Source organism: Asaia sp. SF2.1 (genome assembly GCF_000505765.1).
Classification (GTDB): domain Bacteria; phylum Pseudomonadota; class Alphaproteobacteria; order Acetobacterales; family Acetobacteraceae; genus Asaia; species Asaia bogorensis.
In genome coordinates, this window is sequence record NZ_AYXS01000001.1 from 164,207 (window position 1) to 208,245 (window position 44,039).

Sequence of the window (44,039 nt, forward strand, 5' to 3'; positions counted from 1 at the left end):
AGCCGGCAGATTGATCTCGCGCGTGACCGGATCGATGATGCGCTGCAATGTCTGGCCGATCACGACCGGATGCTCATGCAGCTCCTTTTCCATATAATGGCGGTAGCCATCCTTGCCGACGGTTCCTGCAATGAGGGCAATCGTCTGTACGGGACGCTGTACGCGCTGGTTTGCGGCATCAAAGAACTCGACCTGATCAGGTCTGAGCACGCACCAGTCGCCATCATCGAGATAGGCGATTTTGCGGGCGAGTGGCGCCAGAGCGAGGCTGTCCGAACCGAGAAACATCTCGCCCTCACCAAAGCCGACGGCGAGGGGCGCCCCATGACGGGCGCCGATCATGAGCCCCTCATGCCCGGCAAAGATCATGGCAAGCGCATAGGCGCCCTGAAGGCGGCCCAATGTCTTGCTGGCGGCCTCGCGAGGGGAAAGCCCCTGATCGAGATAGAAATCGACCAGTTGGGCAACACACTCCGTGTCCGTCTCGGAGGTGAACTGCCGCCCTACCGCCAGCATCTCGGCCTTGAGCTCTTCGTAATTCTCGATGATGCCGTTATGCACGATCGCTACACGATCAGTGGCATGTGGATGGGCGTTGGCCTCGTTCGGCAGCCCGTGGGTGGCCCAACGCGTATGACCGATTGCCGTCGAGCCCTCAAGCGGCTGCACGTCGAGCACGGCCTGCAGATTATCCAGCTTGCCGGCCGCGCGGCGGCGCGAAATATGCCCGTCTACGAGACTCGCGATACCCGCTGAATCATAGCCGCGATATTCGAGGCGACGCAGCGCCTCGACAACAAGGGGTGTCGCGTTCTGATGGCCGACCACGCCACAAATGCCGCACATCAGCCATTCTCCTTTTTGGCACGAAGGGTAGAGGCTATCTCCTGCCCACGCATTGCCTTGTTGATCTGCCTTGACCGCCCCAAGGCGAGCGCACCTGGCTCCACGTCCTCGGTCAGCACGCTGCCAGCAGCCAGCAAGGCGCCGTCACCCACGGATATGGGCGCCACGAGAATGGAATCAGACCCCACGAAGACGTCGTTCCCGATCGTCGTACGGTGTTTGAACACCCCGTCGTAATTGCACGTGATCGTACCGGCACCGACATTGGTGCGCTGACCGATACGCGCATCCCCAAGATAGGTCAGATGATTGGCTTTTGCGCCGTCTCCAAGCTCTGTTGCCTTGAGCTCGACGAAATTACCGACATGGGAAGCCCTGCCACAAATCGTGCCGGGCCTGAGCCTGGCGTAGGGACCGATCAAGGCCTCCTCGCCCACCACGCATCCTTCCAGATGGCTGAAGGCGCGAATTCGCGCGCCACTGCGCACCGTCACCCCGGGGCCAAAAACAACATTGGGTTCAACCACGACATCAGGCTCGATGACGGTGTCCACGCTCAAAAACACGGTCTCCGGCGCAATCAGGGTGACGCCTGCCTCGAGCGCTGAGAGACGCAGGCGCTTTTGCAGCGTCGCCTCCGCAGTCGCCAGCTCGGCCCGCGAGTTGATTCCCGCCAGCTCCTCGGCAGGAGCTTCGAAATGGCGCACCAGACCTTCGCGTGCCGCCAGCGCCACCACGTCGGTCAGGTAATATTCACCTTGTGCGTTGTCGTTGCGCACGTCTCCAAGCCAGCGACGCAAATCGTCGGAGGACGCGCAGAGAACGCCCGCATTGCATAGGCCAATCGCGCGCTGTTCCTCGGTTGCATCCTTGAATTCGATGACTTCTCTGACGGAGCCGTTTTCAACGATAACACGTCCGTATTTCGCGGGATCGGCAGGGCGCATGGCGAGTAAGGCAAGCGATGTCCCCTCAGCCCGCCGGGTGGAGAGCAGCGCGCGCATCGTATCCGCTGTGATCAGCGGGTTATCGGCGTAAAGGATTGCGACATCGCCCTCTCCGAAAAGCGCTTCAGCCATGCGGGCCGCATGGCCCGTGCCAAGGCGTTCAACTTGCACCACACAGGGCCGGGGAGCGGCGGCCTTTTCGAGGGATGGCATATCCGGGCCGACCACCACGACGATTCGTTCGAACACGCCACTTGCCGTCTCGATGAGATGGCTGATCATGGGGCGGCCGCCGAGAGGGTGCATCGCCTTGGGATGTGCAGAACGCATGCGCGTTCCAAGTCCTGCGGCGAGGATGACGGCAGTCGTCGGTTTGTGATGGCGGACGGGCTGGCCGTCGGAAAAGGAAAATGATGTCATATCATTACGTGGCGTAGCCAACGCGACGGAGCTCTGTCAAACGCCCGCTCCGTCACTTCGGATTGCTGTTTATTGCAGCCTCCCTCATCACGAGGAAAATCGACCGTGAGCACCGAGATAATGACCGCCGTATTCGACCTAGACGGCACCCTGATTGACAGCCTGCCCGACCTTGCCGAGAGTGGCATTGCCCTTCTGAAATCCTATGATCTGCATCTCCCGAACGAAGAAGCCGTGCGGGGCATGATTGGGGACGGGGCACATCGTCTTGTCGACCGATTGCTGATCTACGGGGGAGACGAGAAACGCATCGATCGCGATGAGGCCACCCGTCGTTTTCTGGAAATTTACGAGCCGAGAGCGACTGAGAAAACGCACCTCTTTCCCGACACGCAGGCCATGCTCACAACATTGCGTGAGCGCGGTATCGCGTGCGTCGTCTGCACCAACAAACCAGTCAAGGCAGCACAGACAATTCTCGAAAAGCTCGGGGTCGCCTCCCTGATCGATGCCATAGGTGGCGGCGACAGCTTCGCCACACGCAAACCTGACCCCGACCACATCCGCAACACGATGCGCCTGATTCATGCCGAGCCAACACGTGGCATCATGATCGGCGATCATCAGAATGATATCATGGCGGCGATGGGCGTTCCGATGCCTTCGCTGTTTGCGAGTTGGGGTTACGGCGATCGAAGCATGAGCGCCCATGCTACCGCTATCGCAGGATGTATCGCCGAGCTCCCTCGCCTGATCTATGATCTGTCACGCCCCAATTGAGCGTCACAAAGACCGGTCGGACGGAGGGATATGACGGCACGTGATGGCAGCCTTGCCCGCCGTCAGGATCTCAGCATCCTGCCTCATGGCTGCACGGCAGGAACATGATCAAGCACTGCTGTCATCTGTCCCAGTTTGGGATGCTCGAACTCAACACGAACCGCCGTCAGACCAACGCCTGGAATGTCCTGGAACCATGCAGCACCGGGGTGAGGCGCCTTCATGACCTCAAGATGGGAGGAATCCTTGATAAATCCCGCTTCCTGCTGCCCAACAAAATCGCAGCGCAACGCGGGCCCCTTGAACTTCTGGCCAAAACTGCCCGGCACATCGGCCTTGAAAGGACCATGCGACGTCATGGCGCTTAGGCGTAGCCCGTCGAACACCTGCGCATTACCATCGCATTTTCCAGTCTGACGCACATTTTCCAGCAAAAGGGCCATGGCACTGAGTGTGTCCATCGCATGGCCCAACTGAGTTTCCGGCACGGCCTCCCTGTCGGATTCCTTCGGATCGAGCGTGACCACATGGGGCATATTATCGGCATAGTGCAGGACGATGCTGCGATGTTTGCCCCGCGAGAAGCCCGTGCTTTCATAGCTCACAGGCTGCACCCAATAATGATCGAAATGTCCCTGAGCCATGCTCTGAATGTCCATGCGCATGAACCAGCTCATCAGGCCACCAGCATGAAGCGTCGTGCGGATCCCGTATCCAAGCTCTGTCAGCGTGTAATCGGCTGTAGCGTCGACGACATGCAAGCCATGGTTATAGACACGATAGACAGCCGTGGTCTGTCCGCTATTGGCTGCAGCGCGTGCGGGCATAGCCTCGCCCACACCAGCTGCAAATGACTGCCCCGAGAAACCAAGGACAAGCGCAGTTGCGGCAAGCCCTCTGCCGGGGGAGTTAAACGTCAAGGTTGGCGACTTTCTGGGCATTGCCAACAATGAAGTCGCGTCGTGGCTCCACCACATCGCCCATGAGCGTCGAGAACACCTGACCCGCATCTTCTACATCTCCTACCTTGACCTGAAGGAGAATACGCGTGGCCGGGTCGAGCGTTGTATCCCACAGCTGCTCATTGTTCATCTCGCCCAACCCCTTGAAGCGGTTGATGGCAAGGCCCTTGCGCCCCTGCTGAAGAACGCGGTCGAACACCATTGCAGGACCTGAAAGCTCGGCACCCTGACTGTCCAGCGAAAGCTTGACCGGGCCTTCGAAATAATCGGCCACGCGGCTGCCCTCACCTGCCAGCCAGCGTGCTTCTGCCGATTTCAGCAGGGCAGCATCGAGTGCATAGACTTCACCAACGCCACGCACGCTGCGCGCCAGACGCAATCCACCTTCCTCGGTGGGGCCGACCATCCAGCCGCGCTCGTTGACGGGCGATGCCGCATCGAGACGAGCCTGCAACACAGGCGCACGCTCCTGAGCGTGATCATGCCCCAGTGACAGAGCCTTGGCCACATAGGCCTGCTCAAGCACCCAGACAGGAATCTTGCTCGCGAGGGCTGTCAGAGTCTTGGCCACCTGGCCCATGGCCTTGACGCGCTCCATCAGCACATCGCCAGCAGCCACTTCGCCGCCAGCGAAGGTTAGCGTGGCGTTGCTCAGCGCCTTGTCGAGCAGATACTGCTCCAGCGCGGCGTCATCCTTGAGGTAACGCTCTTCATTGCCGCGCTTGGCACGATAGAGCGGCGGCTGGGCGATATAGAGATAACCCTTCTCGATCAGTTCCGGCATCTGGCGGAAGAAGAAGGTCAGCAGCAAGGTGCGAATATGCGAACCGTCCACGTCAGCGTCGGTCATGATGACGATCTTGTGGTAGCGCAGCTTGTCGATGGAAAAGCCGCCCTGCTCCACGTCGCCACGGCCAATGCCCGTCCCCAGCGCCGTGATCAGCGTGCCGACTTCGGCAGAGCCAAGCATACGGTCAAAACGCGCACGCTCGACATTAAGGATCTTGCCCTTGAGCGGCAGGATCGCCTGGAAACGACGATCACGCCCCTGCTTGGCCGTTCCACCTGCCGAGTCACCCTCGACGATGAACAATTCGGCCTTGCTGGCATCGCGCTCCTGACAATCCGCCAGCTTGCCCGGCAGTGAGGAGACATCCAGCACACCCTTGCGTCGCGTCAGTTCACGGGCACGACGGGCAGCATCGCGCGCAGCGGCTGCCTCGTTCACCTTGGCAATGACCGCCTTGGCTTCACGCGGGTGAGTTTCGAACCAGTGGCCAATTGAATCAGCAGCCGTGACGTGCACAACCGGCTGCACTTCGGAAGAGACCAGCTTGTCCTTGGTCTGGGACGAGAACTTCGGATCGGGCACCTTGACCGACAGCACCGCGGTCATGCCCTCGCGCATATCCTCGCCCGTAAGCGATGCCGAATTCTTGGATGACCCCGTGTCAGCGTACTTGCCAACAACACGCGTCAGTGCCTGGCGGAACCCTGCAAGATGGGTGCCCCCATCACGCTGGGGGATGTTGTTGGTGAAGCACAGCATGGTCTCATGGAAGCTGTCATTCCATGTCAGTGCGAACTCGACCTTGATGCCACTTTCGGCATGATCGATCGACCCGACGATGGGCGGGGTGACGATCGAGGTCTTGCTGGCATCGAGGTACTCGACAAACGCGCTCAACCCGCCTTCATAGCAAAAGACAACTTCCTTGTTCTCGGCATGACGTTCATCCCGCAGGACGATTTCGAGCCCGGAATTGAGGAAGGCCAGCTCGCGCATACGACGCTCGAGAATGGCAAACTCGAATTCCACCTTCGTGAAAGTCTGCTTGCTCGGCTTGAACGTCACGAGCGTGCCGCGTGGCTCGTCACTGGCACCGATTACCGCCAGAGCGTCGTCACGCTCGCCGTGCTGGAAACGGATGAAGTGTTCTGTGCCATTGCGCCAGATACGGACTTCCATCCATTCCGACAGCGCATTGACAACGGCCGCGCCAACGCCGTGCAGACCACCGGAAACCTTGTAGGAATTCTGGTTGAACTTGCCGCCCGCATGCAGCTTTGTCAGCACCACTTCTGCCGCGCTGACGCCCTCTTCCTCATGCAGATCGGTCGGAATTCCACGCCCATTGTCACGGACACTGATCGAACCATCGCCGTTGAGTGTCAGGATACACCGCGTCGCGTGGCCAGCCTGAGCCTCGTCTACGGCGTTATCGATGATCTCGAACACCATGTGGTGCAGGCCGGACCCGTCATCCGTATCGCCGATATACATACCGGGGCGCTTACGTACCGCATCGAGCCCCTTGAGAACCGAGATCGAGGAGGCGCCATAATCGGCTTCGTCATCGAGGCTTTCGGGCAACTCGGTCGGACGGATCTGTTCGGACATGCTGGCGTGACGCTCCTACTCGCAACAAGCTGCCAATATAGCCTCTCTAGGGGGCTACGGCTAGGGCGTTGGAACCGGGCAACCGGACAAGCACCTGTCAGCCACCCAGGGACCCGAAATGCCCCAGCCACGCCCCCTGTGCGGCAAGCCTGTCAGAGCCTCGGGGCCGCTTTGCATAGCAACCCAAACCCGTCTTGCGACTTCTCATCCCGTGCCGGCTGCCTGGCACAGTTTCCCCGACGCAAGCGAGATAAGCCGCCATGACCGATCCGACCGACAAGAAAACCATCAAAACGACCACGCCTGGAGGGGCCAGCCCCGCCACCAACCGGCGCAGCATGATGCAAGGGGCAACGCTTGGGCTTGCAGGGCTGGTTGCCGGGTCGAGCCGTGCGCAGGCTGCGCCAGATGCGACTGCCGTCTCAGCACCGTTGGCCGACCCGCAGAAACTCTATCCCCACGCCCCGTTTGCGTCTCAGCCCCAGGAGTGGCCGGGCCTGCAATCGCGCATGCATCCCAAACCGGATTGCGGAGAGACAAGCTACAAAGGCAGTGGCCGCATGGCTGGCCGCCGGGCCCTGATCACCGGCGGCGATTCAGGCCTTGGGCGCGCCATCGCCATTGCCTACGCACGGGAAGGGGCTGATATCGCGATCAACTATCTCCCGCAGGAAGAAGAAGATGCGCGCGAGGTTGTGGCCCTCATCCGCAAGGCGGGACGCAAGGCCATTGCTCTGCCGGGCGACATTCGCGACGAGGCGTTCTGTCAGAAGCTTGTGTCGGACGCTGCGTCACAACTCGGCGGCCTTGATACGCTGGTGAACTGTGCCGGTCGGCAGCACTACCATGAGAGTATCCTTGAACTCTCCACCGAGGAATTCGACTGGACACTCAAGACCAATCTCTATGCGCTATTCTGGATCATCAAGGCAGCTATCCCCCATATGCCACCGGGCAGCGCCATCGTGAACACAGCCTCTTCCAACGCCTATAACCCGTCGGAAATCATCATTGATTACAGCCTTACAAAAGCTGGCATCGCCAACCTGACCAAATCTCTGGCCAAGCAGCTTCTGCCAAAGGGCATACGCATCAATGCCGTGGCGCCCGGACCTTTCTGGACACCACTACAGGTCTGTGGCGGCCAGCCCATGTCCGCCGTCGAGAAATACGGGACCACGGTGCCGATGGGGCGTCCGGGCCAGCCAGCGGAGATCGCACCGGTCTATGTCACGCTCGCCTCCACGGAGGGAAGTTACATCACCGGACAGATCTACGGCATAACTGGTGGCACAGGTATGCCCGGATAACAGCGACGCCCCTTTCGGGCAGCGTTCATTAAACGAAAAGGGGGCGCACCCGGCCATAGGTGCGCCCCCTTTTCTCGAGATGCCTTCCTTCGCCATACCGCTCGCCGGATGAACCGGCCTACGGCATGGCAATGGCCCTGCGGCCAATCAGTTCAGCTCGGCCTGCTGGCCATTGATGACCAGCCCTTTGTCGTTGGCCGAGACATGCACGGTCTGACCATCAAAGATCGTCCCATCCAGGAGCAGCCCTGCCAGCGTGTTCTGCAGGCTGCGCTGTATGACGCGCTTGAGCGGGCGCGCGCCGTAAACCGGATCATAACCGGACTCTGCCAGCCAGTTATCTGCCGCCTGATCCAGATCGAGCGTGATCTTGCGGTCGGCCAGCAGCTCACGCAGGCGCTTAAGCTGAATGGCGACGATACGGTTCATATCTGCCCGCTGCAGACGAGAGAACAGAACGATCTCGTCCAGACGGTTCAGGAATTCAGGGCGGAAATGATTGCGCACCACCGCCATGACCTGTGCCTGCACGAGGTCCGTGCTCTCCCCATCGGGCTGCTGCGCCAGTATGTCCGAGCCGAGATTGGAGGTCAGGATGATGATCGTGTTGCGGAAATCCACCGCACGCCCCTGCCCGTCCGTCAGACGGCCGTCATCGAGCACCTGCAGCAGGATGTTGAAAACATCCTCATGCGCCTTCTCGACCTCGTCAAACAGGATGACCTGATACGGCCTGCGACGGACCGCCTCGGTCAGCACGCCACCCTCTTCGTAGCCGACATAGCCGGGAGGCGCACCCACCAGGCGGGATACGGCGTGCTTCTCCATGAACTCGCTCATATCCACGCGCAGCATGGCGCGATCGTCGTCAAACAGGAACTGCGCCAGCGCCTTGGCCAGTTCGGTCTTGCCGACGCCGGTCGGACCGAGGAAGAGGAACGAACCGATGGGGCGATTGGGATCCTGCAAACCTGCACGGGCACGACGCACCGCGTTGGACACCGCCTTGAGCGCAGGCTCCTGACCAACCACGCGCTCACGAAGTTCATCCTCCATACGCACCAGCTTGGCGCGCTCACCTTCCAGCATCCGGTCCACCGGTACACCTGTCCAGCGCGACACGACAGAGGCAATTCCCTGGTCGGTCACAGCCTCGCTGAACAATCCTGCCTGAGCGGCATCCTGCTGCTCGACCTGTTGGGCTTCTTCAATCTGACGCTCAAGGCCTGGGATCGTCGCATACATAAGCTCGGACGCCTTGCCGAGATCACCCTTGCGTTGAGCAATATCGACATCCGAACGCGCCTGATCAAGCTGCTCCTTGAGCTTCTGAACTGCATTCACCCGGTCCTTTTCGGCATGCCAAGCAGCGCTCATGGTGTCCGACTGCTCCTGCAGGTCGGCCAGCTCGGCTTCTAGCTTCACCAGACGCTCGCGGCTCGCGCTGTCCTCTTCCTTGCGGATCGCCTCGCGCTCGATCTTGAGCTGGATGATACGACGGTCGAGTTCATCGAGCGCCTCGGGCTTGCTATCGATCTGCATACGCAGGCGGCTTGCCGCCTCATCCACGAGGTCAATAGCCTTGTCCGGCAGGAACCGATCCGTGATGTAGCGATTGGACAGCGTCGCGGCAGCCACGAGTGCACCATCGGTGATACGCACACCGTGATGCAGCTCGTATTTTTCCTTGATGCCACGCAGGATCGAGATGGTATCAGCAACCGAGGGCTCACCCACAAAGACCGGCTGAAAACGACGAGCGAGCGCCGCATCTTTCTCGATGTATTTGCGATACTCGTCGAGGGTGGTGGCACCGATACAATGCAGCACGCCGCGTGCAAGCTCCGGCTTGATCAGGTTCGACGCATCCATTGCGCCATCGGAGCGTCCCGCGCCCACGAGCGTGTGCATCTCGTCGATGAACAGGATCACCTGCCCCTCGGCGCTTTCGATTTCCTTGAGAACGGCTTTCAGGCGCTCCTCAAATTCACCGCGATATTTCGCGCCGGCCACCAGGGCACCCATATCGAGCGAGAGCAGCTTCTTGTTGCGCAGCGCTTCCGGCACGTCGCCATTGACAATACGCAGCGCCAGACCTTCCACGATGGCGGTCTTGCCCACACCGGGCTCACCAATCAGCACAGGATTGTTCTTGGTGCGGCGTGCCAGAACCTGAATGGCGCGACGGATTTCCTCGTCACGACCGATCACCGGATCGAGCTTGCCCGATTGGGCCACGGCCGTCACATCCCGCGCATATTTCTTGAGGGCATCGAAGCCCGCCTCGGCGTTGGCGCTATCGACCACGCGTCCCTTGCGCAATTCCGCCACTGCACGCTCAAGGGCCTTCGCATCGGCCTTACCTTCGCCCAGGGCCTGTCCAGCGCCGGTCTTGCTGGCAGCAAGCGCCACGAGCAGACGATCCTGCGCAACGAAGCTGTCACCGGCACGCTGGGCATCCTGCTCAGCACTATCGAGTACACGCACAAGGTCAGGCGTTGCCTGAGGCTGACCGGCCCCGCCGCCCTGCACCCTAGGAATACGAGCCAGTGCGGCATCATTGGCTTTGCGGACTGCTTCGGGTGTACCCCCGGCTGCGCGGATCAGGCCCGAGGCAGCGCCCTCAGGATCATCGAGCAACGCTTTCAAAAGGTGCTCGGGGGTCAACTGCTGGTGGAAGTCGCGTAGTGCAATTGTCGAAGCGGCTTGAAGAAAACCGCGGCTACGCTCGGTAAATTTCTCAATATTCATGTTTTCGCAATGCTCCTATGCCCCGTAAAGGCGGCTGGTTACGACAACGAGAACCCCTCTCAGGCAGTTCTCGCCTCGTCATAACTTGAACATGGGAACATTGCGGCTTTTTCCAAGGCCACCTTGGCACGTTTCTTGCAAAAAGGGCGCTGCCTTGACCTCCCGTGGCGATACCGCGCCGTGATGCGCCCTAGTCAGGCGCGTTGGCGGCCTTAAAGTCGTCAAGAGAAAATTCGCAGCCAAAAATCTCAATCTGATCGGTCTGCAGATAGACCTGCTTGCCCGGTATGGTGACACGAACGAAGCGCCCGAGAACGCCCGCCTCGTCGATCCAGTTGAATGGCGTCCCGTCAAGCCCGCCGAAGACCGGGCCGTCCTGCCGATCGATAATCGTTTTCCATATGATGCGATCATGCGAAACTTCGACCTTGAAGCTCGCCAGCCGCTCCATCACGCCATCCAACCGGTTGAAAATCATGATCTGATGAATGTGGCTAAGCACTTCCAGATCAACCATCCACCAGGGGTTGTCTTCAAGGGTCGTGTGATGCTGCGGGTGTCCCGTCAGGAAACCTGATACGGCCCGACTGGCATCGTCATCGCGCGAGCCTTGATGCATGGTGGAACTCTGCGTGGCGCGCTTTCCTCTCGAAAGGAGATCCCATTGCGAGCAGGGCACGATGCTCGTCTGCCATCCCTTGCCGATCATCGCCCCCCAATAGTCGGACAGATAGGTATCGAGCACGGCATTGGTTGCAGCGTGATACTCGGCCCGCTCCTGGGCATTCTTGTTCTGCCAATGGGTCTGGGCAGCGAAGTCTCCCTGGCATCCGCGGGCAACACGACGCATGAAATCCTGTTCCGAGCGGATATTGAAATGCGCGATATAGCCAGCCTGAACGAGGCGCTCACGCCTATTGTCGGCGTTCAGAAAAGACCACGCGTGGTTAGGGAAGTTATCGTAATAACCCTCCATCGATTCACCGAGCATGTTGCAGGCGCGCAGCGGCGCGCCCAGGCCGAATAGATCATGATGAATGGCCACATGCGGGTTCTCGCAGGCACGCCGATAGGACACGGCCTCCGCCTTGGCGAGGATCTTGGTAAAAGGTGAGGCACCGCTCTCGCGATAGCGGTAATGACGCAGGACACTTCCGGCTGGCCGCTCGACATGACCACCATGGCCATAGCCACACCAGTTGAGATAGACCGCGTCGTGATCTGCACCGAAACGGGTGCTTACACTGCTGATGTCGTTGCTGCCCGGCAAACACACAAACTCATCGATATCCAGAAACATCAACCAGCGCGTCTCATGCACATGGTGGCGCAGAAAGTGGCGATACATCTGAAACTGCTCGCCCACATAGCGATAGTGATGGAAGGTCACGAATGGCTTTTCGGCGATAATGAAAGGCATCACCGCTTCATAGAGTGCCGTCGGATCATCATCGTTACAGTACAGATAGACATGGTCGAACCCGATCGACCGATGATAGGTGAGCCATTCCACGACGCTTTCCGTCTCCCAGCGCGCGCAGGCTACCAGTGAATGCTGGTAATGCGGCGCAGGCCAGATTCCCTTGTTGCGAGCAACTTCCAACGGAAGCTTGCCATAACCAAGAAGATCAACCGGGGGCAGATTTACTGACTGTGACGGCGCCATGTCTTTTCTTGTCGTCCTGATGCGATAATACTTACGCGCTAACGCGTTGATGCCGCACAATAAGACGCGCCAATGCCAAGCCATAGTGAATTCTTGTGACAGACCTGCGGAACAGACAGGACGCAGGATCGTGACAGGCGTTATCGTGCTCTTGTCACGCGTTATACGTATCCGAAGCGGAGCCCTTCCGGGTTCGCCGTTTCCGCTCTCCTGAAACGACACGCAATATTCTGTCGCGCAACTCAACGCGTCTCCATGCGTGATCATTGCCGTTCATGTAATGCGAGGCCCCTTTGGCGGCCGATAACGGGACAGTTTCTATGACCGATCTTCTCTCGCCCATGCTTCTGCCTGAAACGAGCTGGGTGCGCCGTTCCGCCCATCGCCTGTGGTTAGCCGCCGAGGGCCGCCGCCTGCTCCGCTTTGCTATGGCATCGCGTATGGAGGGCGGTTTTGGCGCCCTTGGCCGCGACGGCACCCTGCCCGAAGGCGCGTTGCCAGACGGCATCCTGACCGCCCGTATGGTCCATGCCTTCTCCATGGCAGCCCTGCAGGGCATCCCGGGCTGCCTCCCGCTTGTGCGTCATGGCGTCAAGGCTCTTCTCGGCCCGCTCCATGACAAGGATCACGGCGGCTGGTACGAATCACCTGCGGCACGCGAGGGCCGCAAACAGGCCTATCTTCATGCTTTCGTGGCCCTGGCCGGCTCGTCTGCCACCTTGCTGGGAGTCGAAGGGGGCGAAAAGCTCCTCAGCCTGGCGACCGAAGTCCTCGAGAAACATTACTGGTCCGAAGATGAAGGCGTCATGCGTGAGAGCTTCGCCTTCGACTGGAGCGACGAGGAAGATTATCGCGGTGCGAACGCCAACATGCATTCGACAGAATCCTGCCTCGCCCTTGCCGATATCACAGGGGATGAGAAATGGCTCGATCGCGCCCATCGTATCGTGCATCGCTTTGTGCACGAGATCGCGGGAAACCATGATTACTGCATGCCCGAGCATTTCAACCGGGAATGGACACTCCTCAAGGACTACAATCAAGACAAGACGACAGACCCCCTGCGCCCCTATGGCATGACACCGGGCCATTTTGCAGAATGGGCCCACCTTACTCTGAAGGTAGAGGCCGCTCTGCTGCGACGCGAGGGGACCGCCCCCGGCTGAATGCTGCACGATGCCCGCGCCCTGCTGGACTCAGCGTTGCGCTTTGGGTGGGCACCCGATGGCGATCCTGGAATGATCTACACGATCGACTGGGACCATAAGCCGGTCGTGACAGTGCGTGCGCACTGGGTGCAGGCGGAAACCGTCACCGCTGCAGTGAACCTGCTCAAGCGCACGGGCAGCCCTGCCTATGAAACATGGTATCGCAAGGTCTGGGACTATATCGCCAGCACACTGATCGACCATGAGTTTGGTGGATGGCGCAATGAGGTGGACGCGCAGGGGCGTTATTCAGGCGAGGTCTACCCGGACAAGGCTGATCTGTATCACGCCTTCCAGGCGACGGTTGCCCCCATTCTCCCCCTGTCGCCTTGCCTTACGCTCGCGTTGCGTGAGTCAGACATCGTTTGAGGACATCACGCGATCGATAGCGCCCAGGCGGGTCGTCCTGAAAATGCCGGATGGTAACGCCACCCGGCATTTCGCTTATCGAGACATCAGCTGAACCGCTGAGGGGACCTTATTCAGTGCCTCCCGGCGCCTCGATCTGATCGTAACCCGCAGATCCCGGCGGAGCGCCGCGCGGGACAAGCGGTTCGTCCGAAACATGAATGGCCTGCAGCCTGTCGGGCCCAAGACGCCTTGCCACGACTAACTTGCCATAGGCCGTCTGATAGCCGTAACCCTCCGCATAGATCGGTGCCCCGAGACGCAGGAAAGAGGTACGGGCGCCGGAAGCAGGCACACGCAGCACGGTGCCATTATCGAGTAAGGCTCCATTCAGCGCCCCATCACCATCATGCAGCAACCGTGCGATCCGGCCCTGCGTGCTGGCGGGGGGCGCTGCCGTCACGAGCTCCGGCATGGGCGAGGCACAAAGCTCCTGCCCGTTGCTCAGCGCGAAAGCTCGGACGAGACGAAGCGATGGTGCGGCAAGCCCGCGAACGGTGATGGTCGCCCCAGCACGCATGTGATGATCCTGCGCGGCGAGACCGGGGGGCATTTCGATTTCGGTGCCATCCCTAAGCAAGGCACCCACGGCGTCTCCCTGTGTGCCCGGCAATAGGCGGTCTATCTTGCCAGAAAAACGGGGGAGACTTGTCAGATCGAAAACACATCCCGCCGGGAGCGAGTCGGAAACTGCTTGCGACATTTTCCCCTGAGGCTTCGTATCCCCTGAGATCGCAGGCTGAGCAGCGGCACGCCCCGCAGGCGCAAGCACCAATGCAGCAACGAACCCTGCCAGCAAACCGGTTCTGATCTTCATGTTTCCCCCCTCTGTGAGAGCTATCTCAGCCCTGTCCTTCACAACCGACTGATTGACGCGCCGTTACCCGGCGCGACTTCAGTCCGAGGCACCGGGCAGTCGGGAAAGCGACAACGCAGACCAGTTTCAATGACGGAAATGGCGCATACCGGTGAATACCATGGCAATGCCAGCTGCATCGGCAGCATCGATCACTTCCTGGTCGCGGATGGAACCGCCCGGCTGGATAACGGCGATGGCGCCGGCCGCAATCACGCTCTCAAGGCCGTCGGCGAAGGGGAAGAACGCGTCAGACGCCGCGACCGACCCCTCTGTCAGTGCCACCGTCTCACCTGCGGCCTCGGCTGCGTCGAGGCTCTTGCGTGCCGCGATACGCGCTGAGTCGACGCGTGACATCTGCCCGGCCCCGATGCCGACCGTGGTACGATCCTTGGCGTAGATCACGGCATTGGATTTCACGTGCTTGGCAACGCGGAAAGCAAAAAGCAGATCGGCCATTTCAGCGTCGGTCGGTGCCCGCTTGGTCACGACACGCAGATCGGCTTCGGTCACCTGACCGGCATCACGGCTCTGTGCCAGGAAGCCGCCTGCAACCGACTTGAAGGTCATGCCCTCAGCCGTGGCGGAAGGTACGCCCCCCGTCAGGAGCAGGCGCAGGTTCTTCTTGCGGCTCAGCGCCGTGCGTGCGCCTTCGGTGGCATCAGGAGCCACAATCACCTCAGTGAAGATCGTGGCAATCTGCTCGGCTGTCGCCTCATCGAGTGTACGGTTCAGCGCGACGATGCCGCCAAAGGCCGAAACGGGGTCACATTTGAGTGCAGCTTTCCATGCCGCCTCGAGCGTCTCGGCGCTGGCCACACCGCAGGGATTGGCGTGCTTGACGATCACCACGCTCGGCTTGTCGAACTCGGCAACAGCCTCGAAAGCCGCATCAGTATCGTTCAGGTTGTTGTAGCTGAGGGCCTTGCCCTGGATCTGCGTTGCCGTCGCGATGCCGAAACGCTTCTCACCGGTGACATAGAAAGCCGCCTGCTGATGCGGGTTCTCACCATAGCGCAGGGCCTCACGACGCGTGCCACTCAGTGTCATGGTTTCTGGCAAGGCGTCGCCGCGCTGGCCCGCAAACCAGGTGGCAATCATCGCATCATAGGCACCCGTATGGGCATAGGCGGCACCTGCCCAAGCTGTGCGCTCGGCCAGTGTGGAGCCGCCAGCATCGAGCGATGCCTTGAGCGCATCATATTGTGCGGGCTCTGTCAGGATCACGACATGGTCGTGATTCTTGGCTGCTGCGCGGATCATGGCGGGGCCACCGATATCGATATTCTCGATGCAGTCCTCCGGGCCTGCCCCCGACGCGACGGTCGCGGCAAACGGGTAGAGGTTGACGCAAACGAGGTCGATCGGCGCAATATTGTGTTCAGCCATCTGGGCCTTGTGGGAGTCCAGGTCCCGACGGCCAAGAATACCGCCATGGATCTGCGGTACCAGCGTCTTGACGCGACCATCTAGAATTTCGGGAAAGCCCGTGTGATCGGAAACGTCCGTCACGGGCAGTCCGGCATCACGCAGGGCCTTGGCCGATCCGCCCGTCGAGAGAAGCTGCGCGCCATGCGCGACCAGCGCCTTGCCCAGATCGATCAGACCGGCCTTGTCTGAAACGGAAAGAAGCGCCCGGCGGACGGGCAGGCGATCGGGAGAGGTCATGACGGGCTCCGGAATGGCTGAATTTCAAGAGGTGCTCATAGGCGTCCGAGCCATTTTACGCAATAAAAGCCATGCGCCGGGCTTTGCCGCTGTGAGACCCGATTGATGTATGATGGCCGGACTGACGCGCCTCATGGGTCAGGAGATGATACGTCACGCCTCCCAACAACCCGAGGCTGACAAGCAGGACCATATATTCGCGCAGGCTGCCAACCCTGGCATATGGCCAGAGAGAAATCCTGTTGCGGGATAATGGGTAGAGCGCCCAGCACCCACCAGTCACGAGGTCACCTGCGATATGGCTCGCATATCCGATCAGGAAACTTCCCAGAGCCGAACGCAGGACACCCATTCCACCCAAATGGATCGCAGCCAGACCCATCAGCAATGGCACAGCCAGAGAATGGGTAACTGTCCTATGGCCTACCCAACGGGAAAGCGTTCGCGAAAGCCAAGGCAAGCGACAGCCAAGTATGGAACGTTCGGTGTCGATATCAGGTGTCAGGCTCCCCAGGGCAGCCATTCCCAGGGAGGCGAAAGTGAACGGCACATAGCCTGCCGCCGCGGCCGTTATTCCACAGGCCAAACCAAGAACGATATGAGAACGTCCATTCATGCCGCCTTATGGCACCACTTGATCATTCCGGTCTAGGCCGATGATTCTAAACAAGACTCTGAGCAAGATATTTTGTTCAGATTGACACCATGATCGCGCTAGGATCGATGTTTGTTCTCTCACACCCCGAAGGAACAAATATTTGACTCAAGAATCTCGTAATATCAGGAAGTTGTACAATTTTGATAAAGCAATATCCAAAGATACAGCTTCTCATACACTGGACAAATCAACGACCCTAACCTGCTGACTTTGAGGCTTTATCCTCCGAAAATTCCGGATACTCCCAACCTCCACCCAGTGCCCGATAAAGAGAGACGAAAGCGGTCGCAATCTGAATTCTGTTGGCCGAGAAAGTCGCCTCCGCGGCCAGCGCCGCAGCCTCCGCCGTGTCGACCTGGAGGAAGTCCACAGCCCCTTCGCGATAGCGCTGTTGCGCAACTTCAACGGCCTTGCGGCTCTCCTGCCACGCGATCCGCGTCTGCACGAGGCGTTTCTGGGACTGGGCATAAGCCGTCAAGGCATTGTCGACCTCGTTCCAGGCCGTCGTCACGGTCTGGTGGTAGGTAAGCGCCGCGTCTTTTTGCTCGGCCCGTCTCAGTGCCAGCGTCCCGCGCAGGCGTCCGCCCTCGAAGAGTGGGACAGACAGGGTTGGCCCCGTCGCAAACTGACGAGATGGCAGTGAAAAGAAATTCGCTGCAGACAGGGTCTGTGTGCCCATTTGCCCCGTCAGGGTAATATCCGGGTAAAACGCAGCAATGGCGACCCCGACGCCAGCAGTCGCCATATGCAGCTTGGCTTCGGCTTCACGAATATCAGGGCGCCTGCGAGCCAGGGCTGAGGGCACCCCGATCGGCGCAGCCGGCACGATGATCGGCATCGTGCCTTCACGGCGCGCCAGTTCCTGCGCGAGGCTTCGCGGCGGTTCGTCCAGAAGCAGGCCGATGGCATTGATCAGCGCACTTTCCGAATTGCGTAGGGTGGGAAGCGCCGAGGCCGTATTGGCCTGCTCCGTACGGGCCTGCGCCAGATCGAGCGTGGTCGCTGCGCCGTTGCCAAACCGTGACTGCACGAGGGCCAGATCATGATCGGAAACCGCCATGTGCCGCTCGGTGATTGCAATCTGGTCCTGAACACCGCGAAGCTGCATGTAGCTGTCAACCAGTGTCGCGATCGTACTTAGAGCAAGGCCGTGGCGTGCCTCGGCTGCGGCCTCCTGTGCTGCGTGCTGGGCTTCGACGGCGCGGCGTATTTGCCCGAAAAGATCGAGATCCCATGATGCGCCAAGCGTGTTCTGGAAGAAGTCATATTCGTTCGGCGCGCCAGTGCGTGGCTGCACAAGCGAGATAAATCCTGTCTCGCTCTGATGGGTGCGGGTATAGGACCCGGCCCAGTTCAAACTAGGGAGCCCCTGCGCGGCCGCGATACGTGTTTGCGACCGGGCTTCGGCAATACGTTGCATCCCGCGCTGCAGGTCGATGTTCTGCACTGCAAGACGATCAATCAGATGGTTGAGCTCAGAGTCATTGAACTGCTTCCACCAGGCCACATCGACCGGACCGCCATAGGTCGCTCCTGCCACATCCTGCGGCTCCGCCCCGAACTGCACGGGCGAGATCATATCCGGACGTTTGAAATCAGGGCCCATCGTGCAGGCTGCAACCATGCTACCAACGCAGCACAGCGCTATTCCCCCGCGCAGAACAGCCGCCCGCCTGATCGTTCTCATCGTGCGGTGATCCCGTTCGCGCTATGCCGCTGCTCATCCACGACATTTTCAAGATGGGTATCGACCGTCGTCTCGACCGAAAAGCCCATACGCAGCAGCTTGGCGAGAGGCTGGTTCGGGGCCACGACGATCTTCACGGGAAGGCGCTGGACGATCTTGGTGAAATTCCCCGTGGCATTTTCCGGGGCGATCGGGGCGAAGGCAGCACCCGAAGCCGGAGGGATACTGTCAACGATGCCGTCCAGATCCATGTCATAGGCATCGACATGGATACGGGCATGCTGCCCGGGACGCATATGGCGCAGCGCGAGCTCACGATAATTCGCCATGACCCAAAGCTGATCCATCGGCACAAGCGCCATGAGGGCGGCACCCGGCGATACGTAATTGCCCGATTGAACGGTCTTCTCGCCCACCATACCGTCAAACGGTGCGCGTATCTCGGTATAGGACAGGTTGAGTTCGTCCTGCCGCACCACGGCGTGGTCGATCTTAAGCGTCCTGAGCGCCGCCTCATGGCGTGCCCGCAGGATCGGAATCTCATCCTGTGCTGCCGTGATCCGCGCTTTCATGCTCCTCAGATTGGCTTCCATTTCGCGCATAGAGGCATCGGTAAGCTGACGCTCCTGCGCGGATCCTGCGCCGGTCTGAGCCAGGTTGTGATAGCGCTGGGCATTCTGCCTAGCATAGACGAGTTGCGCTTCGATCCGCGCGGCCTCTGCCTTGCTTTCCTCGATCATGCTCGGCTGACGATCCACCGCTGCCTCGGCATCGAGCACGAGCGCCTCGTCGTGCGCGAGCTGGGCACGACTGCGCGTAAGCGCCGTTTCGTAGTCGCGTGGATCGAGCCGTGCCATGACCTGCCCCGCCTTGACGCTCTGGTTATCATCAACCAGCACCTCGACCACCTGTCCCGGCACACGCGGCGCAATGGTGGCGTAATGGGCCGTCACATAGGCATCATTTGTCCAGACCTTGCGGTTTGGCACGAAAATGATCGCAAGGATGATCCCGCAGAACACCACGAGAATGAAGCCTGTCACAAGGAAAGGCCATTTGGCGGGACTGCTTTTCTGATCGTCTGAGGCCATGATTCAGGATTTTTTCTTCACGAACATGAGGCGGGGGGGATAGGTCCGCTGAGGCAGGAGAATGACCCATGCCATGAGGAAAACCGTGATCCCGGCGATGATGAGATAGGCGTCAGACAGTTCCAGAACGGTCGTCTGATGGGCAAGCTGATATTTGAAGGTGGGCAACGCATCCGGGCTGCGCGGGGTACCGTCAGGCAGTAAAGGCGCCGGGCGCTGCAGCGGAATGGCATTTGCCTGAAAGGTGCGGTAGCGGTCCAGCCCGATGCGGTCCGTAATGCGGTTGGAATGCAGCCCACCGCGCCAGCGATGGATAAGCTGGAGCATCCAGACGCCGATAGCCTGCGACACGGCACGCGGGGTGTTGACCATCGCCGAGGCAAACGGCCCCTCGGCGGGAACGAGCGAGTTGGTGGACATCATGAGCAGTGGCATGACAATCATCGCCTCACCCGCGCCCATGAAAATCTGCCACAGATAGAACTCGTTGCGGTTCCATCCGACCGTCAGAAAGCTATCGCCAATACACGCCATGCAGATCAGGCACATGCCCAGCAGGCTGACCACGCGGCTATCGACCGCCTTACTGTTCAGCACCACAGCCATAAGAGGCAGCATGACGAGCTGGATACAGGCAATCTCCAGCGTGACAGGGTAGATCTGTTCAGGCCGGTAGCCAGCCACTTCCTGCAGGAATGTCGCAGGCAGGGTCGATGAAGCCAGAGACACCACAAGGAAAATGAGCAACGTCGTTGCCCCGTAGGCGAAATTGCGTCGACCGAGCAGCTGGATACGAAACAGCGGCGTATGCTGCTCCCATTCATTGATCACCAAAAGGGGTATGCACACCACCGCCACCAGGGCCATGACGCAGATAGCGGGTGAATTAAACCAGTCCAGCCGGTCTCCCTGCTGCAGCATGGTGGAGAGCGCCCCGAAGCCGAACAATATAAGAAGCGCGCCCTTCCAGTCGAAATTGCGGAAGCGTTTGTAATTCGGCTCCTCTGGCGCGATGCCATACCATATGAGCGAAATTGCCAGACTGCCAAAAGGCACGGCTTGCCAGAACACAAAGCGCCAATCGACAAGATCGGTCCACAGACCCGCCAGCGCCGTGCTGAGATTGGGAAAAAACGTGGCTGTAAGAGAGTAAGCCGCGAGGCCATAAAGCCGCACAGGGGGGGCAAGTACGCGCAGGGCGACCAGCAGCAGCAACGGTACGGCAAACCCGCCAGCCAGCCCCTCGACAAGACGCAACCCATAGAGCAGGGTCAGATTGTGGTTGAACGGAATGCAGGCGGCCGAAAGGCTGGCAATCATCGCCACAACCACGGCAAAGCGACGGACGCCGAAGGTCAGCGCCATCCAGGGCGCGAGCGACATCCCCATGACCTCAGCCGAAAGATAAAGGCTGTTGAACCAGGTTCCGGGGTCGTGGCTGATGCCCAGCCCGCCCAGGATATCAGGGAGTGATTGTGACGAGACCTGCTCGTTGAGCTCGGTTGTCATCGCGAGCACGATGACACCAGCCAATCCGAAATAGGATCGCCCCTGCTTTGTCATGAAAGCGGCTGAGAGCCGTGGGGATCCGGACGAAATTCTGAGGAGGGCATGTCTGTGTCTATCCGTCGAAAGGCTTCGACTTGGCAATGATCCCGATCTTAAATTCTAAGTTATAATTTATGGTTGGCGGATCAGACACATGCCCCAATCCAGACCATGGAACCGCGGAACAGTCTTTCGTAACGCATGGGGCGCTGAACACAGCACAAGACTGGCAGTGAGGCAGCGCGGTAATCACATACGCACTCCTTACTTCCGCCTTCTGCCTGACGTTTTAGCAGGCGTTAGGGCCGCGCGAACCCGGCCCATCGTCGCAGATCTGTCAGAAGGTCTTTCTTTCCTCGCGGCTGGCCTCAGCCTGCCATCTTCGCAGCATTGCGAGCACGTGCCTCGATCGCGGCTGCATCGAAAGGACCGGCCGTAAGCCAGGAACCGCCCACACATGTAACGGCGGTTTCGGCGAGCCAGGCGCTGGCGTTATCTTCCGTGATCCCGCCCGTGGGGCAGAAACGAGCCTTGCCGAACACGGCGGCAAGCGCCTTGAGCGCGGGCAGGCCCCCATTGGCCATGGCAGGGAAGAACTTGAATCGGCTCAGTCCAAGGTCGAGCCCACGCATGATATCACCCGCATTGGCCACGCCCGGCAGAAGCGGCACGTCATGACGCTGTGCAGCAGCGGCGACTTCTGGCGTCAGACCGGGGCTTACGATGAACTGCGAGCCCGCATCGACAGCGCGTGCCAGATCGTCACCATTCAGCACAGTGCCCGCCCCGACATGAGCGCCCTCAACCTTGGACATTTCCCTGATGGCATCGAGTGCGCATTCGGTGCGCAGCGTCACCTCAAGCGTGGTCAACCCGCCCGCGACCAGCGCCTGCGCGATCGGCCGGGCTAGGGACAGATCCGGTATGACCAGCACCGGAATGACCGGACAACGCGTCATGACCGAGTCGAGCAGAGTCGTGTCGAGCATCGAAGAATTCCTTGTCGAGTTCTGTGGCATGCAGGTCCATCGTGTCTTCGAGAGCGGCGAGCATGGCTGAGCCCCCTTTCTCTGCCGTATCGGACCGGCTGCGCATCAGTGTGAACAGCTCGCGTCCAGTACCCAGTCCGGGCAGAGGCGGCAAGGCCGGTTGACGCGCCTGCCAGATGGCGGGCTCGACCAGCGCTTCGATCTGCCCACGACGGGCACAGATGCGCAGCATGTCACCATCCTCGATCCGGGCAATCGGCCCGCCGGATTGTGCCTCAGGGCAGATATGGATCGCAGCTGGCACCTTCCCGCTTGCGCCGGACATGCGACCGTCCGTGAACAACGCCACGCGATAGCCCTTGTCCTGCAGGACTGCCAGAGTGGGCGTCAGGCGATGCAGCTCAGGCATGCCGTTTGCATCCGGCCCCTGAAAACGGACCACCACAATGACGTCGCGGTTAAGCTTGCCTGCCTTGAAAGCGGCGATGACATCTTCCTGACGATCAAACACTGCAGCCGGTGCCTCGATGGTCTGGCGGTCATCATCGACGGCACTCGTCTTGTAAATGCCACGGCCGAGACTGCCCTGAACCAGGCGCATCCCGCCATCCTGACGGAAAGGCTCGCGTGTATCGCGCAGTACGCTGCGATCGGATGACGCACGCGCTGCACTGTAGAGCAGGGCCTCCCCTTCCAGCCGGGCACGGCAGGCGTAATCCGCGTAGCCACCCTTGGAGACCGTCAGGATATCCTGGTGCAGCATCCCGGCTTCGCTCAGCGCTGCAATCAGCGTTGGCAGCCCACCGGCTTCCTGCATGGCGTTCACATCGGCCGAACCGTTAGGATAAGCCCTTGTGAGCAGCGGTACGGCCCCGGAGAGCGCATCGAGATCGCTCCAATCGATGCAGATACCTGCCGCACGCGCAATGGCCGGCAGGTGGATGGCATGATTGGTGGACCCACCCGTGGCCAGAAGCCCGACAGCCGCATTCACGATGGCCTTTTCATCCACCATCCGGGCAAGCGGGCGGTGATCCGCGCCGGGTCGTGAAATTTCGACAAGGCGATGCACAGCCTTGCGGTTGAGCGCCTGACGGATGCGGGTGCTCGGGTTCCAGAAAGCAGAGTCGGGCAACATTAGGCCCATCATCTCCACCATCATCTGATTGGTGTTGGCCGTGCCATAAAAGGTGCAGGTTCCGGCACTGTGATAGGAGGCAGCCTCGGCCTCCATCAGGGCGCTCGAATCCACCTTTCCTTCGGCATAGAGCTGCCGCACGCGCTGCTTTTCCTTGTTCGGCAGCCCCGACGTCATGGGGCCTGCCGGAACGAGCAGCGCGGGCAGATGGCCAAAGCGCAGCGCGCCCATGAGCAGTCCTGGCACGATCTTGTCGCATATGCCCAGCAGCGCCACGCCCTCGAACATCCCGTGGCTCAATGCAATGGCGGTGCCCATGGCAATGTTGTCCCGCGACAGCAGAGAGAGTTCCATACCCTCCTGCCCCTGCGTCACGCCGTCACACATGGCTGGAACGCCGCCAGCCACCTGCACCGTCGCACCCATTTCGCGAGCGAAAAGGCGCATCTGGTCGGGATAGCGCGCGTATGGCTGATGCGCCGAGAGCATGTCGTTATAGCTGGTGACGACACCCAGATTCACCCCGCCCCCACGCATGAGGCGCGCCTTGTCCTCACCCGAAGCCGCGAGAGCATGGGCCAGATTGCCGCAGGCAAGACGCGGGCGCGAGATGCCCTTCTGACGGTTTCGCTCCATGAGGGCGAGATAGCGACGCCGCGACACGGCGGAGCGCTCAATGATGCGCTCGGTGACGGAAGCAACGACGGGATGAACGGTCATGGCGGCTCGCTGGAAGCAGTTTCGTGCTCGCGTTTTCGCGAGCTGTGCCCTTGTAAAGTTTCCGTGATCAGCGCGTCAAGTGCCGGTTGGTAATAAAATTCCCAAACATGCGTCAGTTTTAAAACTTCCTATCAACATCCATGCAACAGCCTGTTGCATCGGGAACACATCGCAATGGAAATGTCACAATGGCGACGAGTGACTCTACGTTACGAGATTGAAACTCTTGATCACCATGTGCCATCTGCGGGGTCAAATTCGGAGCTTATTCCGCCCTCAATTCCTTTCGCGAAAGTGACCAATGGCCATTTCCCGCATACGCATCTGCCGCGCCTCCATGCTGCTCGGTGCAACGATCCTCGCCGGTGCAAGCTTCACGGCTCAGGCCGCCCCCACTACCACGGCCCAGCACAAGGCAAGCCACAAGAGCAGCACAAAGCGCGCCGTACGTCCGTCTGCGCGTCCGGTCAGCACGGGCATCACAGCAACCCCGGCGGCTGTCACGACGGCAGCGCCAGTGAGCGCACGTCGCAGCAGCCTGACGTCGCTTTCCGGCCCCGCCCCGGCTGGCAATGAGAGTATCACGGTCGTTGGATCGGCGCTGAGCACGGCCAATAACAGCAATGCCAATCCCGTGCAGATCATCACCGCCAAGCAAATTGCGCAGACGGGCGTTAACAACCTATCCGACTTCTTCTCGCGCCTGCCATCGGTCGGCTCCAGCGCGACTACGAATGCCGTAACCAACGGCGGTGGCGGCGTCTCCTGTACCGATCTGCGCAACCTTGGCACCAACCGTGTGCTGGTCCTGATCGACGGAAAGCGTACGACCATCAATGGCAACTCGAACTGCGTCGATCTGAACTCGATCCCGCTGCAACAGGTTGCAGGCGTGGAAATCCTGCGTGATGGCGGGTCAGAACTCTACGGCGCAGATGCCGTGTCGGGCGTCATCAACATCAAGATGCGTCACGACGTAAACACCGGCAACATCACGATGCGCGGCAGCATCTCGCAATATGGCGATGCGCCCGAGGGTATGCTCTCAGCGTTCAAGGGCTGGAACTTCGACCACGGCAAGGGCAACATCACCCTATTCGGTCAGTACCTAACCTCAACCGGCGTGATGCAGCGTAACCGTGCCTGGGCAAACCCCGTGGCGTTGACCAACCCGGTTTCAGGCCAGCCGACCTACGGCTCGTCGTACAGCACAAACGGTGTATTCTACCCAAATAGCGGCGGCACCTACACCACGCACGATGGCGGCCAGGCGGTTGTGCCATTCACAAAGGCAGATCGCTATCCCTTCAACCGCGATTCCAGCCTGACCAACAACTATCAGGATTCCTCACTCTCGGGTGATGCACATTACGATGTGAACAAGCACCTGACAGTCTATGCAAACGTGCTTTACAGCCACCGCACGACAAACAGCTTCATGGCGCCTGAGCCCATGTCCGGCTCGATCCCGCCGAGCACCCTTCCCGGCGCGGTCGTCGTTCCCGGCGATTATCCCGGCAACCCATTCGGTGAGGACACAACCGTCTATCGCCGTATGGGCGAGTGGGGCTCCCGCCGTTACGAGCGCGCCTCAGACACTGTGACCGGCATGTTCGGTGCAAAGGGCGAGATCACCCATGGGTGGATGTATGATGCATCCTACACCTATGGTGTTAACCGTGAGAACGTTCGCAGTCTGAACATTGGGAATTATGCCAATCTGCTCAACACCTGGGGTTTGCGCGCAACCGATCCCGGCAACCCGGACACCAGCCTCGTTTATGACCCGAGTGTTTGTCAGGCATCGGCAGGCTGTGAGCTCTCCTCACCTTTTGGCAAGCTGACCCCGCAGGGCGCTGCCTATACCAACTACACAACAGCCGAAAACATCCAGTACCAGTTCCGCGATACCAACTTCCGTGTGCACAACAACCATGTTGTCAACATGCCCTGGAAGAATGGGGGCGATCTTGGCATCGCCCTTGGCATGGAACATCGCAGTGAGCAGATGAGCGACAGCCCTGACCCGCTGGTGGCTCAGGGTATCACGCTGACTAACACGCAGGCCTATACCGGTGGTGGCTTCAACGTTTCCGAAGGGTACCTCGAAGGCAAGCTAAACTTGCTGAAAAACGCCTTCCTCGCCAAGGATCTGACGATCGACGCCCAGGGTCGTTATTCGTCCTACAACACTTTCGGCGCGGCCAAGAACTGGAAGGTATCGATCAACTGGGCACCGAACCGCGATATCCGCTTCCGTGGCACACTCGGCACGTCCTATCGTCAGCCGAATATCTTCGAGCTCTTCGGCGGCCAGCAGCTGAGCTACGAAACGGCATACGACCCCTGCTCGCAGGTCGGCACCTACGGGGCCGCCTCGGCAACCGTTGCCGCCACCTGTGCCCGTCAGGGTATTGGTCCGGGCTTCGAGATGCGTAACTCGGCTCAGGTCCCCACGCTTCAGGGTGGTAACTCTCAGGTCAAGCCGGAAACGGGTCGTACCTACACCTTCGGTACGGTTCTGACCCCGCACTGGGTACCGGGTCTCTCGCTGTCGGTTGAATACTGGCACTACACGCTCAAGAACATGATCAGCGCGATTGGTACGCAGTATCTGCTTGATCAGTGCTACACGGGTGCGAACACCGGCTATTGCGGCAATATCGTCCGTAACGCGCAGACGCAGCAGATTCAGACGGCCTCTGCCCTGTACGAAAATCTGGGCGGCCTGCGCACGAGCGGTATCGACTTCGATCTGGATTACACTTTCCGTATCACCCGTCATGACCGCCTGAACCTGAGCAACAACTTCCAGCAGCTGATCAGCTATCAGCAGCAATATGTGCCGGGTGGTCAGTGGTACAATTATGATGGCCGCCTACTGTACAACAACAGCACAGGTCAGCCCCGCGTGCGTGACTACGCAACGGCAACATGGCGTCATGACGATTTCAGCTTCATCTATATGATGAGCTATACGGGCGGCATGGTCTGGAACAACCAGTCGGAGGACCTCGTGAAGGGCACCGTTGGCCGTTACAAGACGCCGGGCATCTTCACGCATGACATCACGCTTGCCTATCAGCTGAACCGCTGGAACTTCCAGACAGGCGTGCGCAACCTGTTCGACAAGAAGCCCCCCTACGTCGTTGATGGTGCCACGAACAGCAACGTCTATCAGTACGGCAATCTCTTCATGGGCCGTAACGTGTTCGTCCAGGCCGGGGTCAATTTCTGATCCGTTCTGGCAAACATAACAGGCTATCGACCCGGCATCTCAAGGTGCCGGGTTTTTTTGTGCGATATCTCATACATATTGAGACAGATCACACGCATTGGTGAATTGCATCCCAGAAGCTGAGTGGGAATATGACGAATTCGTAAGAGTTTGGATGGGTCCCCATGGAAGTTGTTATTGGCGTCGATGTCGGCACAGGCAGTGCACGCGCCGGCGTATTTTCCCTCACCGGAGAGAAGCTCGCTTCCTGCGTGACCCCCACCCGCACCTGGCGGCCTGAGGCAGATTTCATCCAGCAATCCTCAACGGACATCTGGGGTGCCATCTGCAAGAGCGTCCGTACTGCGATGAGCGAGCTTGAGGGCAAAAATCCTGTGGTGCGCGGCATCGGGTTTGACGCCACCTGTTCGCTCGTCGTCCTTGATCGCGAGGGTAAGCCCCTCTCCATCGATCCCAAGGGGGACGCTGAGCAGGACATCATCCTCTGGGCCGATCACCGAGCGATGAAAGAAGCTGAGGAAATCAACACCGGCAAGTATGAAGTGCTGCGTTATGTCGGGGGCACCATCTCCCCCGAGATGGAAACGCCAAAACTCCTCTGGCTCAAGCGCAACATGCCGGAAACCTTTGCAAAGGCCGGCTATTTCTTTGATCTTCCCGATTACCTGACATGGCGCGCAACCGGCGCAGACTCCCGCAGCTGCTGCTCGACAGTGTGCAAATGGACCTATCTCGCCCATTCCAAGGGCTGGGATAAATCCTACTTCAAGGCAATCGGTCTGGGCGAACTGGTTGATGAAGGCTACCAGCGCATTGGCAAGGATGTGCGTTCACTGGGCGAGACCGTCGGGAACGGGCTGAGTGCCGATGCCGCGCATGAACTCGGGCTCGAAGCTGGTATCCCTGTCGGTGTATCCGCGATTGACGCCCATGCCGGTGGCATCGGGGTGATCGGCTCCGCATCGGGTGAAACGGTTGATGATGCCGCACTCGACCGCAGCCTTGCGTTGATCAGTGGAACGTCGAGCTGCCACATGGCCGTGTCGAAAGAGGCACGTTATGTGGATGGGATCTGGGGCCCTTATTCCGAAGCCATGATCCCTGGCACGTGGCTGAACGAAGCCGGTCAGTCTGCCGTAGGTTCACTCGTCGATTTCGTGATTTCCAACCATGCCTATGGGCCTGAGCTGGCCGAAAAGGCCAAATCGGAAGGTCGTACTGTTTACGAGCTGCTCAATGAGCGCTTGGCCGAACTCGAAAAGGGCGCCCTGCCCGGTTCGCTGACAGCCGAATTCCACGTACTGCCAGATTATCACGGCAACCGGTCGCCCCATGCCGACCCGACCCTGCGCGGCATGGTGAGCGGGCTCAGCCTCTCGGCCGGGTTCGATGACCTTGTGATGCTCTATCTCGCGACCATTCAGGGCCTGGCCTATGGCACGCGCGATATCATCCGTGCGCTCAATGCGAAGGGCTACGCAATCGACACCATTTTCGCGACAGGGGGCGGCACCAAGAACCCCGTGTTCCTGCGTGAACATGCCAATGCAACGGGATGCCGTATCATGCTGCCAAACGAGCCCGATGCTGTTCTCCTTGGCTCGGCCATCCTCGGCGCGGTTGCAGGCGGGGTTTACAGCGACATGCGCGTGGCCATGTCGCAGATGACCCGTGTCGGTGCGGAAGTCGCGCCTGATACCAGCACGTCACGTTATCACAACGCCAAATTCGCCGTGTTTCAGGCGATGCATGACGAGCAGCTTCACCATCGTGCCCTGATGGCCGAAGCCCTCGCCCACTAGACCTTCAAGCCCCCACCTCACGTGGGGGACATCATCCGGACTGCCTACAAGACACGCTGAACTTTTCCCTTACAGCCAGGACGAGCGGCCTTACGCTCGTGGAGCTTGCCTATGGAAGCTGTCATCGCCACACCAGAGCGGGTGAAGCGCAAAGCGGGAGCAGGTGTATTCCTCTCCCCTGCGGTCATCATCCTGCTGATCTGGTCTCTGATCCCCCTCGTCCTGACACTCTGGTATTCGTTCCAGAACTATAATCTGGTCGATCCGACCCTCAAGGGTTTTGCCGGGTTCAGCAATTACGTCTATCTGCTGACTGACCCGGATTTCCTCTATGCGCTGCTGAACACCGTTCTGCTGGTGCTTGGCGTGCTTGTCATCAGCGTTGGCGGCGGTGTGCTGCTTGCCGTGCTGTATGACCAGGATTTCTTCGGCCGCGGCATTGCGCGTGTGCTGGTGATCTCTCCGTTCTTCGTCATGCCCACAGTCTCAGCACTGCTGTGGAAAAACCTGATGCTGCACCCGATCTATGGCGTTTACAGCGCCATGATGCGGGCCGTCGGGCTCCAACCCATCGACTGGCTAGCCCACTATCCCATGCAGACAGTCATGATGATTGTTGCCTGGGAGTGGCTGCCTTTTGCCGTGCTTATCCTGCTTACGGCGGTCCAGTCGCTCGACCATGAGCAGAAAGAGGCGGCACGTATGGATGGCGCGGGGCCGATCGCCCGGTTTCGCTACATCATCCTGCCGCATCTGAGGCGCGCCATCACGGTCGTAATCATGATCGAGACCATCTACCTTCTGACCGTGTTCGCCGAAATTTCGGTCACGACCTCAGGTGGACCGGGCGTTGCCTCCACCAATCTGGCCTTCCTGATCTATTCACGCGCCCTGCTGCAATTCGATATCGGGGGTGCCTCGGCCGGTGGCGTGATTGCAATCATCATCGCCGCATTCCTCGTTCGTGCGGTCGCCCGCAATCTGGAGGCATGAGATCATGGCCCGGAAAACGCAACTCCTCCCCAAAATCGCGCTCGGTGTCGTCGGCTGGGCCGTCGCGCTATGGATCTTCTTCCCGATCCTCTGGATGGTCCTTACCGGCTTCAAGAGCGAGATGGATGCAATCTCGACACCGCCCCATCTGATCTTCAAGCCGACGCTGCAAAGCTATCACGACGTCTTTGCCCAGGAGAATTACTGGCACTTCACCTTCAACACCGTGTTCATGTCGGTGCTCGCCACTGGCGGCGCACTGCTTCTTGGCGTTCCAGCCGCCTATTCGATGGCGTTTTTCCCCACCAAACGCACACGTGGCACCCTGCTCTGGATGCTCTCGACGCGCATGTTGCCGCCGGTCGGCGTGCTCGTGCCAGTCTATCTGATCGCGCGCTCGACGCACATGCTCGACACGGTGATCGGTCTCGCGATCATCAATCTGCTGACCAACCTGCCGATCATCGTCTGGATGCTTTACACTTTCTTCAAGGAAGTGCCGGTGCCAATCCTCGAGGCCGGACGTATGGACGGGGCCAATCGCTGGCAAGAGATCAGCGTCGTGCTGCTTCCGCTCGCCCTGCCCGGCATTGCCTCTACCGCGCTGCTCTCTCTCATCCTGTGCTGGAACGAGGCCTTCTGGTCGCTCAACCTTACCTCGTCGCGCGCTGCCCCTCTGGCGAGCTTCATTGCCTCGTTCTCGTCGCCTGAGGGACTGTTTTTCGCCAAGCTCTCCGCCGCCTCCACGCTTGCCGTCGCGCCGATCCTTGTCTTTGGCTGGTTCAGCCAGAAGCAGCTCGTACGTGGCCTTACGTTTGGCGCCGTGAAATGACCCTCTCTGAAATGACCTTCCCTTTCGGCTCCACACGCTCTTTCGGAGTGAACAATGGCTAAAGTTGAACTGCGCGATATCCGTAAGACCTATCACGCCGAAGAAATCATCAAGGGCGTCTTCCTTGAGATCAATGATGAGGAATTTGTGGTTTTCGTTGGCCCGTCAGGCTGCGGAAAATCCACCCTCCTGCGTATGATCGCTGGACTGGAAGAGATCTCGGGCGGTGACCTGCTGATTGACGGCAAGCGCGTCAATGATGTCGAGCCCGCAAAGCGCGGCCTCGCGATGGTCTTTCAGTCCTATGCGCTCTACCCGCATATGAATGTCTACCAGAACATGGAATTCGGCCTGAAGCTGGCCGGCATGCCGGAAGCCGAACGTCGTCAGAAAATCACCGACGTGGCTAAAACCCTGCAGCTCGATTCCTATCTCAAGCACAAGCCAGGACAGCTCTCAGGCGGCCAGAGGCAGCGCGTCGCAATCGGCCGTGCCATCGTGCGCAACCCCAAGGTGTTCCTGTTCGACGAGCCCCTTTCCAATCTCGATGCGGCCCTGCGTGGCCAGATGCGTGTCGAGCTTGCCACCCTGCACCGTCGCCTCAAAGCAACGACAATTTACGTCACCCATGATCAGGTTGAAGCCATGACAATGGCTGACAAAATCGTGGTCCTGCAAAAGGGTGTCGTGGAGCAGGTTGGCTCACCGCTCGAGCTCTATCATCACCCCCGCAACCTGTTCGTTGCGCGCTTCATCGGCTCACCGCCAATGAATTTCCTGCCCGTGACCGTGCGCAGTATCGGTGAAGAAGGCACGACCGTTGCCCTCGATCGCGGAACGCCCATCACGGTGCCTGTGCTACCGGGTGAGTCTGCTTCTGCCGAAGCCATGACGCTGGGTGTTCGACCAGAACATATCGTGCTCGACTCGCACGGCGAGATCTCAGGTGTGATCCGCATGGTCGAGCGGCTTGGCGCGCTCACGCTTTTGCACGTCGCGCTTCCGGATGGCGCGCTGATCATCGTGCAGACAGATGGCGATCACGGTGGCGAAGTCGATGCCACGGTCGGTCTGCGCCTGCTCTCGGAAAATTGTCACCTCTTCGACGCAAGAGGGATGGCGCTGACGAAGCTCGTGCGCCACCGTCTCGCCGGTTAACAAGAAAGTCACTCCCCATGTATATGGAAAAACTTCGCCTCGATGGTCGTGTTGCAGTCGTCACAGGCGGCGCGCAGAACATCGGTCTGTGCTGTGCCACAGCGCTCGCCGAGGCTGGCGCCCATGTGGTCATTGCCGACCTCGATGCGACCAAGGCGGCTGAATCGGCCAAGAGCCTGACCGATCAGGGTATGAAAGCCTGCAGCGTCGCGATGGATGTCACTTCCGAGAGCAGTGTCACCCAGGCCGTGGACACCATCGTCCAGCGTCATGGCCGCCTCGATATTCTGGTGGCCAATGCCGGGCTGTGCATCTCCGAGGTCAAGGCCGAGGACATGACGGAAGATCAGTGGCTCAAGCAGATCAATGTCAATCTCAATGGCGTATTCCGCTGCTGCCAGGCCGTTGGACGCGTGATGATCAAGCAGAAATCAGGCGCGATTGTTGCAATCGGGTCGATGTCCGGCCTTATCGTCAACCGTCCGCAGGAGCAGGCTGCCTACAACGCTTCGAAGGCAGGGGTGCATCAGTACATCCGCTCACTGGCCGCTGAGTGGGCCCCGCATGGCATCCGTGCCAATGCCGTTGCCCCCACCTATATCGAAACCACCCTCACCCGCTTTGGTATGCAGAAGCCCGCGCTGTATGACCGCTGGGTCGATGGTACCCCGATGGGCCGCGTTGGACAGCCTGAAGAAGTGGCCTCGGTTGTCCAGTTCCTGGCGTCGGATGCTGCAAGCCTGATGACCGGCTCGATCGTCAGTGTCGATGGTGGCTTTACCGTCTGGTGATCTGACGGGAAACGGACCGCGACCTGCCTATTGCAGTCTCGTGCAAAATAACACCCGGTACCGTAATGGTGCTGGGTGTTTTTCTTTGGAACAAGAGTGGGGGCAAACCCGATGATTCTGCCCCACTGTTTGAGCTCTCAGGACTTCACTTCATCGGCCCGCGCAAGGGCACGCTGCGTGGCCGGTCGAGCCTCGACGATCTCGCGCCAGGCTTTCACCGCAGGTAAGGCTCCGATATCGATCCCCTGTTCTTTCCAGGTGCGCGTCCACGGATAGGTCGCCATATCGGCAATGCCGTATTGCTCTCCGCTTACGAAGGCGCTTTCTTTCAGGCGTGTCTCCAGCACCGCATAGAGGCGCTTCGTCTCGTCCTGATAGCGCTTGATGGCATAAGCGATCTTCTCGGGGGCATAGAGCGTGAAATGATGGTTCTGTCCCAGCATGGGCCCAAAGCCCCCCATCTGCCAGAACAGCCACTCAAGGGTCTTGATCTTTTCACGTGGCGCGGAAGAGAGGAACAATCCGGTTTTCTCGGCCAGATAAAGCAGGATCTCACCTGACTCAAACACGCTGATCGGTTCACCGCCGTCTGCAGGCGCGTGGTCGACAATCGCTGGCATCTTGTTATTAGGCGAGATCTTGAGAAATGCTGGCGCGAATTGATCACCCTTGCTGATATTGACCGGAATGATCCGGTAATCCAGCCCAGCCTCTTCAAGAAAGAGCGTTATCTTGTGGCCATTGGGCGTCGGCCAGTAATACAGATCAATCACGCGTCGAACTCCTGATCACAGTTGATCAGTTGGCAACGTCCCCCAGCACGTAACGTTCGAGCCCGATCGCAAAGCCCTCTTCCTCGCACGAGGTTGAGACATGGGTTGCCGCAGCCTTGACCGTGTCATTCGCCTGCCCCATCGCAATCGACATACCTGTCTTTGCAAACATGAGCATATCGTTGGGCTGGTCTCCCAATGTGACCATCGACGCGGCTGGAATGTCGAACAACGCTTCAAGCGTTGTCACCACGCCGCCCTTGTTGGCCTCCCGATTGGTCACATCAACATAATAGGGCTGTGAGCAAGCGGCTGACGCTGTCTGGCCCAGCACCTCCTGCAAATCACGCTCGAGTTTCTGCATCAGCGCAGCATCGTCGCTGACACCGGTGATCTTGACCACGTCGTCCAGATGACGGGAGACATCATCTACTCTGGGTGCGAATTTCACCGTCCATTCTTCACGCGAGACATGGGGCGCATCGTGGTCATGAACAAACCAGTCATGGCCCGTATAGACCCAAGGATCCGCCCCATGATCGGTGATGATCTTGAGCACCTGCTCCGCCTGGGTATGACTCAAGCGTTTGGTTTCGATGACGCTCCAGTCCGGATGGACCAGAACGCCACCATTGAAACCGGCAATCGGCATATCGATTGCAAGCGGTTCAATCAGCATCGCCATGCCGCGAGGCGGTCGCCCGCTTGTCACGGCAAACCGTATACCCCTTTCCCGAAGGGCATGAACGGCGCGGATGGCACGGGGTGTCAGGATCTTGTCCCTCGTCACCAGTGTCCCATCCACGTCAGCGAGGACGAGTTGAACCGCTTGCTTCATCAGCCCCGGCTTCCCTGCCACTTCCAGTTGAGGATCTCGGGCATATCCTCACCATACTGGGCAATGTAGCGCTTATGTTCAACAAGCTTGTCGTTGATCATCTGCGTGACATAGGCGGCATGTCCCGACAGGGCCGGAACGCGACGCACGGCGTTCAGTACGATGTGATAGCGATCGAGGTTGTTACGCACGGTCATGTCGAACGGCGTGGTGGTGGTGCCTTCCTCGCGGAAGCCGTGCACATGGAAGTTGGCACGATTGCTGCGACGATAGATCAGACGGTGCACGAGCTGCGGATAGCCATGGAAGGCGAACAGCACAGGCTTGTCCTTGGTGAACAGATTATCGAAGGTCACATCGTCCAAACCGTGCGGGTGCTCGCTCGGCGACTGCAGCGTCATGAGATCGACAACGTTCACGAAACGGACCTTGAGGTCAGGCGTATGCTCGCGGAGCAGTTGCACAGCGGCAAGCGCCTCGACCGTGGGAACGTCACCCGCAGAAGCAATGACCAGATCCGGCTCGAAGCCCTTGTCATTGCTGGCCCACTGCCAGATGCCGATACCCTGGCTGCAATGCGCGATGGCCGCATCGATATCAAGCCACTGATGTTCCGGCTGCTTGCCTGCCACGATCACGTTGATACGATCCCAGCTTTCAAGGCAGTGCTTGGCCACATAGAGCAGGGTGTTCGCATCAGGCGGCAGATACACGCGGGCGATATCGGCCTTCTTGTTCACCACATGATCCATGAACCCCGGATCCTGATGGCTGAAGCCGTTATGATCCTGACGCCAGACATGCGAGGTCAGCAGATAATTGAGCGAAGCGATCGGACGGCGCCACTGAACTTCCTTCGCCGACTTGATCCATTTTGCATGCTGATTGACCATCGAGTCAACCAGATGGACGAAGGCTTCGTAGCACGAGAAGAAGCCATGACGCCCGGTCAGCAGATAGCCTTCGAGCCAACCCTGAATGGTATGCTCGCTCAGAATTTCCATGACGAGGCCATCCGGTGCCAGATGGTCATCATAGGAATACGTCTCGGCCGTCCACGCGCGATTGGTTACCTCGAGGACGTCGTTGAGGCGGTTAGAGTTGTTTTCATCCGGCGACAGCACGCGGAAATTACGGCTCTCAAGGTTCATGCGCATCACATCACGGAGCCATGCTCCGAGAATTCGTGTGCTTTCAGCAAGAACGGCACCGGGCGATGACACGGCAAGAGCGTGGGTCTCGATGTCCGGCATACGAAGCGGACGACGAAGCTGACCACCATTGCCATGAGGATTGTCGCTCATGCGGAGGGTACCCTCCGGCGCCAGAGCGGCAATCTCGGCATGGAGGCGGCCATTCTCGTCAAACAGCGTCTCGGGCTTGTAGCTGCGCATCCAGTCTTCGAGGATCTTCAGGTGGCCTGGCTTTTCCAGATCGGTCAGGGGAACCTGATGGGAACGCCAGTAGCCCTCGCAACGCTGGCCATCGACTTCCTTGGGGCCAGTCCAGCCCTTCGGCGTGCGCATAATGATCATGGGCCAGGTCGGGCGATCCGCGTTGTTTTCGCTGCGCGCGCGCTTCTGGATCTCGGCGATCTTGTCGAAACAGGTGTCCATGGCCTTTGCCATGAGCTGATGCACGGTGTCACGGTCATCGCCGGCAACGATCACCGGATCATAACCATAGCCGCGGAACAGGGCCAGAAGTTCCTCCTCGGGAATACGAGCCAGCACCGTCGGGTTGGCGATCTTGTATCCGTTGAGATGCAGGATCGGCAGAACCGCGCCGTCATTGCGCGGGTCGAGGAACTTGTTGCTGTGCCACGAGGTCGCGAGCGGGCCGGTTTCGGCCTCTCCGTCACCGACAACGCAGGCTACAACCAGATCAGGATTGTCCAGCACGGCGCCATAGGCATGAGAGAGCGAATAGCCGAGCTCACCGCCTTCGTGAATCGAACCAGGGGTAGTCGCAGCCACATGGCTGGGAATACCGCCCGGGAACGAGAACTGCTTGACCAGGCGGCCAACACCCTCGATGTCTTGCGACACTTCCGGGAAATACTCGCTGTACGTGCCTTCGAGATAGGTTGCGGCAACAACACCCGGCGCCCCATGACCCGGGCCCGCAATGAAGAGAATGCTCTTCTGACGCTCCTTGATGATGCGGTTGAGGTGCAGATAGAGCAGCGTGAGGCCTGGCGTGGTTCCGAAATGCCCAAGTAGGCGAGGCTTTACATGCTCCAGCTTGAGTGGATCACGCAGCAGCGGATTATCCAGAAGATAGATCTGCGCGACGGAGAGGTAGTTGGCAGCTTGCCACCACTGATCAAACAGGGCGATCTGTTTTGCAGAGAGCGGACCTTGTACGGTCATGATCACTGTTTTCCTTTCATTATTCTTCTTGTTTGGCGGAAGATCGTTGTTTCTTCATCAGCAGGAATGACGAGCACCGTCACCCTGCCCGATCTCTGACTTATCGTGGGGCGTCCGGCGAGATTGGCGTCTTCGCAAAGCTGCACATCGAGCCATTTCAGCCTTTGACAGACCGCGCGCCTGAACATCGCGTCGTGCTGTCCGATACCCCCGGTAAAGACGATGGCATCCACACCGCCCATCTGGGCAATGAGACCGCCGGCCTGCTGCACGAAGCGCTCGACGAACATCTCCAGCGCAAGCTGAACGTTTTCGTCGGCTTCGTGCTCGCGCAGAACCCGCATGTCGCTGGAGAGCCCTGAAACCCCTTTGAGGCCTGACTGATAATAGAGTGTATCCTGCACTTCGGCTGGCGTCAGGTTCTTCTGCTGCAGCAGATACAGAATAGCGCCGGGGTCAATCGTTCCGCAGCGCGTGCCCATCATAAGACCATCCAGCACGGTGAGCCCCATGGTCGTGGCAATGCTGCGCCCATGCATCAGGGCACACAGGCTCGCGCCGTTTCCGATATGGGCGACAAGAACGCGCTTGGAAGCGATAGCCGGGAAGCGCGCCTCGAGCTCACTGGCGATATAGTCGTAGGAGAGGCCGTGAAACCCGTAAACACGGGCACCATGATCCAGCAGCGTGGCAGGCAACGGCAGGCGTGTGCGCACGGTCGGGATCGTGTGATGGAATGAGGTGTCGAAACAGGCCACCTGCAAAAGATCGGGCTTTTCCTCAAGCAGCAGGCGCATCGGAGCGATGCTCGGGGGCTGATGAAGCGGTGCCAGTGAAATCAGATCATCAAGCCGCCCGAGAACCTCGCCATTGATCGCGGTCGGCCCTTCGAAATAACTGCCGCCATGAACCACACGGTGACCGACTGCGCCGATCTTGCTGCCACTGTCATGGGCCTCGACGAAACTCAGAACGTGCCGGATCATATCCCCATGCGCAGACGCATGTTTGCCGGTCGCCTCGATCACCATGCGCTTGCTGACCCCGTCCGGGGTCCGTGTGGTCAGAACGGCACCCCCAGCCTGATACTCGACCAGACCAGAAAGAAGCCTTTCGCTCGTACTATCCTCGTCGAACAGGGCGAATTTGATGCTGGATGAACCGGAGTTGAGGGTGAGGATTGTTCTGCTTTGGGACACGTAAGAACCTCGGGTTGCCTGGCCTTATTGCCAGCATCCGAGTGTTAAACCGCGTGATCAACTAATGGTTTTGACATAACATGGCGGTAATCAGGGATTGGATTGATCCAGATTCCGGAAAACTCAAGTATATCCGGGGTTTTCTTGCCCATCACCCGCAATTCATACACGGATATGTGACATTGATCAGGTTTATCATCTGAAACTGATGCATCTTCGTTACCCAAAATCCGGGCAATCGGGCAAATCGTGCCGCGTGGCACTGTCATATTCGATCGCTGAATTCAGATGAGGATGCTCCGCCCGCTTGGGTCCATACTGCATCTTCAGGGGCCAGCCTGTCGTATTCGGCCATTCAGCGCCGAGCAGGGCGAATGCTTATGTGCAGGCAATGTCGCCCCGCCACTCGAGGTGACGGAGCGGAGAGAAAGCGGTTGCAAGAGGACCTCGATCTATCGAAGGTCCCGGGCTGGCAGTTTATTAGCGCGAACGCGGAGGACGATTTCCCGAAGGCTTACCCCCACCGCCATGACGCGGCGCGCCACCGGGGCGGCCATTGCCGCCACCCGGACGCTGACCACCACCCGGACGACCACCACTGCCTGCGCGCTGCCCTCCACCACGCGGCTGGTTACGGCCACGCCCACCGCCGCCCAGTACGGGCGGGCGCATTGTGGAATCCTGCGCCTCCTGCGAATGGAAGGGGTGATCGCTCACCACCGGGATTTCCTTGCCAATCAGCTTTTCGATGTCACGCAGCCAGGCGCGCTGCTCCGCATCGCAAAGGGTCACAGCCCATCCATCACGCCCGGCACGTGCGGTGCGCCCGATGCGATGGACATAGCTCTCGGCGATATTGGGCAGATCGTAGTTGAACACATGGCTCACGTCGTCGACGTCGATGCCGCGCGCTGCGATATCAGTCGCGACAAGGACCTTGACCGATCCATCACGGAAACCCGCCATCGCACGCTCACGTGCGCCCTGCGACTTGTTGCCGTGGATTGCCTCGGCGCGGATGCCCTCAGCGTTGAGGAAGTCGGCCACCTTGTTCGCTTCATGCTTCATAAGCGTGAAGACTACAGCGCGCTGGACCTTCTCATTCTTGACCAGCAGCAGTGTTGCGGCGCGCTTGTCCTCGGCCTTCACGAACATCACGGCCTGACGAATGCGGTCGACGGTCGAAGATGGCGGGGTCACCTCTACCTTGGCCGGGTCACGCAGAAGCGAATGCGCAAGCTCCTCGATGGCCTTGGGCATGGTGGCGGAGAACAGGACCGTCTGACGCTCCTTGGGGAGCAGTGCCACGATGCGGCGGATGTCGCGCACGAAGCCCATATCGAGCATGCGATCGGCTTCGTCGAGCACCAGCATCTCGAGATCATGCAGATCGATATGACCCTGACCGATCAGATCGAGCAGGCGGCCGGGTGCCGCAGTCAGCACATCGACGCCACGTCGCATTGCCTCGACCTGCCGCCCCTGGCCGACACCGCCAAAGATGACAGCGTGGCGAAGCTTCATATGACGGGCATAGGCCTTGAAGCTGTCGTCAATCTGGGCTGCCAGCTCACGGGTCGGCGCAAGCACGAGCACGCGGGCACCCTTGGGTGTCAGGGGGCGATGATGGGTTGCAAGACGATGGAGAGCGGGAAGCGCAAAGGCTGCCGTCTTGCCGGTGCCTGTCTGGGCGAGCCCCAGAAGATCGCGCCCCTGCAACAGGTACGGGATGGAGCCTGCCTGAATGGGCGTTGGGTTGGTGTAACCCTCTTCGCTCAGGGCACGCTGAATGGGCATGGCGAGCTGAAGATCGGCAAAACTGGTCATGGTCGAAAACGCCTCCTTGGGCACGAGCGATGCCAACGGGGGCAAGCTCACAGGATGACGTCTCTTGGCCCGGACGTCGTCAGGATAGGAGAAGATCCAGAAACGACATCACAGGCTGCTATGCGGCTGTCACAGGCATGACAGCCGGGCCACCTGCATCAATCCGGACCGGGGAGAGCCCATATAGGCAGAGGCTCTAATTCTTGCAAGCCACACTGCTTACAAAACCGTGATCGATCCGGGTCGATAAAACGCCCGGCATTCTTTCCACATATGGTGAGTGCCGGGCAGTGCTTCAGGCGAACCGATTATGAATGATCGTCTCTTCCAGCGGCAGGTGGCCGCCATGCGGAGGATAATCGCCTGCCTTCTTACCAATAGCGACAAACATAACGACTTCATGATCCTTTGGCAGGTTGATCAACTCGCCAACGGCCTTGAAGTCGAACCCATCCATGGGGCAGCTCTGATAGCCATGAGCCGCTGCGGCAAGCATCAGGGCATACGCCGCCATGCCACATGACCGGATACCCTCGTCGCGCTGCATCTGCTCGTTGCCGGTATAGAATTTCTGGATCATGCCCTCATAGGTCGCCTGCATCTTCTCGGGAGCTTCAGCCCAGTAACGCGCCGGGTTTTTTTCCCAGGCCTTGAAATCGGCGCAGAGCACGATAAGGGCGCTTGCCTCTTCCACCTGCGGCTGGTTCCATGAAACTTCCCGGATTTCCTTGCGCAGCGCAGGGTCCGACACAACGACAAAGCGCCAGTGCTGGATATTGAATGCTGTGGGTGCATGACGCCCTGCATCGAGAATGGCGCGCAATTCATGCTCGGGGATCGTCACATACGGCTCGAAGCGCTTAGTTGCTCGACGTTCGGCTATGGCAGTCAGAATGTCTGTCATGAATAACTCCGCTATCCTGAGAACCCCGGCAGGGTTGTGGAGCTCAGGAAACGCATCATGCAAACACAGGGTTCACGCTCACGTAAAGCGATATTTCGACTAAACTCGTAATATACCTTCGGGACGGATGCGCCCGCTTAACGCTTGCGCAAAAGAAAGAGCGCCTGCTCGCCAAACAGATTGGCCAGGCGGATCGACCGACGCCACGGAGCGCGCTCTCCAGCCTCATCAATGGCCAGCCAGCGATCGATCACATAGCCCTCGCTCTCACACAGCTCGAGAAAGTCCTGAATGGTGCATGGATGGATATTGGGTGTCTCGTACCAGGGCGTATGCCACACCTTGTTCATGGGCATACGCCCACTGAGCAGGATCTGAAGGCGCAGGCGCCAATGGCCGAAATTGGGGAAGGAAACGATCGCATGACGCCCGATGCGCAGCATCTGGCGGAGCACTTCGCGCGGCTTCTCGACCGCCTGAAGCGTGCGTTGCAGCACCACATAATCGAAAGCGTCGTCGGAATAATGGATCAGATCCTGATCGGCATCACCGTGCATGACGGGCAGGCCATGCGCGACCGAACGCGTTACCTCGCGCATGTCGATTTCGATGCCGCGCGCATCGCACTGGCGGGTGCGGAACAGATGATCGATCAGGGCACCATCCCCACTGCCAACATCCAGAACCCGCGTTCCGGGCTCGATCATCTCGGCAATAAGTTGCTGATCAAGACGCATGGCTTGCCTCCTCCACCCTGGCGACAAGCCCAGCCTGTTCCGCAGCGCCATTGATGAAGCCGCGCATGGTACGGTCAAGATCCGGCTCCTCCAGAAGGAACGCATCGTGCCCCCTGTCGCTCTCGATCTCGACAAACGAAACGTTCACTCCCGCCCGGTTCAGGGCACGTGCCAAGAGCCGCGACTGCGATGTTGGGAACAGCCAGTCGGAAGTGAAGGAGATGATGCAAAAGCGCGTCGTGCAATGGCGGAAAGGCGCCGACAGATCGCCATCGTAATCTGCGCTCAGATCGAAATAATCCAGAGCACGCGTAATGGTGAGATAGGAATTGGCATCGAAGCGACGCACGAAACTCGATCCCTGATGTCGCAGATAACTCTCAACCTCGAAAATTTCGCCAAAAAGCGAATTCCCTGACGTGGCAGGCTCCTGAGAAGGAACGGCGTCACGTCGCGTGCGACGACCAAACTTCTGGGTCAGTGCCTCTTCAGACAGATAGGTGATATGGGCCATCATACGGGCCACAGCGAGGCCCTTGGCCGGGATCGTGCCGTGCGCCCAATAGCGACCACCGCACCAGTCGGGATCTCCACAGATCGCCTGGCGGCTCACCTCGTTGAACGCGATGTTCTGGGCGGAATGAAAGGGCGCCGTCGCGATGGGCATTGCGGCACCGACACGCTCGGGGAAACTCGCCACCCATTGCAGCACCTGCATGCCACCCATCGACCCGCCAATAGCGGCGAACAGGCGCTCTATCCCTAGATGATCCAGCAGCTTCGCCTGGGCGAAGACCATATCCCTGATGGTAATGGGCGGAAAATCGGTGCCCCAGGGTTCACCATTGTCTCGAACAGTGCGCGGGCCAGACGAGCCCATACACCCCCCAAGAACATTGACGCAGATAACGAAGAACCGGTCGGTATCGATCGCACGCCCAGGGCCGACAGCACGGCTCCACCACCCCGGCTTGCCGGTAACGGGGTGCGTTTCGGCTACGTACTGGTCGCCTGTCAGCGCATGACACACCAGAATGACATTGTCTCGCCGGGGCGAGAGCGTTCCATAAGCGCAATAGGCGATATCAAGTGGGGCGACATGGGCCCCGCATTCCAGGGTCAGCCCCTCATCGAGCGTGACGCTGAATGAGGTGGGGGATCGTGGGCCCTCTGCGTTCATCGCGGCGCGGTCATTCAGATCATCTGAGACGTTGGGCGTTACCACACTGCCCTTCGATGCGACGGAACTCGCGTTTCCGTTCGCCGCGTGATCATTGGTTGGGCGCATGGCCGGATCGGAATGAAACTGCATGGCCTCGTATCTCGCCAGGTGCGGCGCGCGGTCGATTGAAAGACCGTGCAACGTTGCTGACGGTTTGTGGTGATGACATTCCGTGCCAATGCAGCGGCCCCCCTATTCGGGCCACTCATCGTACGGGCCGGGGAATATGCCACCGTAAACGCTGTGTCGCAATTCCTGCGCGCGTCCCGACCGCAGACTATCCCGCGTGAAGGTTCATACGCTCTCTCACCGATTCAGGGAATTTCTGGCCAGCCACTCTAAGCTGGTTTAATGTTTTTTTAACGAATCGCCGGAGAAGCAAAAATGCCGACAAACCTCAGGATCATTGGCCATTCCGGGCTTTTCGACACGGCCTTCTATCTTTCTCGCAACCCGGATCTCCGCGATATCGGAAGTGGCGCCTTGCAGCACTACCACGCCTCAGGCTGGCGGGAGGGGCGCAAGCCGAACGCCTTTTTCGATCCCGCCTGGTATCTGGCAACGAACCGCGATGTTACCGACGACCCGTTGATCCATTATCTGACCAAAGGCGAATATGAGGGGCGCCGTCCCGTCGCCTGGTTCGATCCGGTCTGGTATCGCCAGGCCAACCTCGTACCCGCCAACGCGAATGCTTTGGCGCATTATCTTGCAAACCGTCAGGCGCCCCATGTGCGGGCGATGCCGGAATTCGACACGGCGTTCTATCTGCGCAGCTACCCCGATGTTGCCGCGTCAGGGATGGACCCGGTCGAGCATTACATGGTGCAGGGATATCGCGAGATACGACGTCCGTTCGAAGGGTTCGACCCGAGCTTCTACCGTATGCGCTATCTGCGTCATCAGCCCGAAACCAATCCCTTCCTCCACTGGCTGGAGCACCGTCATGAGGCAGGGGTGTTTCCCTGCCTGCCCGAACATGAAACCACGACCGCCCGCGAGATCAGACGGCGCACCCAGGCGGGACCGCTTTTCGAAACCCATCATCCCCTGCCCGCCGCGGCCATCCGACGTGCGCGCGTCCTTGCCTACTACCTTCCGCAATTCCATCCGAATGCCGAGAATGACCGCTGGTGGGGGACAGGCTTCACCGAGTGGACCAATCTCTCCCGCGGGGTCCCGCGCTTTGCCGATCATTACCAGCCCCGCATCCCCCGGGATCTGGGACATTATCGTCTGGATAATGAGGCCCCCCTGCGGGAACAGGCGCGTATGGCGCGGCAGAGCGGCATAGAAGGG

31 protein-coding genes and 2 pseudogenes are annotated in these 44,039 nt (G+C 59.5%); 10 read left to right on the top strand and 23 right to left on the bottom strand.

What is annotated here, in order from left to right:
• Both P792_RS38125 and glmU read right to left on the bottom strand, forming a co-directional pair.
• Nucleotides 1–846, bottom strand: a pseudogene (locus P792_RS38125) (glutamine--fructose-6-phosphate aminotransferase); the annotation flags it as partial.
• Nucleotides 846–2,213, bottom strand: a complete 1,368-nt coding sequence (gene glmU / locus P792_RS21440; RefSeq protein ID WP_023977301.1) for a bifunctional UDP-N-acetylglucosamine diphosphorylase/glucosamine-1-phosphate N-acetyltransferase GlmU — start codon at nucleotides 2,211–2,213, stop codon at nucleotides 846–848. The pseudogene P792_RS38125 and the gene glmU, both read right to left, overlap by 1 nt.
• 105 nt (nucleotides 2,214–2,318) lie before the next feature.
• On the opposite strand from glmU, the gene P792_RS21445 reads away from it, so the two are divergent.
• The gene (locus P792_RS21445; RefSeq protein ID WP_235075361.1) at nucleotides 2,319–2,993 is read left to right on the top strand and encodes an HAD family hydrolase; all 675 of its coding nucleotides are present in this window, start codon (nucleotides 2,319–2,321) and stop codon (nucleotides 2,991–2,993) included.
• Between the two features lie 83 nt (nucleotides 2,994–3,076).
• On the opposite strand, the gene P792_RS21450 is transcribed toward P792_RS21445, so the two are convergent.
• Both P792_RS21450 and gyrB read right to left on the bottom strand, forming a co-directional pair.
• Complete coding sequence (locus tag P792_RS21450; RefSeq protein WP_235075362.1) at nucleotides 3,077–3,913, bottom strand: DUF3108 domain-containing protein; 837 nt, start codon at nucleotides 3,911–3,913, stop codon at nucleotides 3,077–3,079.
• The gene (gyrB, locus tag P792_RS21455; protein WP_023977304.1) at nucleotides 3,903–6,356 is read right to left on the bottom strand and encodes a DNA topoisomerase (ATP-hydrolyzing) subunit B; all 2,454 of its coding nucleotides are present in this window, start codon (nucleotides 6,354–6,356) and stop codon (nucleotides 3,903–3,905) included. The genes P792_RS21450 and gyrB overlap by 11 nt, the downstream gene beginning before the upstream one ends.
• A 338-nt stretch (nucleotides 6,357–6,694) precedes the next feature.
• Here gyrB and P792_RS21460 point away from each other — a divergent pair, with 338 nt between their 5' ends.
• Nucleotides 6,695–7,666, top strand: a complete 972-nt coding sequence (locus P792_RS21460; protein WP_235075375.1) for an SDR family oxidoreductase — start codon at nucleotides 6,695–6,697, stop codon at nucleotides 7,664–7,666.
• A gap of 147 nt (nucleotides 7,667–7,813) precedes the next feature.
• On the opposite strand, the gene clpB is transcribed toward P792_RS21460, so the two are convergent.
• Together clpB and P792_RS21470 are read right to left on the bottom strand one after the other, a co-directional pair.
• Nucleotides 7,814–10,417: an ATP-dependent chaperone ClpB gene (gene clpB / locus P792_RS21465; RefSeq protein WP_023977306.1), complete on the bottom strand. Its 2,604-nt coding sequence runs from the start codon at nucleotides 10,415–10,417 to the stop codon at nucleotides 7,814–7,816.
• 190 nt (nucleotides 10,418–10,607) lie between these two features.
• On the bottom strand, nucleotides 10,608–12,083 hold the full coding sequence (locus tag P792_RS21470) for a glycosyltransferase family 2 protein (protein ID WP_023977307.1): 1,476 nt from the start codon (nucleotides 12,081–12,083) through the stop codon (nucleotides 10,608–10,610).
• 440 nt (nucleotides 12,084–12,523) lie between these two features.
• Between P792_RS21470 and P792_RS21475 the strand changes: the two are divergent.
• Nucleotides 12,524–13,660: pseudogene (locus tag P792_RS21475) on the top strand (AGE family epimerase/isomerase).
• Between the two features lie 109 nt (nucleotides 13,661–13,769).
• Here P792_RS21475 and P792_RS21480 read toward each other — a convergent pair.
• The 8 genes from P792_RS21480 to edd all read right to left on the bottom strand — a co-directional run bounded on the left by P792_RS21480 (nucleotide 13,770) and on the right by edd (nucleotide 24,054).
• Entirely contained in the window at nucleotides 13,770–14,516 is a 747-nt protein-coding gene (locus P792_RS21480; RefSeq protein WP_023977308.1) for a hypothetical protein, read from the bottom strand.
• A 126-nt stretch (nucleotides 14,517–14,642) separates the two neighbouring features.
• Nucleotides 14,643–16,223: a bifunctional phosphoribosylaminoimidazolecarboxamide formyltransferase/IMP cyclohydrolase gene (purH, locus tag P792_RS21485; RefSeq protein WP_023977309.1), complete on the bottom strand. Its 1,581-nt coding sequence runs from the start codon at nucleotides 16,221–16,223 to the stop codon at nucleotides 14,643–14,645.
• A 55-nt stretch (nucleotides 16,224–16,278) separates the two neighbouring features.
• The gene (locus tag P792_RS0117615; protein ID WP_051395763.1) at nucleotides 16,279–16,839 is read right to left on the bottom strand and encodes a metal-dependent hydrolase; all 561 of its coding nucleotides are present in this window, start codon (nucleotides 16,837–16,839) and stop codon (nucleotides 16,279–16,281) included.
• A 238-nt stretch (nucleotides 16,840–17,077) separates the two neighbouring features.
• On the bottom strand, nucleotides 17,078–18,568 hold the full coding sequence (locus P792_RS21490; RefSeq protein ID WP_081866784.1) for an efflux transporter outer membrane subunit: 1,491 nt from the start codon (nucleotides 18,566–18,568) through the stop codon (nucleotides 17,078–17,080).
• Nucleotides 18,565–19,659: an HlyD family secretion protein gene (locus tag P792_RS21495; RefSeq protein WP_023977312.1), complete on the bottom strand. Its 1,095-nt coding sequence runs from the start codon at nucleotides 19,657–19,659 to the stop codon at nucleotides 18,565–18,567. Before P792_RS21495 ends, P792_RS21490 begins: the two co-directional genes overlap by 4 nt.
• 3 nt (nucleotides 19,660–19,662) lie before the next feature.
• On the bottom strand, nucleotides 19,663–21,222 hold the full coding sequence (locus P792_RS21500) for an MFS transporter (RefSeq protein ID WP_023977313.1): 1,560 nt from the start codon (nucleotides 21,220–21,222) through the stop codon (nucleotides 19,663–19,665).
• A 353-nt stretch (nucleotides 21,223–21,575) separates the two neighbouring features.
• Nucleotides 21,576–22,166 carry a bifunctional 4-hydroxy-2-oxoglutarate aldolase/2-dehydro-3-deoxy-phosphogluconate aldolase gene (gene eda, locus P792_RS21505; RefSeq protein ID WP_235075376.1) on the bottom strand — a complete coding sequence of 197 codons (591 nt, stop codon included), beginning with the start codon at nucleotides 22,164–22,166 and terminating at the stop codon, nucleotides 21,576–21,578.
• On the bottom strand, nucleotides 22,066–24,054 hold the full coding sequence (edd, locus tag P792_RS21510) for a phosphogluconate dehydratase (RefSeq protein ID WP_023977315.1): 1,989 nt from the start codon (nucleotides 24,052–24,054) through the stop codon (nucleotides 22,066–22,068). Before edd ends, eda begins: the two co-directional genes overlap by 101 nt.
• 301 nt (nucleotides 24,055–24,355) lie before the next feature.
• Between edd and P792_RS21515 the strand changes: the two genes are divergently transcribed.
• The 6 genes from P792_RS21515 to P792_RS21540 all read left to right on the top strand — a co-directional run bounded on the left by P792_RS21515 (nucleotide 24,356) and on the right by P792_RS21540 (nucleotide 32,868).
• Nucleotides 24,356–27,292 carry a TonB-dependent receptor domain-containing protein gene (locus P792_RS21515; RefSeq protein WP_023977316.1) on the top strand — a complete coding sequence of 979 codons (2,937 nt, stop codon included), beginning with the start codon at nucleotides 24,356–24,358 and terminating at the stop codon, nucleotides 27,290–27,292.
• A 164-nt stretch (nucleotides 27,293–27,456) separates the two neighbouring features.
• Nucleotides 27,457–29,094, top strand: coding sequence for an FGGY-family carbohydrate kinase (locus P792_RS21520; RefSeq protein ID WP_023977317.1), 1,638 nt, complete (start codon nucleotides 27,457–27,459; stop codon nucleotides 29,092–29,094).
• Nucleotides 29,095–29,205: 111 nt separating this feature from the next.
• Nucleotides 29,206–30,087, top strand: a complete 882-nt coding sequence (locus P792_RS21525) for a carbohydrate ABC transporter permease (RefSeq protein ID WP_023977318.1) — start codon at nucleotides 29,206–29,208, stop codon at nucleotides 30,085–30,087.
• Nucleotide 30,088: 1 nt separating this feature from the next.
• Entirely contained in the window at nucleotides 30,089–30,919 is an 831-nt protein-coding gene (locus tag P792_RS21530; protein ID WP_205836002.1) for a carbohydrate ABC transporter permease, read from the top strand.
• A gap of 54 nt (nucleotides 30,920–30,973) precedes the next feature.
• On the top strand, nucleotides 30,974–32,077 hold the full coding sequence (locus tag P792_RS21535) for an ABC transporter ATP-binding protein (protein WP_023977320.1): 1,104 nt from the start codon (nucleotides 30,974–30,976) through the stop codon (nucleotides 32,075–32,077).
• A gap of 17 nt (nucleotides 32,078–32,094) precedes the next feature.
• A complete protein-coding gene (locus P792_RS21540) occupies nucleotides 32,095–32,868 on the top strand; it encodes an SDR family NAD(P)-dependent oxidoreductase (RefSeq protein WP_023977321.1) in 774 nt (257 codons plus the stop codon).
• Nucleotides 32,869–33,005: 137 nt separating this feature from the next.
• Here P792_RS21540 and P792_RS21545 read toward each other — a convergent pair whose 3' ends face one another.
• The 9 genes from P792_RS21545 to P792_RS21580 form a co-directional block, all read right to left on the bottom strand.
• Complete coding sequence (locus P792_RS21545; protein WP_023977322.1) at nucleotides 33,006–33,641, bottom strand: glutathione binding-like protein; 636 nt, start codon at nucleotides 33,639–33,641, stop codon at nucleotides 33,006–33,008.
• A 25-nt stretch (nucleotides 33,642–33,666) separates the two neighbouring features.
• Nucleotides 33,667–34,479, bottom strand: a complete 813-nt coding sequence (locus P792_RS21550; protein WP_023977323.1) for a Cof-type HAD-IIB family hydrolase — start codon at nucleotides 34,477–34,479, stop codon at nucleotides 33,667–33,669.
• Nucleotides 34,479–36,851 (bottom strand): phosphoketolase, encoded by a 2,373-nt coding sequence (locus P792_RS21555; RefSeq protein WP_023977324.1) that lies wholly within the window; start codon nucleotides 36,849–36,851, stop codon nucleotides 34,479–34,481. The genes P792_RS21550 and P792_RS21555 overlap by 1 nt, the downstream gene beginning before the upstream one ends.
• 2 nt (nucleotides 36,852–36,853) lie before the next feature.
• Entirely contained in the window at nucleotides 36,854–38,050 is a 1,197-nt protein-coding gene (locus P792_RS21560) for an acetate/propionate family kinase (RefSeq protein WP_031239880.1), read from the bottom strand.
• A gap of 44 nt (nucleotides 38,051–38,094) precedes the next feature.
• Nucleotides 38,095–38,319, bottom strand: a complete 225-nt coding sequence (locus tag P792_RS36875) for a hypothetical protein (protein WP_152530103.1) — start codon at nucleotides 38,317–38,319, stop codon at nucleotides 38,095–38,097.
• Nucleotides 38,320–38,530: 211 nt separating this feature from the next.
• Nucleotides 38,531–39,877, bottom strand: a complete 1,347-nt coding sequence (locus P792_RS21565) for a DEAD/DEAH box helicase (protein ID WP_023977326.1) — start codon at nucleotides 39,875–39,877, stop codon at nucleotides 38,531–38,533.
• 295 nt (nucleotides 39,878–40,172) lie between these two features.
• Nucleotides 40,173–40,781: a nitroreductase family protein gene (locus P792_RS21570; RefSeq protein ID WP_023977327.1), complete on the bottom strand. Its 609-nt coding sequence runs from the start codon at nucleotides 40,779–40,781 to the stop codon at nucleotides 40,173–40,175.
• A gap of 137 nt (nucleotides 40,782–40,918) precedes the next feature.
• On the bottom strand, nucleotides 40,919–41,518 hold the full coding sequence (metW, locus tag P792_RS21575; protein ID WP_023977328.1) for a methionine biosynthesis protein MetW: 600 nt from the start codon (nucleotides 41,516–41,518) through the stop codon (nucleotides 40,919–40,921).
• On the bottom strand, nucleotides 41,508–42,698 hold the full coding sequence (locus P792_RS21580; RefSeq protein ID WP_023977329.1) for a homoserine O-acetyltransferase: 1,191 nt from the start codon (nucleotides 42,696–42,698) through the stop codon (nucleotides 41,508–41,510). Before P792_RS21580 ends, metW begins: the two co-directional genes overlap by 11 nt.
• Before the next feature lie 426 nt (nucleotides 42,699–43,124).
• Here P792_RS21580 and P792_RS37255 point away from each other — a divergent pair.
• Nucleotides 43,125–44,039 (top strand): glycoside hydrolase family 99-like domain-containing protein (locus P792_RS37255; RefSeq protein ID WP_200863443.1); only part of this gene is annotated, 915 nt, incomplete at its 3' end.

What these genes read in the sequence shown, in the direction of transcription:
- glmU (WP_023977301.1), bottom strand. Translation starts at nt 2,213, where the DNA reads ATGACATCATTTTCCTTTTCCGACGGCCAGCCCGTCCGCCATCACAAA.
- gyrB (WP_023977304.1), bottom strand. Translation starts at nt 6,356, where the DNA reads ATGTCCGAACAGATCCGTCCGACCGAGTTGCCCGAAAGCCTCGATGAC.
- P792_RS21460 (WP_235075375.1), top strand. Translation starts at nt 6,695, where the DNA reads ATGATGCAAGGGGCAACGCTTGGGCTTGCAGGGCTGGTTGCCGGGTCG.
- clpB (WP_023977306.1), bottom strand. Translation starts at nt 10,417, where the DNA reads ATGAATATTGAGAAATTTACCGAGCGTAGCCGCGGTTTTCTTCAAGCC.
- P792_RS21470 (WP_023977307.1), bottom strand. Translation starts at nt 12,083, where the DNA reads ATGGCGCCGTCACAGTCAGTAAATCTGCCCCCGGTTGATCTTCTTGGT.
- P792_RS21480 (WP_023977308.1), bottom strand. Translation starts at nt 14,516, where the DNA reads ATGAAGATCAGAACCGGTTTGCTGGCAGGGTTCGTTGCTGCATTGGTG.
- purH (WP_023977309.1), bottom strand. Translation starts at nt 16,223, where the DNA reads ATGACCTCTCCCGATCGCCTGCCCGTCCGCCGGGCGCTTCTTTCCGTT.
- P792_RS0117615 (WP_051395763.1), bottom strand. Translation starts at nt 16,839, where the DNA reads ATGAATGGACGTTCTCATATCGTTCTTGGTTTGGCCTGTGGAATAACG.
- P792_RS21490 (WP_081866784.1), bottom strand. Translation starts at nt 18,568, where the DNA reads ATGAGAACGATCAGGCGGGCGGCTGTTCTGCGCGGGGGAATAGCGCTG.
- P792_RS21495 (WP_023977312.1), bottom strand. Translation starts at nt 19,659, where the DNA reads ATGGCCTCAGACGATCAGAAAAGCAGTCCCGCCAAATGGCCTTTCCTT.
- P792_RS21500 (WP_023977313.1), bottom strand. Translation starts at nt 21,222, where the DNA reads ATGACAAAGCAGGGGCGATCCTATTTCGGATTGGCTGGTGTCATCGTG.
- eda (WP_235075376.1), bottom strand. Translation starts at nt 22,166, where the DNA reads ATGACGCGTTGTCCGGTCATTCCGGTGCTGGTCATACCGGATCTGTCC.
- edd (WP_023977315.1), bottom strand. Translation starts at nt 24,054, where the DNA reads ATGACCGTTCATCCCGTCGTTGCTTCCGTCACCGAGCGCATCATTGAG.
- P792_RS21515 (WP_023977316.1), top strand. Translation starts at nt 24,356, where the DNA reads ATGGCCATTTCCCGCATACGCATCTGCCGCGCCTCCATGCTGCTCGGT.
- P792_RS21520 (WP_023977317.1), top strand. Translation starts at nt 27,457, where the DNA reads ATGGAAGTTGTTATTGGCGTCGATGTCGGCACAGGCAGTGCACGCGCC.
- P792_RS21525 (WP_023977318.1), top strand. Translation starts at nt 29,206, where the DNA reads ATGGAAGCTGTCATCGCCACACCAGAGCGGGTGAAGCGCAAAGCGGGA.
- P792_RS21535 (WP_023977320.1), top strand. Translation starts at nt 30,974, where the DNA reads ATGGCTAAAGTTGAACTGCGCGATATCCGTAAGACCTATCACGCCGAA.
- P792_RS21540 (WP_023977321.1), top strand. Translation starts at nt 32,095, where the DNA reads ATGTATATGGAAAAACTTCGCCTCGATGGTCGTGTTGCAGTCGTCACA.
- P792_RS21550 (WP_023977323.1), bottom strand. Translation starts at nt 34,479, where the DNA reads ATGAAGCAAGCGGTTCAACTCGTCCTCGCTGACGTGGATGGGACACTG.
- P792_RS21555 (WP_023977324.1), bottom strand. Translation starts at nt 36,851, where the DNA reads ATGACCGTACAAGGTCCGCTCTCTGCAAAACAGATCGCCCTGTTTGAT.
- P792_RS36875 (WP_152530103.1), bottom strand. Translation starts at nt 38,319, where the DNA reads ATGACAGTGCCACGCGGCACGATTTGCCCGATTGCCCGGATTTTGGGT.
- P792_RS21565 (WP_023977326.1), bottom strand. Translation starts at nt 39,877, where the DNA reads ATGACCAGTTTTGCCGATCTTCAGCTCGCCATGCCCATTCAGCGTGCC.
- P792_RS21570 (WP_023977327.1), bottom strand. Translation starts at nt 40,781, where the DNA reads ATGACAGACATTCTGACTGCCATAGCCGAACGTCGAGCAACTAAGCGC.
- metW (WP_023977328.1), bottom strand. Translation starts at nt 41,518, where the DNA reads ATGCGTCTTGATCAGCAACTTATTGCCGAGATGATCGAGCCCGGAACG.
- P792_RS21580 (WP_023977329.1), bottom strand. Translation starts at nt 42,698, where the DNA reads ATGAACGCAGAGGGCCCACGATCCCCCACCTCATTCAGCGTCACGCTC.